The organism is uncultured Acetatifactor sp. (genome assembly GCF_948601915.1).
Classification (GTDB): Bacteria; Bacillota; Clostridia; order Lachnospirales; family Lachnospiraceae; genus Acetatifactor.
This window is the reverse complement of record NZ_CAPDXS010000018.1, coordinates 1-48368: the sequence shown is the minus strand read 5'-3', so window position 1 is coordinate 48368 and position 48368 is coordinate 1. Positions and strand designations below refer to the sequence as shown.

The 48368-nt window shown below is 58.2% G+C and carries 38 protein-coding genes; 21 read left to right on the top strand and 17 right to left on the bottom strand.

Features of this window, described 5'->3' with window-relative positions:
* Window positions 1-241: 241 nt before the first annotated feature.
* The 4 genes from Q2B33_RS04850 to Q2B33_RS04835 all read right to left on the bottom strand — a co-directional run bounded on the left by Q2B33_RS04850 (window position 242) and on the right by Q2B33_RS04835 (window position 4072).
* Window positions 242-2074 (bottom strand): ABC transporter ATP-binding protein, encoded by a 1833-nt coding sequence (locus Q2B33_RS04850; protein ID WP_300566307.1) that lies wholly within the window; start codon window positions 2072-2074, stop codon window positions 242-244.
* Between the two features lie 160 nt (window positions 2075-2234).
* The gene (locus tag Q2B33_RS04845; protein ID WP_296465300.1) at window positions 2235-2582 is read right to left on the bottom strand and encodes a cyclic-di-AMP receptor; all 348 of its coding nucleotides are present in this window, start codon (window positions 2580-2582) and stop codon (window positions 2235-2237) included.
* Window positions 2583-2709: 127 nt separating this feature from the next.
* Window positions 2710-3360 (bottom strand): sensor histidine kinase, encoded by a 651-nt coding sequence (locus Q2B33_RS04840; protein WP_300566303.1) that lies wholly within the window; start codon window positions 3358-3360, stop codon window positions 2710-2712.
* Window positions 3361-3370: 10 nt separating this feature from the next.
* Complete coding sequence (locus tag Q2B33_RS04835; protein WP_300566300.1) at window positions 3371-4072, bottom strand: LytTR family DNA-binding domain-containing protein; 702 nt, start codon at window positions 4070-4072, stop codon at window positions 3371-3373.
* A gap of 349 nt (window positions 4073-4421) precedes the next feature.
* Here Q2B33_RS04835 and Q2B33_RS04830 point away from each other — a divergent pair, with 349 nt between their 5' ends.
* Window positions 4422-5246 carry a PD-(D/E)XK nuclease family transposase gene (locus Q2B33_RS04830; protein ID WP_300791739.1) on the top strand — a complete coding sequence of 275 codons (825 nt, stop codon included), beginning with the start codon at window positions 4422-4424 and terminating at the stop codon, window positions 5244-5246.
* A 92-nt stretch (window positions 5247-5338) separates the two neighbouring features.
* On the opposite strand, the gene Q2B33_RS04825 is transcribed toward Q2B33_RS04830, so the two are convergent.
* Window positions 5339-8230: a MerR family transcriptional regulator gene (locus Q2B33_RS04825; RefSeq protein ID WP_300566295.1), complete on the bottom strand. Its 2892-nt coding sequence runs from the start codon at window positions 8228-8230 to the stop codon at window positions 5339-5341.
* A 275-nt stretch (window positions 8231-8505) separates the two neighbouring features.
* On the opposite strand from Q2B33_RS04825, the gene Q2B33_RS04820 reads away from it, so the two are divergent.
* The 3 genes from Q2B33_RS04820 to Q2B33_RS04810 all read left to right on the top strand — a co-directional run bounded on the left by Q2B33_RS04820 (window position 8506) and on the right by Q2B33_RS04810 (window position 10842).
* Complete coding sequence (locus Q2B33_RS04820; protein ID WP_300566292.1) at window positions 8506-8943, top strand: hypothetical protein; 438 nt, start codon at window positions 8506-8508, stop codon at window positions 8941-8943.
* A complete protein-coding gene (locus Q2B33_RS04815; protein ID WP_300566289.1) occupies window positions 8879-9568 on the top strand; it encodes a response regulator transcription factor in 690 nt (229 codons plus the stop codon). Before Q2B33_RS04820 ends, Q2B33_RS04815 begins: the two co-directional genes overlap by 65 nt.
* Window positions 9569-9834: 266 nt before the next feature.
* Window positions 9835-10842, top strand: a complete 1008-nt coding sequence (locus tag Q2B33_RS04810; protein WP_296475869.1) for a sensor histidine kinase — start codon at window positions 9835-9837, stop codon at window positions 10840-10842.
* Window positions 10843-10853: 11 nt separating this feature from the next.
* Here the strand turns inward: Q2B33_RS04810 and Q2B33_RS04805 are convergent, their stop codons facing one another.
* A complete protein-coding gene (locus tag Q2B33_RS04805) occupies window positions 10854-11012 on the bottom strand; it encodes a hypothetical protein (RefSeq protein WP_300815501.1) in 159 nt (52 codons plus the stop codon).
* A 226-nt stretch (window positions 11013-11238) separates the two neighbouring features.
* Here Q2B33_RS04805 and Q2B33_RS04800 point away from each other — a divergent pair, with 226 nt between their 5' ends.
* The 3 genes from Q2B33_RS04800 (at window position 11239) to Q2B33_RS04790 (ending at window position 14285) form a co-directional block, all read left to right on the top strand.
* Entirely contained in the window at window positions 11239-12030 is a 792-nt protein-coding gene (locus Q2B33_RS04800) for an ABC transporter ATP-binding protein (protein WP_296465277.1), read from the top strand.
* Window positions 12027-14012 (top strand): ABC transporter permease, encoded by a 1986-nt coding sequence (locus tag Q2B33_RS04795; protein WP_300566283.1) that lies wholly within the window; start codon window positions 12027-12029, stop codon window positions 14010-14012. Before Q2B33_RS04800 ends, Q2B33_RS04795 begins: the two co-directional genes overlap by 4 nt.
* Window positions 14013-14132: 120 nt before the next feature.
* On the top strand, window positions 14133-14285 hold the full coding sequence (locus Q2B33_RS04790) for a hypothetical protein (protein ID WP_300566280.1): 153 nt from the start codon (window positions 14133-14135) through the stop codon (window positions 14283-14285).
* Here Q2B33_RS04790 and Q2B33_RS24490 read toward each other — a convergent pair.
* Complete coding sequence (locus Q2B33_RS24490; protein ID WP_300566355.1) at window positions 14282-14659, bottom strand: hypothetical protein; 378 nt, start codon at window positions 14657-14659, stop codon at window positions 14282-14284. The genes Q2B33_RS04790 and Q2B33_RS24490 overlap by 4 nt on opposite strands.
* Window positions 14574-14912 (bottom strand): hypothetical protein, encoded by a 339-nt coding sequence (locus tag Q2B33_RS04780; protein WP_300566364.1) that lies wholly within the window; start codon window positions 14910-14912, stop codon window positions 14574-14576. The genes Q2B33_RS24490 and Q2B33_RS04780 overlap by 86 nt, the downstream gene beginning before the upstream one ends.
* A 321-nt stretch (window positions 14913-15233) precedes the next feature.
* Here Q2B33_RS04780 and Q2B33_RS04775 point away from each other — a divergent pair, with 321 nt between their 5' ends.
* Window positions 15234-16265 carry a helix-turn-helix domain-containing protein gene (locus Q2B33_RS04775; RefSeq protein WP_300566277.1) on the top strand — a complete coding sequence of 344 codons (1032 nt, stop codon included), beginning with the start codon at window positions 15234-15236 and terminating at the stop codon, window positions 16263-16265.
* Window positions 16262-16813: a GNAT family N-acetyltransferase gene (locus Q2B33_RS04770; protein ID WP_300566274.1), complete on the top strand. Its 552-nt coding sequence runs from the start codon at window positions 16262-16264 to the stop codon at window positions 16811-16813. Before Q2B33_RS04775 ends, Q2B33_RS04770 begins: the two co-directional genes overlap by 4 nt.
* 69 nt (window positions 16814-16882) lie before the next feature.
* On the opposite strand, the gene Q2B33_RS04765 is transcribed toward Q2B33_RS04770, so the two are convergent.
* Window positions 16883-17155 carry a His/Gly/Thr/Pro-type tRNA ligase C-terminal domain-containing protein gene (locus Q2B33_RS04765; RefSeq protein WP_296477942.1) on the bottom strand — a complete coding sequence of 91 codons (273 nt, stop codon included), beginning with the start codon at window positions 17153-17155 and terminating at the stop codon, window positions 16883-16885.
* Between the two features lie 172 nt (window positions 17156-17327).
* Between Q2B33_RS04765 and Q2B33_RS04760 the strand changes: the two genes are divergently transcribed.
* The 6 genes from Q2B33_RS04760 to Q2B33_RS04735 all read left to right on the top strand — a co-directional run bounded on the left by Q2B33_RS04760 (window position 17328) and on the right by Q2B33_RS04735 (window position 25783).
* Window positions 17328-18509, top strand: coding sequence for a MerR family transcriptional regulator (locus Q2B33_RS04760; protein WP_300566269.1), 1182 nt, complete (start codon window positions 17328-17330; stop codon window positions 18507-18509).
* A gap of 97 nt (window positions 18510-18606) precedes the next feature.
* Window positions 18607-19896, top strand: coding sequence for an ATP-binding protein (locus Q2B33_RS04755; RefSeq protein WP_300566266.1), 1290 nt, complete (start codon window positions 18607-18609; stop codon window positions 19894-19896).
* A gap of 298 nt (window positions 19897-20194) precedes the next feature.
* Window positions 20195-21349 (top strand): immunoglobulin-like domain-containing protein, encoded by a 1155-nt coding sequence (locus Q2B33_RS04750; RefSeq protein ID WP_300566263.1) that lies wholly within the window; start codon window positions 20195-20197, stop codon window positions 21347-21349.
* A 618-nt stretch (window positions 21350-21967) separates the two neighbouring features.
* Window positions 21968-24985 (top strand): glycoside hydrolase family 3 C-terminal domain-containing protein, encoded by a 3018-nt coding sequence (locus tag Q2B33_RS04745; RefSeq protein ID WP_300566260.1) that lies wholly within the window; start codon window positions 21968-21970, stop codon window positions 24983-24985.
* A 79-nt stretch (window positions 24986-25064) separates the two neighbouring features.
* On the top strand, window positions 25065-25373 hold the full coding sequence (locus Q2B33_RS04740; protein WP_296462720.1) for a type II toxin-antitoxin system RelB/DinJ family antitoxin: 309 nt from the start codon (window positions 25065-25067) through the stop codon (window positions 25371-25373).
* Window positions 25370-25783: a putative toxin-antitoxin system toxin component, PIN family gene (locus tag Q2B33_RS04735; protein WP_300566256.1), complete on the top strand. Its 414-nt coding sequence runs from the start codon at window positions 25370-25372 to the stop codon at window positions 25781-25783. Before Q2B33_RS04740 ends, Q2B33_RS04735 begins: the two co-directional genes overlap by 4 nt.
* A gap of 198 nt (window positions 25784-25981) precedes the next feature.
* Here the strand turns inward: Q2B33_RS04735 and Q2B33_RS04730 are convergent, their stop codons facing one another.
* Window positions 25982-26293 carry an AraC family transcriptional regulator gene (locus Q2B33_RS04730; RefSeq protein ID WP_300566254.1) on the bottom strand — a complete coding sequence of 104 codons (312 nt, stop codon included), beginning with the start codon at window positions 26291-26293 and terminating at the stop codon, window positions 25982-25984.
* A 616-nt stretch (window positions 26294-26909) separates the two neighbouring features.
* On the opposite strand from Q2B33_RS04730, the gene Q2B33_RS04725 reads away from it, so the two are divergent.
* Together Q2B33_RS04725 and Q2B33_RS04720 are read left to right on the top strand one after the other, a co-directional pair.
* Complete coding sequence (locus Q2B33_RS04725) at window positions 26910-27689, top strand: glycoside hydrolase family 3 C-terminal domain-containing protein (protein ID WP_300566251.1); 780 nt, start codon at window positions 26910-26912, stop codon at window positions 27687-27689.
* 138 nt (window positions 27690-27827) lie between these two features.
* A complete protein-coding gene (locus Q2B33_RS04720) occupies window positions 27828-28736 on the top strand; it encodes a DegV family protein (protein WP_300566248.1) in 909 nt (302 codons plus the stop codon).
* Window positions 28737-28902: 166 nt separating this feature from the next.
* Here the strand turns inward: Q2B33_RS04720 and Q2B33_RS04715 are convergent, their stop codons facing one another.
* Window positions 28903-29733, bottom strand: coding sequence for an HAD-IIA family hydrolase (locus Q2B33_RS04715; RefSeq protein ID WP_300566245.1), 831 nt, complete (start codon window positions 29731-29733; stop codon window positions 28903-28905).
* 190 nt (window positions 29734-29923) lie between these two features.
* Between Q2B33_RS04715 and Q2B33_RS04710 the strand changes: the two genes are divergently transcribed.
* Both Q2B33_RS04710 and Q2B33_RS04705 read left to right on the top strand, forming a co-directional pair.
* Window positions 29924-30679 carry an exodeoxyribonuclease III gene (locus tag Q2B33_RS04710; protein ID WP_300566242.1) on the top strand — a complete coding sequence of 252 codons (756 nt, stop codon included), beginning with the start codon at window positions 29924-29926 and terminating at the stop codon, window positions 30677-30679.
* A 79-nt stretch (window positions 30680-30758) separates the two neighbouring features.
* A complete protein-coding gene (locus Q2B33_RS04705; protein ID WP_330687948.1) occupies window positions 30759-34307 on the top strand; it encodes a PD-(D/E)XK nuclease family protein in 3549 nt (1182 codons plus the stop codon).
* Between the two features lie 43 nt (window positions 34308-34350).
* On the opposite strand, the gene Q2B33_RS04700 is transcribed toward Q2B33_RS04705, so the two are convergent.
* The 3 genes from Q2B33_RS04700 to Q2B33_RS04690 form a co-directional block, all read right to left on the bottom strand.
* Window positions 34351-37326 (bottom strand): leucine-rich repeat protein, encoded by a 2976-nt coding sequence (locus tag Q2B33_RS04700; protein ID WP_300566235.1) that lies wholly within the window; start codon window positions 37324-37326, stop codon window positions 34351-34353.
* 215 nt (window positions 37327-37541) lie between these two features.
* A complete protein-coding gene (locus tag Q2B33_RS04695) occupies window positions 37542-39509 on the bottom strand; it encodes a beta-galactosidase trimerization domain-containing protein (protein ID WP_300566233.1) in 1968 nt (655 codons plus the stop codon).
* Window positions 39510-39581: 72 nt separating this feature from the next.
* On the bottom strand, window positions 39582-40565 hold the full coding sequence (locus Q2B33_RS04690) for an ankyrin repeat domain-containing protein (protein ID WP_300566230.1): 984 nt from the start codon (window positions 40563-40565) through the stop codon (window positions 39582-39584).
* Between the two features lie 224 nt (window positions 40566-40789).
* Here Q2B33_RS04690 and Q2B33_RS04685 point away from each other — a divergent pair, with 224 nt between their 5' ends.
* Together Q2B33_RS04685 and Q2B33_RS04680 are read left to right on the top strand one after the other, a co-directional pair.
* Entirely contained in the window at window positions 40790-42817 is a 2028-nt protein-coding gene (locus Q2B33_RS04685; RefSeq protein WP_300783082.1) for an ankyrin repeat domain-containing protein, read from the top strand.
* Between the two features lie 104 nt (window positions 42818-42921).
* Window positions 42922-43800, top strand: coding sequence for an amidohydrolase family protein (locus Q2B33_RS04680; RefSeq protein ID WP_300566225.1), 879 nt, complete (start codon window positions 42922-42924; stop codon window positions 43798-43800).
* Here the strand turns inward: Q2B33_RS04680 and Q2B33_RS04675 are convergent.
* The 3 genes from Q2B33_RS04675 to Q2B33_RS04665 all read right to left on the bottom strand — a co-directional run bounded on the left by Q2B33_RS04675 (window position 43781) and on the right by Q2B33_RS04665 (window position 48158).
* Window positions 43781-45754, bottom strand: a complete 1974-nt coding sequence (locus tag Q2B33_RS04675) for an oleate hydratase (protein ID WP_300566223.1) — start codon at window positions 45752-45754, stop codon at window positions 43781-43783. The two genes, Q2B33_RS04680 and Q2B33_RS04675, sit on opposite strands and share 20 nt — an antisense overlap.
* A 145-nt stretch (window positions 45755-45899) precedes the next feature.
* Entirely contained in the window at window positions 45900-46460 is a 561-nt protein-coding gene (locus tag Q2B33_RS04670) for a TetR-like C-terminal domain-containing protein (RefSeq protein ID WP_300566221.1), read from the bottom strand.
* A 63-nt stretch (window positions 46461-46523) separates the two neighbouring features.
* On the bottom strand, window positions 46524-48158 hold the full coding sequence (locus Q2B33_RS04665; RefSeq protein ID WP_300566219.1) for a class I adenylate-forming enzyme family protein: 1635 nt from the start codon (window positions 48156-48158) through the stop codon (window positions 46524-46526).
* Window positions 48159-48368: the final 210 nt, after the last annotated feature.

Genomic DNA, 48368 nt, shown 5'->3' with positions numbered 1-48368 from the left:
GAAAAGAGATGCCGTATGGCCCTTTCGGAAATCTGTATATGTTCTGTGAATTTCATATCTATACCTTTCCGCGCACTTCTGCGCATTTGCCAAAAAAACTATAAATCGGTGCAAGTCAAAGCGCAAAAGACGCGCCTGAAGAATGCCCGCACTTTGGGCATTCTTCTGTGTGAGACTGGCTTGCAAAGCGAATTCATTCGCTTGCGAGCCTAGAAGTTCTTAGGCAGCGTGCTTTGCTGCCTTAGAACTTCTTCTCACACTTATACCAGCAGCTCTGTTTTTCATAGAGTGCCGCATATTCGCCCCCTAAGGCGATCAGGTCGTGATGGGTTCCCTCCTCCGCGATCCGGCCGTCCTTCAGATACAGGATTCTGTCGCAGAACTGGGTGGAGGCCAGCCTGTGGGAGATGAACAGGGAGGTCTTCCCCTGGGTCATCTCCTGGTATTGCAGATAAATCTGGTTCTCCGCGATGGGGTCTAAGGCCGCGGTGGGTTCGTCCAGCACAAGGATGGGGGCATCCTTGTAGAGGGCCCTGGCCAGCATCAGCTTCTGGGCTTCGCCGCCGGACAGCGCTATGCCGTCCTCGTAAAGCTGTTTGTCCAGCTTCGTGTGTATCCCCTGGGGCAGGGAGGCCAGCTTTTCGCCCAGTCCCGCCAGCTTCAAGCATTGTTCGGCGCGGTCGAAGTCCGTACCGGTTCCGATCTGCCCGGACACGGTCTCCGCCAGGGAGAAGAACCCGGTCTGCACATCCTGGAAGACCGGGGCGAAGAGGCGGTAGTAGTCATTTCGGCGGAATTTCCGGGCGGAGACGCCGTTTATCCTGATGTCGCCCTCCGTGGGGAGATAGAGGCCGCACAGGAGCTTTACGAGGGTGGTCTTGCCCGCGCCATTCAAGCCTACCAGGGCCACCTTCTCGCCGGGCTTTAAGGTCAGGCTCAAGTCTGTCAGGGTGTCGGTCCCGGCATCCTTATAGCGGAAGGATACATGCTCCAAGGCAATCTCCGGGGCGCTGTGCAGATGGTCGTCCGCGTCTGCCTCTCCGGTGCCGTCCTGTTCCGGGAGGTCCAGGTACCGGCGGAAGTCGCAGACGGCCAGGCTGGTGGAGCGGATGCCGTTCCACTCGGTCATGATGTTGCCGATGAAGGCGGCGAACATGGAGATGGCCGAGAAGTACAGGAGGAATCTGTCCACTGTCAGTTCGCCTTCCAGTGTCATTTTTATCAATAATGCATAAGCCGCGCCGTCCCGCAGCAGGATGACTACAAGGTCTGCTATCCGGGAGAGGAAGCTCCTCCAGGCCATCTGCCTGTTCCAGAAGGCCCGCTGGCCGCACAGGTCGGAATAGACCTGCCTGAGCCATCCGGCCATTCCGTAGATGCGGATATCCTTGCCCGCCCTGAAATCGGCGGTCTCGCCCTGGACGTACCACAATCGGCGGTCGATGTCCGTCCATCTGTCCCGGTGGGCGTATTCCCAGTTGCGGTATGCCCTGGCGCAGAACCAGTTCACGGCGGGGGCGATGGTGAGAATCGGCGCAAGCAGGGGGCTGACAAAGGATATCACGGATCCGAACAGGAGATAGCAGAGGAAATTCTCTATCAGCTTCAGGCTGCGCAGGGGCACGTCGGAGATGGGGCAGACGCCGTTCCAGAGCTGCGTGGCCCTTGAGGCCCTGTCGCTTAGATCCCGGATGTCCTTGCTCTCGTAGTTCTGGAAAAAGCAGGTCATGGATTTGCGCTCTATTTTTATGCTCTGCCGGAAGGTGTATATGGACAGATAGTTTTCGGACATTCGCCCGGAAAAGGTAAGCAGCACGCTTGATACCAGCATCAGCGCGATGACCAGGCCTATGCGGGACGCCATGTGGGCCAGGGAGGCCTGTGCCGTGACCTCCGCCACCGCAAGGGATGGGAGATAGACCTCTGTGTAGGCGAGGCATATGTTCAGGGGCACCGCAAGCGCCAATAGCAGGAAAGCAATCGGCGCTTCCCGCAGGATTTCCCGGAAGCTCCAGAGGGCGTTGTCCAGGGTGGAGCGATAGGGCCTGGTTTTTGGTTTCCTGTTTTCTTTCATGAGGGATGTCCTCCTGTCTGTTTTTCCTAAGGAAGTGTCTGACGCTTCCTTACGTCTTTCATTGTAACCCAGGAGAACAGAAAAAGGCAATCCGTGCACGAATTGCGTTCAACAGGGCACGAATTGCCTTTGACAGACATTCTGTAAAAGGAAATGGAATTTAGATTTTTTCATAGAAGCAGGCCTCTACGGCAATAATGACTGCTCCCCCCACCTGGATTGTCTGCCTGATGCCGCCGGCCCATATGGGCGCGGACTGCGTCCCCTGTACCATTGCGTTATAAGGAACGTTCACGTCCACGGAGACCCGCTCTCCGCATACGGCCTTTATGACTTTGACTACATCCTGTAGATTATCGTCCTCTGTACAGGTCATGATTGTAGAGTTCCCCTTTTTCAGGAAACCTCCTGTCGAGGAAATCATTGTCGCCTGATATCCCTTGCTGTTCAGAGCATCCGTCACGCGCTCCGCATTGTCCCTCTCCACAATCGCATAAATCAGTTTCATTCCAGCTCCTCCTCACAGTTTCGTTTAGGCAAAAACAACAGGTTCCTCCTTAAATAATAACATAATCAGCTTTATGGCACAAGACTAACTGTCAACTCGAAGCCGATCGAATCAGCCTTGCAGAAAATCATTCCACGGCGGGCACCAGGAACTCGGAGGTGAACGCCCCGTCCTCGCTGTTGTACTTGCACCAGCCGCCGTGGGCCTCCAGGATGCTTTCGGCCCGGCGCAGGCCGAAGCCATGGAGGCCTGTTTTGCCGGAGGAGAAGAGCTTTCCTTTTTTGGAGGCTTTCGCACCGGCGGAATTGAGCATGGAGAAGTAGAGCATCTTTCCTTTCATTCCCAGGAAGAGCCGCAGGAAGCGCTCTCCTTTGGCGCACTGGCAGGCCTCGATGGCGTTCTCCAGGAGATTCCCCACGATGATGCTGAGCTCCAGGTCGGAGAGCAGGAGGGTGCCTGGGACATTGGCCTTGACGGTGACGGCTATGCCCAGGGCTTTGGCCTGGGAGATCTTGGCGGACAGGATGGCGTCCAGGGCTACGTTGCCGGTCTTCAACAGGGTGTCCACGGTCATGAGCTGCTGGTCGAGCTGGGCGATATAGGCCAGGGCCCGCTCTGTCTCCCCTGCCTCCAATTGGCCCTTCAGGGTCTGGAGGTGGTGGTGGAAGTCATGCTTGTAGCCGCGCATCTCCCGGTAGATGCCCTGGACTTCCGCCAGATGCTGGCGGGATTGTTCGGTCTGGTATTCTATGAGGTTCAGGTAGGTTTTCTTTCTCATGTCGCTTCTCCTAGTTCCTCTCGATAAAGGCCCGGTTCACTGCATCGTATTTTCCCCTGGCCAGCGGCAGCAGCGTCCCTCCCTCCAGGGTGACTTCCGTGCGGGAAATCCGGGTGACGGCTTTCAGCGAGACCAGATAGGAACGGTGTATGCGGAAGAAATCATCGGTGAGGCGTTTCTCAAAGGAGGAGATGCTCTCCTTTATCCGGTATTCCCTCTTGGCCGTGTGGATGGAGATATAGTGGAGAAAGGCTTCCACATAGAGGATGTCCGGCTCGTGCAGCTTCACGGTCTCGCCCTCGCAGGAGATGATGACGGAGGGCGGCTCTGTGTGCAGACGGTCCAGGGCTTTCGCCAGGACGGCATACAGCTTGTCCTGCGCCACGGGCTTGGTCAGGTAGTGCAGCGCGTCCACCTCGTAGCCTTCGCTGACGAACTCGAAGTGGGAGGTGATGAAGAGGATTTCTACGCGCCCGTCTTCTTTCCGGATGCGCTTTGCCAGCTCTATGCCGGAGATGGCTTTCATCTCGATGTCGAGTATAAGGATGTCGTAGGCGCTGTCCTGCGCATAGGCGAAGAGGAAGGCCTCCGCGGAGGGGAATGTGCGCACCTCAAAGGAGAGGGCCGTCCCGTGGGCCCACTCTGACAGGAGATTTTTCAGGGATTGGAGCTGTTCTTCATCGTCATCGCATATGGCGAAACGGATAGCCATGGAGTCACCGCCTTTTGGGAGATTCGGCCTTTCTGCCAGGAATAGATCTTTGATTACAGGGTTCGCGAAGCGGTTCCTGTAATATGGACATTTTACCATACTCTCCCCATAGCGGCAATGCGCAATGCAGATTTTGAGTTTTGAGAATTAGTCTTGACAATATCGGAAATTATGATATCCTTATCTCAGAAAGCATATTAATTTCTGGAACGTCCATATATGAGCTTCAAATCATCTAAATCTCATTCGGAAACTCTATGCTTTGGAACCCAAAATCATTTATGCAAGGCAGGAGTGTACGGTGAGTGTGCTCCTGTCAGAAGGAGGAGAGATTAAGAAACTGGCAGACATGAACTTGGTAGACGACTTTCTGGCCTATAGCCTGACGACCCACAAGAGGTATGGGGAGGAGGCTTCCCGCTTTATCCTGGAATGTATCTTACAGCGCAAGATAGGGCATCTTACGATAGTGCCCCAGAAGGTCTGGCATGGCGAGGAGCCGAAAGGCCACGGCGTGCGGCTGGATGTCTATCTGGACGAAGAGGATGGAGAGATTTTTGACATGGAGCCGGACAACAACGGCGGAGCCGACAGTGTGGCCGCATTGCCCCGGAGGGTGCGGTTCTACCATGCAAAGATAGACGCGGGGAACCTGACGGCAGGGGATGACTACAGTACCCTGCGGAACGTGGTGGTGATATTTATCGCTACATACGATCCGTTCGGGCGGAAGCGGATGGTATATACAATCAAAAACAGATGTGTGGAGGAACCGGATCTGCCCTATGAGGACGGGGCTTGGACGATATTCCTGTATACAAAAGGCACAAAAGGAGAGCCAGCGGAGGAGCTTAAGCAGCTCGCCAGGTACATGGAGCATTCCACTGCGGAGAACGCTCAGTCCGCGGGCCTGGCAAGGCTGCATGAGATGGTGGCGAAAGTAAAGTCGGATAGGGAAGTGGGGCTTGCGTATATGAAGGCTTGTGAGATTGAGAAGCGTATAAGGACAGAGGGGAAAGCAGAGGATATATTGCTTTTGCTGGCAGCAAAGGGAGAGATAGAGCCTCGGTTGGAGAGAGTCATAACCGCCCAGACAGATACGGAAAAGTTGAACCAGTGGCTGCTGCTGGCAGCAGGGTCGGCCAGCGTGGAAGAGTTCCAGGCAAAGCTGTAAAGAGGCAGCCGACCTCTTTGTCAGGATTCCCATTCAGGGCAGCTTTCCACTTGCGCAAAGCTGCCCATTCTCTCGGATTCCCGGCCAGGAGCTCAAAAGCAGCTATCCACCCCCTGCTGCAATACCCGCCTGATTTCCTCGGTCACTTCGGCGAAGTCCCGCAGCTTCTGTGCGATGGGGCTGCGCCTGGCCGGATTCTGCAGGGCCTCCAGGGTCACGTTGAAGCCGCCGCCCAGGGCCTCCAGGTCTGCACCGCCGTCATGGTTCCACATCTCCCCGCAGCGGTTGTAGAGGGCGCTGACCTCTCGCAGGAAATTGAGGTCGGGATTCAGCGCCATGGCCTTCTCCAGAAAGGCGTGGCAGCAGCTGGCATTGGTGGCCAGGCCGCAGACATAGGCGGTGTGGGCGCTCCAGGGGTCGAACTCCTCCGGCTTCACGTCGTCGAACCTTCCGCCCTCGATGTCCGCCGCCCAGGCCCGGAACGCGGATGCCCCGAAGTAGAAGCTTTCCGTCTCGGTGGCCAGGAGCTTGGGCAGGACGCGGACGGCCTCCCGGTACAGCCAGGCCAGGGAGGGCGTCTCCTTCTTGCTGCCGATGAAGATCCAGCCGGGGTTGGAGAATTCGTTCTGCGCCAGGAAGCTCTCCAGGGAAAGGCGCTCCGGCCGGTTGTTGTTCCCTGTGATGTACAGCAATGTCTTCCCATACTCCTCATAGCCCACCAGTACGCCGGCGGGTGGCTCCCCCAGACCCCAGACGATGACGGGGATTCCTCTGTCGATGTAGGAGACCAAGGTCTGGACATACATGTCCGGGTTTTTGCAAAGGTCTTTGCGGGGGACGAAGGTGCTGGCGTAGCCGCATTTTTCGAAAAGCGCCTCGATGAAGCCAGTCTCCCCGGGAACCAAAACAAAGGAGCTGTCGGCCTCTTGAAGGCTCCTGTGGGGCCCCTCGGCAAGCATATAGCTGGTTATGCCCTCTCCCCGGAATTCGCCCTTGGGATAGTACTGGGTGAACACGTCCCCGGTGAGGCCGGCGAAGAAATTGTAGTCGTAATCCGTCTCCCCAAGGCATTCCATCACATATCTGGCGCAGCCATTGAACCAGTAGTTCTCGCCGTACTCGTCCGTCACCAGGCGGTGGATGATGGGGGTGATGTTGTTGCTCTGTTTCGTGGTCATGAGAAGTTCCTCCTTCTGTAATCTGATTCTCGGGGCATGGGCCAGCTGGGAGACGCGGATGGACCGGAAGTATTTCATGCCCTGGCCGTTGGAGCCGATGATGATGTCCCCGGGGGCGGTGCGGGATAAGTCCAGGGACATGTAGGGGAAGCCTGTGCCGCAGTAGCGGATCTCCCCGTTGATGATCACGGCCAGGTGGGTGGGGCCGATGATCCATGTGACCTGGTTATAGCCCCTGTCCCGGACGCCGCCCCGGCCGGGAAACTCGTAGAGGTCATAAAAGCAGGGCTGGCGGAATACGATGGCCTCCCGATGCAGGGCGGCCTTTGACAGATTCTCCGAGGGCTGGTTGCCCATGTTGATGCCGAAGCCGTTCTGGCTTAGGTTACCCAGGGAGACGCCGCCTGCGTAGCAGTCCGGCTCTGCCCCGTGGTAGAAAATCAGGCAGCCCTCCTCGGAGCCATAGCCGAACCGTTCATCGTCCCCTCCCAGACGGAATTCCATATCCACCCGGAAAGGCAGCTTCACGGCCACATTGGTGTTCAGCACACGGGTGCTGATCCATCCGGTGTACTCTGCCTCCCCGTTCTCCAGGATGCGGTAATGGGGATCGTTGATGGGGGTCACTTTGTCCAGGGGCACGTCCCGCTCCCAGAGGACGGGGTTCCCGGACAGGATTTCCTCCACGGTGATGGAGCCCGGGGGCAGCTCTGTGGGCGTTTCGAAATAGGCAGGGTCGGTCAAGCGCTGCTTCACGGGCACCAGGAGGCTGACCAGATCCCGGCGCTGGTCCGGGGAGATCAGGTTCTCCAGCAGGGCATGGCGGCGCAGCTTGCCTTCATGGGTGTAGTCGATTTCGTAAAAGGGATTGTCGTCAAAGCTTCCCACCAATCGGCCAAACTGCTCCTCCAGGCCCTCATCCACATAGAGGTTCGCGGAGGCGTAGAGCCCGCCGGGAAAGGGGATGTCCAGATAAGCGGTGCGGTTCTGGAAGCTGTCCTCTATCCGGAGCATCACTGCGCCCTGGGGGCCGTTCTGGTACTCGAACCGTTCATGCCCGCCCGGCATTCCAAGGGAAAGGCCCAGCGCTTGTACCGTGTGCCAGAAGCCGGTGATGTCCGACTCCTGAGGGTTCTGTTTCAGGCAGGAGGTGAGGACGCGCATGGGGGGCAGATAGAGGATGGCGGCATCCGGACGGGGGGAAAGCTGCTCCTGCAGGCGATTCAGGCGGCGGAGGGCAGCTTGGGGGTCTTGTACCGCAATGGGCTGTCCGGGGCTGGCGGCCTGGCCGCAGTGCCCTGGGGGACAGCTTTCCCCCGGATGGCTGTCAGGCTGTGCCCTATCGCACTGGCTGTTCCCGCTGACCGGTCCGGCCGAATCCTCCCGGCTGCCCTGGCTTTCCAACAACTCCATCTGCTTTTCCATCTCTTCATAAAGAAGGGGCAGGGCGGAAATCTGCTTAATGCCCTTTGCAGTCATTTCCCGGAGAAAGGTATTGATGATTTCCTTCAGCTCGGACAGGGCAGTGACCTCCCGGTCGATTTCCGCTATCTTGTCCGCGAATACTTTCACCAGGGTAGCAATCTCCGGATTTTCGTAGATACGGAAGATTTCCCTGACGGGAATCTGCATTTTGCGCAGTATCATAATCTGCTGCAGCCGCTGGACGGCGGATTCGTCGTAATAACGATAGGATTCTGACGGTAGGCGCGTGCTTTTGATTAGCCCTTCCTGCTCGTAGTACCGCAGGGTGCGGGAGGACAGGCCCAGTTGTCTTGTCAGGTCCGTGATTTTCATCAGGCTCATGGGAAGGCTCCTTTCCGGGTATGGCGTCTGATATTACTATAGCACTTGACGCTGCGTCAATGTCAAGGGGAATCTGGGAAATGTCCTTTTCGAATAAGTATTGACAATGCCGGAAATTATGATATCCTTATCTCAGAAAGCATATTCATTTCTGGAACGGCCATATATGAGCTTCAAATCATCTAAATCTCACTCGGAAACTCTATGCTTTGGAACCCAAAATCATTTATGCAAGGCAGGAGGGGATGGTGAGCGCGCTCCTGTCAGGAGGAGAGATGAAGAAACTGGCAGACATGAACCTGGTATACGACTTTCTGGCCTATAGCCTGACGGCCCACAAGAGGTATGGGGAGGAGGCTTCCCGCTTTATCCTGGAATGTATCCCGCAGCGCAGGATAGGGCATCTTACGGTAGTGCCCCAGAAGGTCTGGCACGGGAAAGAACCGAAAAGCCACGGCGTGCGGATTGACATCTATCTGGACGAAGAGGGCGGGGAAATTTTTGGCATGGAGCCGGACAACAACGGCGGAGCCGCTAATACGGCCGCATTGCGAATTGTATATACGATACAAAACGGATGTGTGGAGGAACCGGACGCGGGAGCGCCGGACGAAGAGAGGCTCAGAATCAGGAAGGGGAAGAGGAGATATGTACCGCATCATGATTATAGAGGACGACCAGCCCATGGCGGACGCCATGCAGAAACAGATTGAGGCCTGGGGGAACCAGTGCCAGTGCGTCACGGATTTCAGGAATGTCATCTCGGCTTTCGCGTCATACGACCCACACCTGGTGCTGATGGACATCATGCTGCCCTTCTTCAACGGCTACCACTGGTGCAGCGAGATTCGGAAGATTTCCAATGTGCCTGTGGTCTTCCTGTCCTCGGCCTCCGACAATATGAACATCGTCATGGCCATGAACATGGGCGGGGACGATTTCATCCCCAAGCCGGTGGATCCTCAGGTGATGGTCGCTAAGATACAGGCCGTGCTGCGCAGGGCCTACGATATGGCGGGAAAGGTTCCCGTGCTGGAGCACAGGGGCGCGGTGCTGAACCTGAACAACACCTCCCTCACCTATGAGGGGAACCGCATCGAGCTGACCAAGAACGAATTCCGCATCCTGCAGACCCTGCTGGAGAATAAGGGCAGGATCGTCAGCCGGGACACTTTGATGACGAAGCTGTGGCAGATGGATGCCTATGTGGAGGAGAACACCCTGACGGTGAACGTCACCAGGCTGCGGAAGAAGCTGGAGGGCGCGGGGCTCAAGGACTTCATCGCTACCAAGGTGGGAAGCGGGTATATTATAGAAAGCAAGGACGGCTTTCTATAATCAAATAAGGGAATATTATAGAAAGCAAGGACAGCTTTCTATAATCAAGTATCGCGGAGTGAGGGAAAACAGATGGATGGTTTTCGACAGGGAGCCATGCCGCTTTGCCGCAGACAGGGCGGCGGAGCAGATCTGGACTGACATCAGGCAGTGGAACCGCAGAGGGTTCCGCCGGTTCGGGAGTCCTTGCAATGGAGCGGATTGCCAACGGCCAGGGGGGATATCTTGATTGGCGTGGGCGAGAAGCGCCCGGGGAGGTATATGATATGGAAGAGGAGAAGTGGTATGGCATATTGTGGCAGTTTCTGTGGCAGCGCCGCCGGACGGCAGCGCTCCTTGCGGCTTTCGCCGGAATCTATGCGGTGGTCTTCTACCTGTACGACATGGAGACGGAAGCGGTGCTGTACGCGGGAGGGCTGTGCGTCCTTCTGGGGGCGGTGGTACTGTGCGTCTCCTTCTTTTTCTACTATAATGCCCACAAAGCGCGCATAAATTTGCTGCAGAACGTGGAAATCCTGGATGAAGAGCTTCCGAAGCCCCAGACATTGGCGGAGGCGGACTACCAGGAGATGGTCAGGAGCCTGAAAGAGGCCTATGACAGGAACCTGCGGGAGAGGCAGAGGGAGCGCAGGGAGAGCATGGACTACTACACCACCTGGGTGCATCAGATCAAGACTCCTATCTCCGTCATGCGCATGACCCTCCAGGGGGAGGACACAGAGGAGAACAGGGAGCTGCTGGCAGAGCTGTTCCGGACAGAGCAGTACGTGGAGATGGCGCTGAATTGGATGCGCCTGGGGAGCGATTCCTCCGACTTCCTGTTCCGGGAGTACGCCCTGGATCAGATCCTGCGCCAGGCCATCCACAAATACGCGCCCCAGCTGGTGCGGAACCGGATCCGGCTGACCTATGAGCCCACGGACGTCACGGTGCTCACGGACGAGAAGTGGCTGCTGTTCATCATTGAGCAGATTCTGTCCAATGCCGTCAAGTACGCCAGGAACAGCAGCCTGACCATCTCCGTCACACCGGATAAAATACTCCGGATTGCCGATACCGGAATCGGCATCGCCCCGGAGGATGTGCCCAGGATATTCGAGAAGGGCTTCACCGGGTACAATGGCAGGGCGGACAAGAAGTCCACAGGGCTGGGCCTCTACCTGTGCCGCCTCACCGCGGAGAAGCTGTCCCATAAGATTGGCGTGGAGTCCACAGTAGGACAGGGCACAACGTTCTCCATAGACCTGCACAGGGACGCGCTCTGGGTGGAATAGCGGATACGGCTCTAATCCTGGAGGCTTTCTTTTACCCTTTTTAAGTCGCGCTCCAGCTTTTTCTTGAGCTTGTCATACTCCTTGTTAGCGAGCAGTTCCAGTTCGTCTTCGATTCGGATTTCTTCTTTTCTGAGATCGTCTTTGAATTGGATATCAGTTGGCATGGGCATCCCTCACTTTCTGATGATGGCATCTTTTTTCATTCTTAATGCCATTATAACAAAAGAGGGATAAAGTGTAAAGCGTTTTGCAGGGGCGGGTTACGGAAGGCTTACAAAAATGTCACATGAAACGGCGGAAATGTCACTCGATTCGATGTCGGTACTTTCCGTTTTTTTGTAGAATAGGGATAGTTCCAAGAACAAAACACAGCAAACAGCAAGGAGGTCGATTCATATGGTTCTATTAGAGGCACAGAGCCTTAGAAAGGTCTATACCACGCGCTTCGGGGGCAATCAGGTCCAGGCGCTGGCTAACGTGTCCTTCTCCGTGGAGCAGGGCGAATATGTGGCGATCATGGGCGAGTCCGGCTCCGGCAAGACCACGCTCCTGAATATCCTGGCGGCATTAGACAGGCCCACCGGCGGGCAGGTGCTCCTGTCGGGGAAGAGCCTTTGGAACGTGAAGGAGAAGGAGCTGGCAGCCTTCCGCCGCAACAACCTGGGGTTCGTGTTCCAGGACTTTAACCTCCTGGACACCTTTTCCATCCAGGACAATATCTTCCTGCCCCTGGTGCTCAGCGGCAAGGACTACAGGGAGATGGAAAGGAGGCTTGGGCCCATCGCGGAGAGGCTGGGCATCCGGGAGATCCTGAAGAAATACCCCTATGAGGTATCCGGCGGCCAGAAGCAGCGTGCAGCGGTGGCTCGGGCCCTGATTACCAATCCCCAGCTGATCCTGGCGGACGAACCCACAGGGGCCCTGGACTCCAAGGCCACGGACGGGCTGCTGCGGATCTTCAACGAGATCAATGAGGACGGACAGACCATCATCATGGTGACCCATTCCACCAAGGCTGCCAGCCATGCGGGGCGGGTGCTGTTCATCAAGGACGGGGAGGTGTTCCACCAAATCTACCGGGGGAACAGCACCAACGAGCAGCTCTATCAGAAGATATCGGACACATTGACCCTGCTGGCCACGGGAAACAGGGACGCCGCAGAGAGAGGCAGGAGGATGATGGCATGAAGATGAGCTTCTATCCGAAATTAGCGGCAGGAAACATGAAAAAGAACGCAAGGACGTATGTCCCCTACATGCTCACCTGCATCATCACTGTGGCCATGTACTATATCGTCAAATCCCTGTCCCAGAATCCGGGGGTCAAAGAGATGATAGGCGGCGGCTATCTCAGCGAGCTGATGTTCATAGGGAGCCATGTGGTGGCGCTGTTCGCGGTCATCTTCCTGTTCTATACGAACAGCTTCCTGGTGAAGCGCAGGAAAAAGGAATTCGGCGTCTTCAACATCCTGGGCATGGAGAAGCGCCACCTGGCCTGGGTGCTGGGCTGGGAGACCGCCTATCTGGCCTTGGGGAGCCTGGTCCTGGGGCTGCTCCTGGGCATAATCATGGACAAGGCCATGTATCTCCTTGTGGGGAAAATCATAGGGGGCGGTGTGCCTTTAGGCTTTTTCGTATCCGCAAGGGTCATCGGGCAGACAGTGCAGATATTCGCGGTGATTTTCCTCCTGATCTGCATCAACGCCATCAGGCAGGTCCATGTGGCGGATCCCATCGCCCTGCTGCAGGCCGGGAACGCGGGGGAGAAAGAGCCTTCCACCAGATGGCTTCTGGCTCTGGCGGGGCTGGTCTCTGTAGGCGGCGGATATTATATCGCCGTCACGGTCAGTGACCCGGTGGCGTCCCTGCTGCTGTTCTTCGTGGCAGTGGTGCTGGTCATCATCGGGACCTATCTGCTCTTCACCGCCGGGAGCATCGCCCTTCTGAAGATCCTGCGGAAAAACAGGAAATATTATTACCGGACAAGGCATTTTGTCAGCGTGTCCGGGATGATCTACCGCATGAAGCAGAATGCCGTGGGGCTCGCCAATATCTGCGTCCTGTCCACCATGGTGCTGGTGATGGTGTCCACCACCACCTCCCTGATGATCGGCATGGAGGATGTGGTGAGGGAGCGCTATCCGGCGGACATCATGGTCTACTTCAAGGGGGATGCGCCCCAGGGGAACCAGGCGTACATCGAGGCGATCCGGGCCCTGCAGAGGGAGCGGGGCCTGGCTGTGAAGAACGAGATGGCCTATCTGTACCTGGGACTTTCGGCCTCGCACGAATATAAGTACGAGGAAAGCCATGAGATAGGAGTGACATCGGCGCTGGACTATATGGATGAATTATTCTTGATTACGCTGGATGACTATAATGCTGTCATGAAGGAGCGGAAGACCCTGGAGGAAGGTGAGGTCATGGTCTATTCCAACCGGACATCCTATGACCTGCCTGTCTTCAAGCTGCTCGGCAGGGAGTACAGGGTAGCGGAGAAGCTGGATTCCTTTGTGGGCAACGGCCAATACTCGGCCAATATGTCCAACACCATCTATATCGTGGTTCCCGACAGGGAGGCCCTTCTGGAGATTTATGACGCGCAGAGGGAGCTTCTGGGGGAGAACGCCAGGGGCATCAGACAGGTCTACGGCTTTGACATGGACGCCGATGAGGAGGAGCAGAACGCATTCTACAACGATTTGCTGGACTGCATGGCCCAAAATGGAATCAGCGCCGTGACGGAAGCGCGGGCGGAGGCCAAGTCATCCTTCATATCCCTGTACGGCGGGCTATTCTTCATCGGCGTGTTCCTGGGAGTGCTCTTCGTCATGGCCACGGTGCTGATCATATACTACAAGCAGATTTCGGAAGGGTATGACGACAGGGAACGGTTCTCGATCATGCAGAAGGTGGGGATGAGCCGGGATGAGGTGAAGTCCGCCATCCACTCCCAGGTGGTGACGGTGTTCTTCCTGCCGCTGATTGTGGCGGGGATCCATGTGACGGCGGCGTTCCCTCTGATCTCCAAGCTGCTGGTACTGATGCAGCTGACGAACACGAAGCTCTTCATCGCCTGTACCGGGGCGTGCTTCCTGGTGTTCGCAGTGATGTATGTCTTCGTGTATAACCTGACGGCCAGGACCTATTACAGGATCGTCAGCAGGTAGGAGGGGAAACTGCTGCGGCTTCGGCTGTGAAGCAGAGGACATGTATGAGAAAAAGCAAGCGAAAATGTGTAAAAGAGAAAATCTGAAAGAATGGTCTAAAGATAAGGGAGGAATCAGTCTATGAACCAGTTTATGAGCGAAAAGGAGAAGGAAGAGATAAAGGAGACCAGGAGAAGGAACCTGAAGAGGGCTGCGGCGCTGGCGGTAATCATCGCGCTTGTGGCCCGGCGCATCCGGACCAGGCGGAGGAAGAGGGAGGCGGAAAGCTGCTAAAGCCTGTATCTGGTAAGGGATTTCCAGCCTCCTGGAAATCCCATTGCTGTCAGTAATCTTTCCTCAGGCAACATAGGAGACTGCTTCAACAGCGTGGAAATCAGGCGCGACAGCTCCTGGCGGAACGTGGAAAAATCTTTTTGGGACAGCAGATAGCGCAGAGCGATCACCACAGCAAACAGGTCGGATTTGCCCTGGAGATACTGCGTCCCTTTCCGCGGAATGGACAGTTTGCCATGGAGACGGGTGTCTGGAATATCGATACGGCATCTGAATGAAAACAGACGTTCATTGTGGGCGCAGACATTCCTGAAATGGGTAAGCGCCTTCAGGTATTGGGCAAGCTCTTTTTCCGATACTGCGTGGAAGTGCAGACTGATTTTTGCCTTCAGGCTTGCACAGAGCCAGGATATCATTGAAGCTGGTGCCCGTAACATATTGGCGGGTTATCCTGTCATAATACAGGCTTTTGTAACCATTCATTAAGGCATAATAAGAGATATCTGTCAATATGGACTTCGCAGATTCCAAATCTGGGATAATGAGATTTTTGTCATCAGAGAGCTTTACAAGCAGCTCCTGGTATGTAAGAAAAGGCTTGACGGGCCTGAAAGATTTTCTCGACATGGCTTCTCCTTGAAAAAAAGGAGGGCCCGAGATCCTCCTTCCGGTCGCAGGCATCGCAAGTTTCTGCAACCTAATCACTGTTGTTAGCATAACATATAATATCTGTAATTTCAATATGAAATTACAAAAAGTCATATGGATGCTGTCTTATGTAGTATATGCAGGGAATTCGGTTCGATGCAGGGCATCTCATATATTCAACCAATAGTAGAATCAGATAGAATCCACCTCGATTGAAAATCAGATACTTATGATATATACTGAATCCATCGCCTGATAATAAAGAACAGAATCAAACGACAGTTGAATGGAGGGAAGTATATGGAAATCGGAAAAAAGATCAGGAATCTGCGCCTGGAGAAAGAAGTGAAGCAGGAGGAGCTGGCGGAGTACCTGGGCGTGTCCATCCAGGCCGTGAGCAAATGGGAGACGGAAGCCAGCGTGCCGGACATCGCGCTGCTGCCTGGCATCGCCGTCTTCTTCGGGGTCACCATCGACGAGCTGTTCCAGCTTTCGGACGAAGCCGAATTTGAACGGATCGAAAACATGTTCTGGCATGAGAGGCGCATCGCCCCCGAGACCTTCGACCACTGCGTCAGGTTCCTGGAGGGCGTGCTGAAAAGCGACCCGAAGAACGTCCGGGCCTGCTGCTGCCTGGCCTATCTGTACAACCACAGGGCGGCCAGTGACCATGACATGGCCAGCGAATACGCCAAGAAAGCCCTGGAGCTGGCCCCTGACGATAAGGGCGGCTGGGTGGCGTTCCTGGAAGCCAACAACGGAGTCTGCGGGGACGAGTGGTACGACAACCATTTCGAAGTCATAGAATATTTCAGGGAATTCCTGAAGAAGAATCCGGGCAACTACCGGGGGCTCTACGCGATCATCGAAAACCTCCTGGACGACGACCGGTTCGAAGAGGCAGTCCCCTATATCCGGCAGATCCGCACCGAAGCCAAGACAGGACAATATGAAGTCTACATGGGTGACGTGATGTTCGGCAAAGGAGACCCGGAGAAAGCCCTGGAATACTGGAACGCAGCGGTGGAGCATTTCCCGGACAGATGGCAGTCCTACTGCGACAGGGCGGACGGCCTGAAAAAGCTGGGCCGCTATGAGGAGGCCCTGGCGGACTACGAGAAGTGCTTCGAGATGCAGGAGCCGCCCAGGATTACCGATGGCCTGCACTCCATGGCCCAGGTGCATGAGCTGCTGGGGGACTTCGATGCCGCCATCCGGGACAGGCAGCGCATCATCAAATGCCTGCGGGAGGAGCACAAGACCCTCTCAGGAGAGGGCATCGACAGCCAGAAGCGGGAGATTGAGCGGCTGAAAGGGCGCAAGGCAGTATGATAGAGATAAGAGAACTGAAACAGGCGCAGATGCATCCAGGGCTGCTGGAGTCGTTCCGCCACATACAGCGGATAACGGATAAGTACGTGAAAAAAGGAAATGCCTATGAGCTGGTAAGAACCGATGAAATCCGCCAGTGGAACGCGGAAAAGAGAATCCGGCTGTCCCAGTATCTGTGCCGGCAGGCGGACAGCGGAGGCGCTGTGGTAGGCGCTTTCGCTTCCGAAGGCAGACTGGTGGGCTTCGCCTCCCTGGACGGAACCCTGCAGGGCGCGGCAGACGGACCTAAGTATGCGAACCTGACCATGCTCTTCGTAGACGATGAATGGAAACGGCAGGGCATCGGGAGGAATTTGTTTGAACGGATATGCCTGTGTGCCAGGGACAGAAAAGCGGATAGGCTTTTCATCTCGGCGATTTCCTCCTATGAAACCATCGCATTTTATTTCAGTATGGGATGTACGGATGCCAAGTCTATCATAGAAAGCTTCGTTGACACGGAGGAGGATCGTTATCTGGAGTATGCTCTGAAAGAGGATATGCGTTAAAAACGGAAGCCCCACTCATGGGTGGTGGCTTCCGTCCTTAGTTGAAAGAACATATCGTGGCTGAAGGGGCTACAGCAAATCTTTTTCTGCCAGAAAAGCAGTCAATTCCCCTATGGGAACCACGCACTGCCCCATCGTATCCCTGTCCCTTACGGTCACGGTGTCCTGCTCCAGGGTCGTGTCATCCACCGTGATCGCATAGGGAATGCCTATCGCGTCCCCGCGGCGGTATCGTTTTCCGATGCTTCCGGACTCCTCGTACTGTGCCATGCAGCATTTCGCCAGCATCGTGTACAGTTCCCTGGCTTTCCAGGCATGCCGCTTTTTGATCAGCGGCAGCACATTGACCTTGATCGGCGCCGAGTAATATATCCAATCCCGAAGCGGCTGTCAACATAATCTTCAGATTTTCGGAAAAAACGTAAAAAGCCTCTTGACAGTTCCCTAACGTCACCCCGTATGATGGACTTAGCATTTGGAGACAGGAAAGAAGAGAGAAGGAGGCAAGTCCAAAATGGAAGAAACCTTATACACCGCGGGCGAAATCGCAAGGATAGCGGGGGTATCCCTGCGCACCATCCGGTTCTACGACGAGAAGGGCCTGTTGAAGCCGGTCTCCTATTCGGAGGCGGGATACCGCTACTATAACCAGGAGTCCCTGGTCGTGCTCCAGCGCATCCTGATGCTGAAATACCTGGGCTTCTCCCTCCAGCGGATCGAGGAGATCATGACGTCCCGGAACATGGAGCTGCGGCTCTCGGAGCAAAAGGAGCTGCTGATACAGAAGAAAAGGCAGCTGGAGGAGATCATCTCCGCCATTGAGATGATGGAGAGCAGCCGGGAGAAGGACAAATGCGGCTTCCTGATTCGGCTGCTGAACCTCCTCACGGAGGAGGAGAAGGTACAGGAGCAGTACAGGACCGCGGACAACCTGGAGAAGAGGATCCGGCTCCACGATTACAGCACCAGCCCTCTGGGGTGGATGGAATGGGTGTATGAGCGCCTGGAGCTGAAAGCGGGGGAGAGGGTCCTGGAGCTGGGCTGCGGCACAGGACTGCTGTGGCAGGAAAATGTCCGCAGGCTGCCGGAGGGGCTGCGGCTGACGCTGACGGACCGGTCTGAGGGGATGCTGGAGAAGGCCCGGGAGAACCTGTCCCCCTTCCGGGAACTTTTGGAGGCAAAGGGGATACGGGTGGAATACCGGATCTGCGACGCGGACAGCCTTGTGCTGGAGAGGGAAAGCCATGACTGCATCGTGGCCAACCATATGCTGTACCATGTAAAGCGCAGGGAGGCCTGCCTGAGGGAGATCGCCCGGGGCCTGAAGCCCGGGGGAAGGTTCCTGTGCTCCACCATAGGCGACAGCCATATGCGGGAGCTGCACGAAATCGTGGAGGTCTTCGATGCCAGGATCGAGATGCCCTTCCGCAGCATCACCGGGGGCTTTCGGCTGGAGAACGCCATGGAGCAGCTACGTCCTCATTTCACTCGGATAGAGAGGATGGACCAGGAGAACGACCTGATTGTGGACGACATAGAGGCAATCTACGACTATGTGTCATCCTATCCGGGCAATGCCGCCTGCATCCTGGAGCAGCGGGGAGAGGAGCTGCGGGGCCTACTCAGGCAGCGGATGGACAGGGAAGGGGCGATCTTCATCCACAAGTCCGCGGGAATCTTCCGGTGCAGGCTCTGACGATTTCGTCAGGGCCTGTCTTGTGGTTTCGGGCAGCGGATGCTACAATGGAAGGGAGAGGCGGACGCTGTCTTCCGCCCGGGGGAGGAATGGCGGTATGATACGTTTTCTGGATATCTTGTCTTTTGGGCTGGAGTGGGGATATGTGCTGGTCTTCTGCTGGATGCTGCACACGTTCCTGCCCCTGCGCCGGAATCGGGCGCTGCGGATTCTGGCATTCTTCGCCTGCAGCCTCCTGGCCCCCGCGGTCATCTACTCCAATGACCTGCCGGGGCTGATAGGCGTGCTGACAGGCTTTGGGGCCTATGTGGCCCTGTTCCACAGAGGGCGGTGGATGGAGAAGCTCAGCGCCGTACTGGTCTTTGGCCCCGCGCTGATCGCCGTGAACTATATGACCCAGGACGCAGGGAGCAGGCTCTTCTTCGGCCTCACCCACGCGCCGTCGGGACTGTCCCAGGGCTGGACGCGCCAGGAGCTTCTGGCCAGCACCGCCATCCACACGGGCTTCCAGCTGGTGCGGCTGCTGTTCTGGACAGGGGCCTGGCTGCTCTTAAAGAAGCATCTGCGCCGGATCACATCCGACCTGACGGCCAGGATGTGGCTGGTGGTGGACGCCCTGATGCTCTCGCCCTTTGTGGCCATCTTCACCATTATCTATTTCCTGCCGGAGGATCCCGTGATTGTCTACCCCATCTGCGTGACCTCCATTTTCTCCGGCTTCGGCTGCATCTGGCTCGCCGCTTATATCTGCGCCTCCGTGCGCACGGCCTGCCATGCCCGGGAGCTGGAGGTGAAGCAGGATTATTACAGGGACCGGATGAAGGATGAGGAGCGGGTGCGGGGCATCTACCACGACCTGAAGAACCATCTGCTGGTGCTGCAGGCCCGGACGGAGGACGGACAGGAGCTGCGCAGGTCCGTCCAGGGGCTGCAGGAGCAGATTGGCGCCTATGAGGACTATTACCATACGGGAAACGAATTTCTGGACATCATCCTGCGGGACAAGGCGGGCAAGGCCCAGGAGAGGAAGATCGCCTTCAGCGCCATGCTCTCCATGGAGGACAGCGCCTTTTTAGATCCCCTGGACATCAGCACAATCTTCGGCAATGCCCTGGACAATGCCATCGAGGCCAGCGAGAAGCTCCCCGAGGAACGGCGGGCCATCGTCGCCAAGGCGGGCCGCATCCGGGACATTTTAGTGGTGAGCGTGGAGAACAATGCCCTGCCGGAGGCTGCGCCCTCGCTGAAGACTACCAAGCGGGACGAGAGCGCCCACGGCTTCGGCCTCCCCAATATCCGAAAGGCCGTGGAGCGCTACGGGGGTCAGTGCAGCGTCAGGGCCCGGGAGGGCCAGTTCCTGCTGAAGATCATGATTCCTGTGCCCTGACAGCCCCGCCCGTCTGTTCTTTTCGCGGAATCGGATTCCCCCGGTATCCAGGCGGCTGCTTCGATGGCATAGTACCCGGATCCGCAATCGGGAAAGGCTGAATCTGGGGATTGATTCCCGCCGGGGAACTTTTCGGTGCGTCTTTCGTCTATTCAGATAAGCATATATACTGCGCACAGGTTAAATTTACAGTACAACCAGACTGCAGATCGTCAGCCAGGTACTTTCCGGGGGCATCGCTGTAAATCCTGACGGTCTGCGGTATAAGAGATGTGCAGGGAAAGGAGACGAAAGAAGTATGAAGAAAAGAGGATTGGCTCTGATGGGATGCCTGGCGGTGATGGCGGCGGCACTTGGCGGCTGCGGGAAGGAGGAAGGCACTGCAGTGGGAAATGGCGCCGGGGTGGAGGCTGCGCCGGAAAAAGCGGGAGAAAGCAGTGTCGAGTTCGGCATGCCGGACGAGGACAGCACAAAAGGCGGCAGCAGCGTGAAAGAAGCGGACAGCACAAAAGACGGAGACAGCGGGAAAAGCGCAGGAAATGAATCAACCACCGCCCGGAGCAATGGAGAAGCGCCGGGCAAAACGCCGCAGGAAACGGAAAACAAGGGAAGCGATGGAAAAAACATGGCAGGGTCTCCCGGAGCCGCAGGGACTACGGTGACCCAGGGCGGCCCCTTCGGCGCGATTTCCCTGACCGTGCCGGAGGGGTGGAAGTATGAGCTCTGCCCCATGGACAGCGACAGCCTGCTCATTGGCGACTACGGGATATGCTTTTCCCCGGAGGATGCGGATATCGGATTTGTGGAGATTGCCTATATACGGTCTTTCGGCGTGTGCGGCACAGGGCTTTCCCAGGAGGAGGTGACGGTGGCAGGCTACCCGGCCTGGAAGGGCACCTACGACGGCCATACGTACTGGGATTTCATCGGCTTTAAAGAGCCTATGAGGGATGTGGTGGCTCAGACCTGCTCGGTGGAAGGATGGTGGGAGGGAAATGAGGATGCCGTGATGGAGATTCTGGAGACTTTCACCTTTGACCCGGATGTGCGGGAGGGCGGCGCCTATATCTATCAGAATGAATCGGAAAATGAACGGATAGGCCTGCATCTTTTCCTGGAGGGAATCTCTTCCACAGGGGCCATGCTCTGCTACAGCCAGTATGATAAGGATGCCCCCACCGGGCAGCTGCAGGACGGGGACGATTTTGCCATAGAGGTGAAAAAGGATGGCGAATGGGAGGAGGCGCCCATCGCGGTGGAGGGGGACTATGGATTTTATGACATTGCATATACGATTTCCCCGGACGGCACCACAAGGCGGGAGCTGAACTGGGAATGGCTGTACGGGGAGCTGGCGCCGGGGGAGTACCGGATCCGGAAAGGCGTCACGGACTTCCGGGGGACGGGAGATTACGATAACTATGTGCTTTATGCGCATTTCATTCTGAACTGAGCGCTTCGGATGCCTGACAGCGGCATCCCGGATGCCTATGCCTGGGCCCGCAGTGAGAAGTCTGCCGCCAACGCAGAGGAGCCGCCCTGTGGTGTAAACGAAAAAAGGATAAGAAATGATAGACCGAGCCGAAATAAGTACATCTGCCGCAATTGCGCGGCGGGCCTGGATGGTATACAATAAAAAGGGGATTTTCGAAATCCGCCGTTGTGTTCGTATTCCGTCCAGGCAAAAATGCCTACAGGGCAGATGTGATTTCCTGTACCGGCTGGGTCAGGCATGCGGGAAGATTCCGTGAAAGCAGGACATATGAGTTTACCCTTGAAGCCCGACTGTCGAAAGGAACCGTGGAGGTGACTCTGCTGGACAGGAAAAAGCGGCAGCTGCTGAAGCTGGCGCCGGCGTCCCCCACAGGGAAAATAGAACCAGACCCCAAAAACAGGTATTATCTGCGCCGGGACTTTCATAGCGCAACCGGAAAGTGCCGGCTGGATTGGTGAAAGCTCTTCTTCATTGCATCCCGACTCACGAGCGAAAGCTGCAGGGGACTTCGCGGCAGATTTCGTCGCTTGTGAGTATGAATTCCAAATAAAGAGATACCCAGGAAAGGAGCAGAAAATGGGACACGACACATTTGACATCAAACAGTACGCCCGGACGGCCAGGGCCGTGGTGGCGGAAGGGACTGTCATGCTGCGCAACGAGGGCGGCGTGCTTCCCCTGAGAGAGGGAGAGCGGATCGCCCTGTTCGGCAGAGGGCAGTTCAACTACTATAAGAGCGGCACAGGCTCCGGCGGCATGGTGAACACCAGCTATGTGACAGGCATCCGGGAGGCGCTGGAAGAGAGCAGCTTCGTGCTGAACGAGAAGCTTGCCGCCGCCTACCGGGAATGGCTGAGGGAGAACCCTTTTGACGCAGGCGCGGGCTGGGCGGGAGAACCCTGGTTCCAGAAAGAGATGCCCCTCACCGGGGAGTTGGTGGGCCAGGCGGCCGAGGAATCCGACACGGCTGTCATAATCATCGCCAGGACCGCCGGGGAGGATCAGGACAACAAGGCGGAGGCGGGCAGCTACCTGCTGACGGCGGACGAGGAGGACATGCTGCGCCTGGTCTGCGGAGCCTTCCGGCGCACGGTGGTGCTCCTGAACGTAGGCAATATCATCGACATGAAATGGGTGGAGCGCTACCGGCCCTCGTCTGTGCTGTACGTATGGCAGGGCGGCCAGGAGGGCGGCAACGGCGTGCTGGACGTGCTGTCCGGCGCGGTATCCCCTTCCGGGAAGCTGACGGACACCATCGCCGGGGACATAGCGGACTATCCGTCCACCGGCAACCACGGCGATGAGAAGAGGAACCTCTACCAGGAGGACATCTACGTAGGCTACCGCTACTTTGAGACCTTTGCCAGAGACAAAGTGCTCTATCCCTTCGGCTTCGGGCTCTCCTACACCACCTTCTCCCTGGAGGCCCGGATGGAGGAGGGGAGCGCGCCTGGCGGATTCTGCAGCGGCAGTCCGGCAGCGGGGCAAGGCTGCCGGGAATGCGGGACGGCTGCCGCCCAGGTAAGGCTTCTGGTCAAAGTCACCAATACAGGGGCCGCAGCCGGGAAAGAGGTGGTCCAGGCCTACTGCCAGGCGCCCCAGGGAGCGCTGGGAAAACCGGCACGGAGCCTCTGCGGCTTCGCGAAGACAAAGGAGCTTGCCCCCGGCGAGAGCCAGGTGCTGGAGATCGCCATTCCTGCCCAGGTGCTGGCATCCTATGACGACAGCGGGGCCGCGGGCCACAAATCCAGCTGGGTGCTGGAGGCAGGGGAGTACGTATTCTACGTGGGCACGGACGTGCGCAGCGCCTCTGCGGCGGGAAAAGCGAATATAGAAGACACTATCATAATAGAATCTCTGGAGGAGGCCTGTGCGCCCGTGACGGCCTTTCAGCGCATGAAGCCACAAGCCTGTGCTGACGGCAGCTTCCAGGTGGCCTACGAGGCAGCGCCCCTGCGCACCGTAGATTCCGGACAGCGCAGGGCGGACAGGCTGGCGCAGATACATCAGGCAATAGCGGGCAGCGCAGATCCTTCTGATGCCGTGGAGGGAAGCGGCGCTCCTGGAACAGGAAAAGGCCAGCCGGACGCTTCCGGCAGGACAGAGGACAGCGTCTCTGCGGCAGGTGGCGGAGAGCGGTTTGCCTGCACCGGCGACAGGGGGTACCGCCTGTCCGACGTGGAGGCCGGAAAGGTGTCCATGGAGGACTTCCTGGCCCAGCTTTCCGACGAAGACCTGGCCTGCATGGTCCGGGGCGAGGGCATGTGCTCCCCCAAGGTGACGGCCGGCACGGCGGGTGCCTTCGGCGGCGTCACGGAGAGACTGCAGGCATTCGGCATCCCCATCGCCTGCTGCGCCGACGGCCCCAGCGGCATCCGCATGGACTGCGGCAGCATCGCCTTCGCCATGCCGAACGGCGCATGCCTTGGGGCAACCTTCAATGAGGCCCTGTCCGAGGAGCTGTTCGAGTGGGAGGCGCTGGAGCTGCGCAAGAACAAGATAGACACCTTGTTGGGCCCCGGCATCAACCTCCACAGGAACCCCCTGAACGGGCGCAACTTCGAGTACTTCAGCGAAGACCCCTTTGTGACGGGGAAGATGGCGGCAGCCCAGCTCCGGGCCATGGGCCGCTACCATGTCACCGGCACCATCAAGCACTTCGCCTGCAACAGCCAGGAATTCAACCGCCACACGGTGGAGGCGGTGGTGTCCGAGCGGGCGCTGCGGGAGCTGTACCTGAAGGGCTTTGAGATCGCGGTGAAGGAGGGCGGCGCTTACTCCATCATGACCTCCTACAATCCCATCAACGGCTTCTGGTCCGCGGCCAATTATGACATGCTCACCACCATATTGAGGGGCCAGTGGGGCTATACGGGCATCGTCATGACCGACTGGTGGGCCAAGGCCAACGACGAGGGCAAGTCCGGGAGGACGGAGAACGTTGCCGCCATGGTGCGGGCCCAGAACGACCTGTTCATGGTCACGGCCAATGCCGCCGAGAACTCCCAGAAGGACAATTCCATGGAGAGCCTGAAAGAGGGACGCGTCACAAGGGCAGAGTACCTGCGCAGCGCAGCCAATATCTGCCGCTACCTGCTGACCACCCCCGCCTACCAGCGCATGGAGGGCAGGGAGAGCGAGCTGGACAGGGAGCTGGCAGCGGTGGCGGCCCAGGAGATGGAGAGCTTCGGGGAGCTGGTGCGGGTTCCGGTGGAAGCGGCGGGATGCAGCCTGCCGGTGGAGGAGATCCCCACAGGAAAAGGCAGCAGCGTCACCTTTGAGCTGAACGTCAAAGAGCGGGGCTTCTACAGGCTGGAGCTGACCTGCAGGGTGGCAGGGCAGGGGAGCCTGGCCCAGGTGCCGCTGACCCTGTCCCAGGACAAGCAGATCCTGAAGACCATCTCCCTAACGGGGGAGGACACGGAGTGGAGGACGGAGGAGATCGTCCTGAATCCATCCTTCCACAATACCACCTTCCTGAAGCTCTACTTCGGACAGGGCGGCATGGAGATCCGGGAGGCGAAGCTCGCGCTGAAGGAATCCCTGGAGGAGAAGTTCAGGGCCGTGCGGGCATCCCAGGAGGAGAGCGAATAGAGAGATGCTGTTGACTTTACCTTGCATTTTGCAGGACAATGTAATATAATTGTCTTACAAAAAAGAAGGAGGTTCTGCCATGGCGACATCATTATTGCAAGTACGTGTGGACGATTCCCTGAAGGATGAGGCGGCACAGGTTTTTGAGAATCTCGGAATAGACATTTCCACTGCTGTGCGGATGTTCCTGAAGCGGGCAGTGATGGAAAACGGCATCCCTTTCAGGATGACGCTGCCGAAATCGCCTTATAATGCGGACAGAGGGTATCGGGCTATGGTTGAGATAGGAGAAGCATCCGAGAAGAACGGACTGGCCGACATGTCCCTGGAAGAAATCAATGCCGAGATTGATGCTTCCAGGCGTGAGCGCCAGGCGGTCGATTCGTGAAGTATTACGCGGTTTTAGACACAAATGGCATTGTGTCCGCCATGCTTAAGAACAGCTCGGTTCCTGGTCAGGTAGCGGCGGAAGCGCTGAAAGGCGATATCATCCCTGTCTTGAATGATGAGATTATTGCGGAATATGAGGATGTGCTGAAGCGGCCTAAGTTCCGATTTGACGCAAAGACAGTCAAAGTCTTTTTGGAGGAATTGAAAAAGAGGGCGGTATATACCGGATATGGGATGATAGAGGATGAGATTCCCGACCCGAAGGATTTCGTCTTTTACGCGGTATTGATGGAAAAACGGAATGAGACGGATGCCTGCCTTGTGACCGGGAACATGAAACATTTTCCGCTGAGGGCATACATTGTGACGCCGAGGGAAATGCTGGATATCATCCAAGAGGGCAGATAGTAAAATAAAGAAACGCTCATGCGGCAGAAATGCTTCATGGGCGTTTTTTGTGTATTTGTGAGCCAATCCCGGTTCCGACGGGCGCGCAGGGATACGGCGGAATCAGGACGGCCGCTCCTCCCCCGTTTTCCTGTGGTAGAGCTCCCTGTACTGGGAGGGCGTCATTTTATGTATCTTCTTGAAATCCCGCATGAAATTCTATGGATTTTCGTACCCTGGCATCTTGCTGATCTGGTTCACCGTCAGGCTGGAGTTCTTCAGGAACAGATGCGCCTTCTGGAAGCGTATCTGGTTCAGCAGTTGGGAGAAGGTGCAGCCGAAGAGCTTTTTCACATATCTGGAGCAGTAGGGGATCGTGTAGTGGAGATGCCTTGCCGGCTCCTCTAAGGTGATGGTGGAATAGTTTTCCTGGAGATAGGTCAGGATTTCATGGTCCACATTCCTGACGGGAGCGGATTCCACGGCGGCCGGCCAGTTCCGGGAGAGCTTGGTGAGCAGGGTCATCAGCATGCCCGTGACGATGCGGTCCGCCAGATTTTCGGTACCGGCGGAACCTGCCAGATACAGTATGCGGTGCTGAAGGAAAATGACTATAAGTATCCCACCACGCTGGAAGAGTACGAGGCCATGATCAAGAGCTATCTGGAGGCCCATCCCACCACGGAGGACGGGCTGGAGACCATCGGCATCACTATGAGCGCTTCCGACTGGCACTGGATGATTACCCTGGGCAACCCTGCGGGCTTCATCGCGGACGCGCAGCCTGACAACGGCCAGTGGCTCATCGACGAGAACTACAACTGCACCTATAAGCATGCAAGCGATGACGAGAAGGAGTATTTCAAATGGCCCAGCCGCATGTATGATGAGGGCATCCTGGATCCCAACTTCGCCACTCAGACGGACGACGACTATATCGCAAAGCTGGCCAGCGGACGCGTGGTGGCCATCACTGATGCCAACTGGCATTATGCCCAGGCCCATGCCGCTCTGAAGGCAGAGAACAAGCTTGACAAGACCTACTGCGACCTGCCTGTGACCATGAATGCCGATGACAAAGCGCCTACACTGAAGGACTGGGGGGGAGGGGAGCCATACCTTCCGCTGCGTCCGGACAGGGAAGTACATGAACACCAGGCTGTACCAGAAGCCGGGCAGCGGGGAAGCCGTGGAGCCGCCCGGGCGGATCAGGGCGGAGAAGGACAATACCCTGAACTGGTTCGTCATGGAGATCTTCCATGTGGAGGAGCGGGAAGACGAGAATGTAATCCTGACCAACCGCTTCGGCTCGCCGGTGCAGGTCTGCGAGGACGGAGGGCTGTGGTCCATGAAGCCCGGGGAGGGAACCCCTTTCCGGATGGAGGTGGTGAAGGACGGACAGGCCGCTGCGGCGGAGCTGGCAAAGGGGAAGGATGCTGTGGTGCTGGCCCTTGGGTGCAATTCCATGATCAACGCCAAGGAGGAGGTGGACAGGGGCACCATAGAGCTGCCCCCGGCCCAGAGGCGGCTGATGGAGGCGGTGTACGAGGCCAACAGCAATGTGGCCTTAGTGCTCTTCTCCAATTACCCCTATGCGATTGGATGGGCCCAGGAAAAGCTTCCCGCCATTGTCTGGAGCGCCACCGGGGCTCAGGACATGGGCGCGGCCATGGCGGAGACCCTGTTCGGGGCGAACAACCCGGCGGGGCGGCTGAACATGACATGGTATCAAAAGGACGAACAGCTCCCGGATATCCATCTATGCGGACGTGTGCCTACCCCTGGACAGGGGCACCCTGGAGGGGAAGGAAGGCAAGGCCGTGGAAATCCGGATAGAGCTCACCGGGGACGTGCGGCTGTGCTATTTCCGGATTCGGAAGGGGCAGGCCGGCAGATGACGGGGGAAGCCCTGCCGCAATCTGTCTGAAGCGATACCGGACGCATCAAGTGGTTATCAAAACTACAAAATCGGATTTTCATTACGAAACCAGTTGCTTATTCCTGTAGGAAGTGGTATCCTGTACGTAGGTCATTCCTGAAAATATCTTACGAAAGGCAACAAGTTATGAGCGAAGCATACCATATCATCAGCGACGGCTCCTGCGACCTGCCGGGGGAGCTGGCGGCAGAGAAGGGCATCACAGTGGTTCCCTTTTATGTCTCCTTTGACGACGGACATTATCTGAAGGAAGGCGTGGAGATCGGCATCAGGGATTTTTACCGGCAGATGGTGGACAGGAAGGGCGTTTACCCCAAATCCTCCATGCCCTCCACACAGGACTATGTGGATGCCTTCACGCCCTATGCCGAGCAGGGGACTCCGGTCATCTGCATCTGCATCACCACCAAGTTCAGCGGATCCATGCAGTCCGCGCTGAGCGCTAAAGAAATTCTGCGCGAGACCTGGCCGGAGGCGGAGATTACCGTGATCGACGCCACCATAAACACCGTGCTGCAGGGGCTCTACGTGCTGGAGGCGGCGAAGCTTCGGGACAGCGGGATGGGCTACAGAGAGTGCGTGGCCAGGCTGGAGGAGATCAAGAGCACTGGAAGGATTTTCTTTACCGTGGGCGATATGGAATATTTAAAGCATGGCGGGCGCATCGGCAAGGTGTCCGCCCTGGCGGGCAGCGTCCTGGGCATCCGGCCGGTCATCACCCTGAAGGAGGGGGAAATCTTCCCCTCGGGCATCGGCAGGGGCAGGAAGCGCACCACGGAGAAGGCCATCAGCCTGCTGCTGGACTACCTGGAGGAGAACGGGAGGGCCATGGGCCGCTACAGCATCGCCATCGGCTTCGGGTACGACTACGAGGAGGCTGTGGCATTCCGGGAGCACACGCTGGAAGTCCTCAGGGGCCAGGGATATGACGTGGGCCGGGAGGACATCCCCATCTACCAGATCGGGGCCACCATCAGCGTGCACACCGGGCCCTATCCCCTGGGCTTCGGCATCATTGAGAAGGGCATTGCCTGAGGCGCATGATCCGCAGAGAGAAGCCCGCCCGCTGCTCGGGGCGTTGGAGCGCGGGAAAGGGCTGACGGGGCGCATCGCATACAGGGCGGGAAGGCTTCGCAAAGCAGCAGCGTGGCTGCCGCTCCTGTGGAGCAGTTTGATTACAGATATGCGATATTACATACGATTACAGGGCTCCGGTGCAGTGCATCAGGAGCTCTTTTATATCGGAGAAGCAGTAGTCCGCGGGATAGGGGGTGTCCGCCATGTCCTCCGGCTTCGCCTCCCCGGTGAACACCACGCAGGTGTCCACGCCGCCGTTGATGCCGCAGGCGATGTCGGTGTAGAGCCTGTCCCCCACCACCAAAGTCTCCTCCCTGGAAAAACCGGACAGGGAAAGGCCCAGCTCCACCACGCTGGCGCTGGGCTTGCCCAGGTAGACGGGCTTCCTGCCGGTGGCGTCCGTGAGCATGTTGCAGATGGCGCCGCAGTCCGGGACGAAGCCGAAGTCGATGGGGCAGCACAGGTCGGGATTGGTGCCGTAGAAAGGCGCGTCCGTGGTGGAGAGCGCCCTGCAGGCCTGTATCAGTTTTTCGTAGGTCAGCTCGCTGTCATAGGCGGCTACGATGCAGTCGATATCCCCGTCTGCGGTTTCCGTGACGCGCAGCCCGTTCTTCTCAAGCTCCGCTGTGAAGGAGGCCGTGCCCAGGACGAAGATTTTCCCCTGGGGAAAATGCTCCTGCAGGAACCGCAGCGTCATGTAGCCTGAGGTGATGAACTGGTCCTCGGTGGTCTCCAGACGGAAGGCCCGGCGGAACCTCTCCACATAATCCTGGCCGCTGCGGGTGGAGTTGTTGGTGATATAATAGGCCCTGCCTCCGACCGCGTCGATGTGCGCCAGAAGCTCGGAGCTGCCCTCATAGAGGGTATCCCCCAGGGCCAGGGTGCCGTCTATGTCGAAGAGGAAGAGTTTTTTGCGTCTTAACCGGTTCAGATCTGCATTCATTTCTGCATTCATTTCAGTCGCCCACCTCCTTGCTGATTTCCCACCCAGTATACCATGATACCCTGCGGGATTCAACAGAAAGCTGGCGGCCCCCCATAAAAGAGCGGCAAAAGAAGCTGGCGCAAACGGCCCGGCCGTGTTATGATAATGGAAAAGGAAACATGCCCCGGGGAGAGATGGGCGGGGCGGAAGTGAGGGAAAGATGAAACTGATATCCTGGAACGTGAACGGCCTGCGTGCCTGCGTGCAGAAGGGCTTCATGGAATATTTTAAGGAGGCGGACGCGGACATCTTCTGCCTGCAGGAGACCAAGCTGCAGGGCGGCCAGATAGAGCTGGACCTGCCCGGCTATCATCAATACTGGAACTACGCGGAGAAAAAGGGCTATTCGGGCACGGCCCTCTTCACAAAGGAGGAGCCGCTGAAGGTGAGCTGCGGCATCGGCGTAGAGGAGCATGACCACGAGGGCCGGGTCATAACGGCGGAATATAAAGATTATTACGTCATAACGGTATATGTGCCCAATTCCCAGAGAGAGCTCACGAGGCTGGCCTACCGCATGGAGTGGGAGGCGGCTTTCCTGGACTATATCAGGTGCCTGGAGAAGGAGAAGCCCGTCATCTACTGCGGCGACCTGAATGTGGCCCACAGGGAGATCGACCTGAAGAACCCCAAATCCAACCGCCGCAACGCCGGCTTCACGGACGAGGAGCGGGAGTGCTTCACCCGGGTGCTGGAAAACGGCTTCGTGGACACCTTCCGCCATTTCTATCCGGATCTGAAGGATGCCTATTCCTGGTGGTCCTACATGGGACGGGCCAGGGAGAAGAACGTAGGCTGGCGCATCGACTACTTCGTCACCTCCGGGAGCCTGAAGGAGCGCCTTGCGGACGCGAAGATCCACCCGAACGTCTTCGGCTCCGACCACTGCCCGGTGGAGCTGGACTTGAAGGCATGACGGCATCAGCGTCTCGGAAGCGCCCTGGGCGGCAGCGCCGTGGCCGGGGAGCTGCCGGGCCTGGCGCTGTCCTGTCTGAATGCAAGAAAGGATTCGGATATTTATGAGCCTGCAATTCTACTTCGGCCCCTCCGGAGCCGGAAAAAGCCGTATGTTATATGAAGAGATCACCCGCCGGGCCCTGCAGAATCCAAAGCAGAACTTCCTGGTCATCGTGCCCGACCAGTTCACCATGCAGACCCAGAAAGACCTGGTGCTCCTAAGCGACCGGGGCGGCATCCTGAACATAGACGTGCTCAGCTTCGGGCGCCTGGGGCACCGCATCCTGGAGGAGGTGGGCGGCCGGGAGATTCCCGTGCTGGACGACACGGGCAAGAGCCTGGTGCTCCAGAAGGTGGCGGCCGGCCTGAAGGAGGAGCTGCCCACCCTGGGGAGCTTCCTCCACAGACAGGGCTATATCCACGAGGTGAAGAGCGCCATCTCCGAATTCATGCAGTACGGCATCGGCGCGGAGGATGTGGGGAAGCTGATCGCCTTCGCGGAGAAGAGAGGCGCCCTGGTGCAGAAGCTGAGAGACCTGCAGACACTGTACAGGGGCTTTCTGGAATACATCCAGGGTAATTTCATCACCACCGAGGAGACTCTGGACGTGGTGCGCCGGGCCATGCCGAAGTCCGGGCTCCTGCCTGGAAGCGTGGTGGTATTCGACGGCTTTACCGGCTTTACGCCCATCCAGACCCGGGTGATCTCCCAGTTGATGTGCCTTTGCGGAGAGGTGATCGTCTCGCTGACCATGGGGGAGGGGGAAGATCCTCATGTGCCGGAGGGGGAGCAGAACCTGTTCTATCTGAGCAAAAAGACAGTGGCAGACCTGGGTAGGCAGGCGGAGGCGCTCTCCGTGGAGCGTAGGCAGGACGTCACGATTCTGCCTGTGCCCGAGGGGGAGGCCCCTGTGGCCCGGGTGGAAAAAACGGGGCCTGCCGGGAAGACGGGCTGCCTTGTCAGGTACAATACATTCCACCGCTTCCGGAAGGCCCCTGCCCTGCGGCATCTGGAAAAGCATCTGTTCCGCTTCGGCCAAAGCCCCTGTGAAGGGCAGGACGGGGGGGAGATTCGACTCTTTGAGACCACGGATCCGAAAGAGGAAGTGCGCCAGACCGGCCTGGAGATCTGCCGCCTGATCCGGGAGGAGGGGCTTTCCTTTCGGGACATTGCCGTCATCCTGGGGGACTTGCCGGGATACGCCCCTTATATAGAGACGGAATTTGCCCAGATGGACATCCCCTGCTACATCGACCGCACCAGGAAGATCACCCTGAACCCCATGATAGAATACATCAAAAGCGCTCTGGAGCTGTATCGGAAGGATTTTTCCTACGAGTCTGTCTTCCATTACCTGCGCAGCGGCCTGGCGGACCTGACATGGGAGGAGGCGGATCGGTTGGAGAACTACTGCCTGGAGACAGGCGTCAAAGGATACAGCGCCTATAGCCGCCTCTTCACCCGCAAGACCCGGGAGATGAAGCGCCTGGAGGAAGAGGGGGCCGGGGAAGGGGACAATCCGGGAGAGGCTGCCCTGGCGGAGATGAACGCCCTGCGGAAACGGATGATGGAGCAGGTGGAGATGCTGCACCTGAAAGGAAAGGAGCCTGTGAAGACCTATGTGAACGGCCTCTATGACTTCCTGGTGCGCAACAGGGTACAGCAAAAGCTCTCCGCGTACCAGACCCGCTTCGAGGAGGCGGGGGAGCCGGTGCGGGCCAGGGAATACGCCCAGATCTACCGCCTGGTGATGGAGCTTCTGGACCAGATCTACGCCCTGCTGGGGGAGGAGGACATCACCCTGAGGGAGTTCGCGGAGATTCTGGAGGCCGGATTCGATGAGATCCAGGTGGGCACCATCCCCCAGAACGTGGACAGGGTGCTGGTGGGGGACATGGAGCGCACCAGGCTCCAGCAGGTGAAGACCCTCTTTTTCCTGGGGGTGAATGACGGAAACATTCCCAAGGGGGCCTCCAGGGGCGGCATCATATCCGACATGGACAGGGAGTTCCTGCGGGAATCCGACCTGGAGCTGGCCCCCAGCCCCAGACAGCAGATGTACATCCAGCGGTTCTATCTCTACCTGAACATGACGAAGCCCTCCCGCCATCTCTACCTGTCCTGGTCCAAGGTGAACAGCGCCGGGAAGTCCATCCGCCCCGCCTATCTGGTGGACGCGGTGAGGAAGCTGTTCCCCGGGCTGGAGGTGCAGTATCCCCAGCAGCGGGACATCCTGGAGCAGATCGTCACCGGACAGGAGGGGGCGGGATACCTGGCCAGGGGGCTCCGAGAGTACGTGGAGGGCGCTCTGCGGGAGCGGGAAGAGCGGGAGTTCTTCACCATCTACCAGGTCTATGGGGAGGAGGAGCGCAGGGACAGGCGTGACTTCCTGACAGAGGCGGCTTTCCGGCGATACCGGGATACGGGGCTGTCCGCGGCGGTGGCCAGGGCCCTCTACGGTCTGCAGATCGAGACCAGCGTCACCCGCCTGGAGACCTATGCGGCCTGCGCCTATCGACATTTCCTCCAGTACGGCCTGACCCTGCGGGAGCGGCAGGAATTCTCCTTCGAGGACGTGGACATGGGGAATGTGTACCATGCCGTTCTGGAGCGGTTTGCCGGGAAGCTGAAGGACGAGGGCTATACCTGGTTCGATTTCCCCCGGGAATTCGCGGAGAGCGGCGTGCAGGAGGCGCTGGAGCGCTATGCCGCCGACTACGGGAGCACCGTCCTTTACAGCAGCGCCAGGAACGAATACGCCATCACCAGGATGGGGCGCATTCTGACCCGGACGGTCCTGACCCTGCAGAAGCATCTGCGCCGGGGGAGCTTCCGGCCCGAATCCTTCGAGCTCTCCTTTCAGCACGCAGATAATCTGGAGAGCATCAATGTATCTCTGTCAGAGCAGGAAAAGCTGCGCCTGCGGGGCCGCATCGACCGGATTGACGTGGCGGAGGACGGGGAGCATGTCTATGTCAAGGTCATCGACTATAAATCTGGCCACAGGAGATTCGACTTGGCGGCGCTCTACTACGGCCTGCAGCTCCAGCTCGTGGTCTACATGAACGCGGCCCAGGAGGTGGAGGCCGGGCGGTACGGAGATAAGGAGATTGTGCCCGCGGCGCTGCTGTACTACCGCATCGACGACCCTGCAGTGGAGACTCCGGTGGAGCTGACCGAGGAGGAGATTGAAGAAGAGATCGGAAAGCAGCTGCGCATGAACGGCGTGGTGAACGGCACCCCGGGCATCGTGGAGCTGCTGGACAGGGACATGGAAGCCAAGTCCGACATCATCCCCGTGGAGCGGAAGAAGGACGGCACGTTCTCCGCCCGTTCCTCCGTCTTAAGCGGCGAGGAGCTGCGCACCGTGTCCGACTACGTGAGCCGCAAGGTGGCGGAAATCGGCCGGGAGATTCTGGACGGAACCATCTCCCTGAACCCTTACGAAAAGGGCAGCGTGGAGGCCTGCACCTACTGTGCCTTCAAAAAAGTCTGCGGCTTCGAGCCCGCCATGCCCGGCTGCGAGAAGCGTAGGCTGGAGGACCTGGACCGGGAGGAGGCGCTGCGGCGGATGGAGGAGAGGTAGCGGCCGCCACCGCCTCCTTCCTCCGCCTGACCTCACGCGGATATCAAGCTCTGGGCGCTCTGGAATTGACGCGCCGGTGTACCAGTGCTCCCGCTGCGGCCAATCCTGCGGCTCCGATCAGGAGCATCCATATCAGACTCAGGCTGCTTTCCTCAGTCTGCAGTTCGCCGGCGCCGGATTCATTGGCCACGGAATCGAACTCGCCGGTCTTGGGGGAGAGGGCTTCTGTCCCCCGGGAGGCGTCTGCGCCGGCGGGAGCGGATTCGCCGCTGCCTCCGGAGGGCGCCCCGCTATTGCTTTCGCCTGTGGCATTTTTGTTTACTACAATGACGTAATCAGAGGCATGTGTAAATGTCAGATTCGTGATGCCGTCTTCGTTTATCTGGTGGCCGGTGACATATTCAAGCCCGCCGGCGCTCTCATTATAATAGTAGAGGTTCGCGTCAAGGCCCGCATAAGCCGTCCCGACATTGATGGTAAGGACAGCGCTACAGCCGAAATCGCCGTTGTGGGCAAGGCTGAGCTGCATTGTCGGGCGGTTTCCGGCCACCTGGTCCACCATGTCCTGCGGAATGTGGGAGGTTCCGGTCTGTACGGAAAAGTCCACATCATTTGCATGGTCTGCCGTCACATCCCGGCCGTTCACAGTCCAGACGATTCCGCCTCCCATGTCGAAGGAGATAGTGACGTCCTGCCCTTTCACGCTGTCAAGCACATCGCCGGGCACAACGGATGCGCCGTTCATCTCTACACTGATCTGCTCTCCTGTAGAGGCGTTGGCGACCTCGTCCTTGATGGCCGTCCAGCCTTCCTTGCCGGATTCACCGGAGATGGAGGGAACCATGGAGGGCGGCGTGGGGGTAGGGGCAATGGGGGCCTGTGTGGGTGCCGGCGATGCTGTGGAATCCGGCGCCTGTGTAGGTGCGGGCGATGCTGTGGAATCCGGTGCCTGTGTGGGTGCCGGTGATGCCGTGGAGCCCGGTGTCGTCGTGGGTGCTGGTATCGCCGTAGGCTCCGGTGCCTGTGTGGGCACTGGTGTTGCGGTGGGCTCCGGCGGTGCCGAGGGTCCCGGTGTCGCTGTTGGTTCCGGCGATGCCGAAGGCTCTGGTGTCTCTGTGGGCGTTGGAGTTGGCTCAGGCTTGTATTCATAATGCATAGTTGCCTTTGATACTGTCGCTGCGGTATCCCCTATTTTACTTACGCTGTTCCACTGGGCCTCGGTGCCGGTAAAGTAGATGTCCTTTAGGGGGCAGCCTGTAAACGCTGCTATCCCAATTTCCGTTACACTGTCAGGAATTATGACAGTAGTAAATGCTGAACAGGAGGCAAAAGCAGACGCTCCAATGCTTTCCACGCCCTGGGGAATTTCGACCCCGGCAAGCGTGAGGCAGTTCTGGAACATGCCTTCACCGATACGGTCTGCGCTTTGGGGCAGCGTCACTCTGGCCAGGTAGTAACATTGTGTAAACAGATTGTCACCCAGCTTTACCTGTTTGTCGCCGGGGGCAAATGACACCATTGTCAGTGCCTGGCATTGGAAGAATGCGGAGGCACCAACTTCTCCGATGCTGGCAGGCAAATCGATGGAGGTGAGTCTCGCGCAGGCCCGGAACGCATTCTGATCGATTTTCTCCACCCCTTCGGAAACATTCACCGAACTAAGGTTTGCACATTCCCGGAAAGCGCTGTCGCCGATGGTCTTCACGCCGGAAGGGATGGTCACGGAGATGATTGACGACTTTCGGAAAGCGCTGTTTCCAATCATTGTCACGCTGGAGGGAATCTCCACGCCGAGAATGCCGGATTCCCAGAAAGCGCAGGCTCCGATAGTGGTAACACCATTTTCGATGATTACTGACCGGATTTCGCTGCTGTTATCGCGCCAGGGCTGCTCTGCGGCACTGCTGAAATCCGGCATGGCGCCGCTGCCGGAGATGGTCAGCGTCCCGGCCTTTGTCAGGTTCCAGGTGAGGCCTCCGTCAAGAGTTCCGCTTCCAATCGATTCGTTGGCAGAGGGATCGTCGGGCGGGATATAGCCCTCCGGGTAGCGGGTGATATAATGGCTGGTATCGCGCATCACCTCTTCCTTGGAGATTCCACGTCCCCAATGGACCTTGCCTTTATGGTCTCCGGTGCTGATGTTCCCCTCGGCCACCACCACGCCTGCAGCGTTCACTTCCAGCACGATTACGGTATGGGTATCATTGCTTACCCGCAGGATATCCCCGACCTTTATGTCCTCAAATGTAAAAGCGCCCTGTGCGTACATCCTTGCAGGCAGATTGCCGAATGCCGCGTCGCTGAGTATAAAGGCAAAGGCTACGCAGCCCACGGCACTAATATTGTGCCCATCAAGGGGACCGCCCTTCCATTTATAGTAGCCCGTTGAATCCGAATAAGGCTCATCGTTGGTCCATGTCGTTCCTTCCTTATACGCATCCTGATCCTTCAATGCGATCATGGCCGCATAGGCTTGTGCCGGTGTAGGGACTACATCCGCAGCGGCGGCCTGCAAGGATGAGGATTCTTCCGCAGAAACCTCATTCCGGGGCAAAAGGATTTCCTGTGACAAGGTGTCCTTCTCCTGTGCCGCAGAATCCTCTACGGGCAAAGAATCATCGTCCTGCGGTGCAGAATCCTCTACGGGCGAAGAATCATCGTCCTGTGAGGCAGAATCCTCTGCGGGCAGAGAGTCATCGTCCTGTGTCGCAGAATCCTCTACGGGCAGGGAGTCATCATCCTGTGCTGTAGAATCCTCTGTAGGCAGAGAGGCGTCGTCCTGTGTCGCAGAATCCTCTGTGGACAGGGAGTCATCGTCCTGTGTCGCAGAATCCTCTGCGGACAGAGAGGCGTCGTCCTGTGTTGCAGAATCCCCTGCGGGAGAAGAGGCATCGTCCTGTGTCGCAGAATCCCCTGCGGGCAAAGAGTCATCGTCCTGTGACATAGAATCCTCTGCGGGCAGGGAGGTATCCTCCTGTGCCGCAGAATCCTCTACAGGCAGAGCGACTGCTTCCGGCAATAAGCCATCCTCCTGCGGCACAGCTCCCTCCTGGTGCAGAGAAATATCCCCCTGCGGCAATGGAACCTCCTGCTGGGCGCTGGCCATCGACTGGGAAGAAAGAAGCAGGCACAGCGCTAAAGCGACTGAAAGAACTCGTTGTTTCAATTTCAGAACCTCCTCGATTTTAGCTTTTTAGAACACTCCATCAAATATATCGGTATTCCCCTGGATTGTCAATACTCCAAAACGACCATCTGATGGCAGCAGAACTCCTCCACTTCAAACTCCACGGCACCGCCTTTTTCGACAAAGGGAATCTCCTCCCTCTGGGGAGCCAGATAGGCCCGTTTAACAGCCCTCGGCAGCCTGAGCCGGACCTTGACGCCATGGACGGGCACCAGGTCCTCTATGACCTCCACGCCGCTGCCCCGCTTTACCGGAACCCCATAGAGCAGATGCTGGATATACCTGCCCTCCTGCTCCATCAGGGTGGCTACTCCCTGTGCGCCCAGGGTGGTCTCCAGAGTCTTCTCCCCGCCCAGCAGCAAATCCAGGGCATGCTGTACCATCCGTTTGGAAATCAGGGCCCCATGCCTGGCGTATTCGGAGAACACTTGCCAGCCGATGTAGATGCCGTCCTTCCCCCGGGTCATGCCGGGGCCTGCGGACTCGCCGGAATCCGGCGTATGCTGATGGGAGCAGAAATGCTCCGCTGTGCGGTTGAAATAGGGGACTTCCTGGCGGCCCAATGAGGAGCCGGAGGCCAGGGAGACCATTTCCGCCTGGGAGTACAGCACATAAGCGGTATCAAAGAGCCCTTCCATCCCAAAATCAGGCCGGAAGTAGCAGGGCGTGTAAGGGGCCTGGCCGATGTACGCCGCTCCGAAATCAAATGCGAAGATATCTTTGTCTTCGTAAAGCCCCGACTTTCCGGAGGCCAAAATCCTGCCGCCGCCATTGAGGAACGCGCCCAGCTTCTCCTGTAGAGCCGGGACAATCCGCTCGCAGTCGGGGAGTATGACCACCTTATAGCGGCTCAGGTCCGATTCTGCGTCAACCACGTCGAACAGGTAGTGGCCCTCCAGGAGCATGCGCACCGCCCCCGCATCGGCATCCGGGTTCCGCTCGCCCTGGGAGCTGTCCAGGAAGCTGGAATAGGCCTGGCAGGAGAACAGGGCGATGTCCGCCACGGGCTTCACGTGGTCCAGCCATTCTTCCTTTTCCTCCAGCTCTCCGTAAGCGGCCCCAATCAGCCTGTAGGTGGCCATGTCCATCGCGCCCTGGGGATGGAGCTGGTCTCCGATGGAGCTCTTGGCCCCGTTGGCGGCAGCCAGGCTCACCTCATACCGCAGGGCATTGGGATGCTTGAAGCCGCCGAACTCGCCCCATGTGCCGTGGAACTTGCCCGTCATGCCCAGGTAGTCCAGCCCCAGCTGCTGCACATACCTGGCGGAGAGGGGGAAGTGGTCATAACCCCAGCCGCCGGTGGGAAGGCTCTCCAGCTCCAGATGGGAGTCCACATAGGCCAGATCCCTCCTGCCCCGCTGGATATGCCCGCTGTTGTGGAAGACGGGGAGGCCGGGCCTGATCCGGTCGATGGCTTCCCGCACCTTTTTCGTATAATTTTTATAGACCCGCTCGCCCAGCTCTGCCACGGCGGCATCGTCCAGGGGATTCTTCCCCTCCTTCAGGAGGGCGCGGGTGCAATACTGGCAGTGGCATCTGCGCACCCCTACGATGTCCAGGAAGATGCCGTCCGCATCGTAATTTCGCACCACCTCCTCGATCTGGGCCAGCAGGTAGTCCAGGTAGGGGGAGTTGAAGCAGAAGAGATGGTAATGGGGCGCGGCGAAGTCCGGAAGCAGGAGCGTCCCCTCCTCCCTGCCCACCACCAGCCACTCCGGATGGCGCAGGGCCATCTTCTCATCGAATCCGGCTGACAGATAGACCGGCGTCCTGACCCCGATTTCGTGGGCCGCCTCTATCTGCGCGCCCAGCAGGTCGAAATCCAGGCCGGGATGGATCTCATTGGCCTTTGAGGGATGGTAGGCCCATCCGTGGTGGCACTTGGAGAATACGGTGATGGAGTTCACATGCCCTGTCTTCAGGGCCTCCTGAAACTGGGCTTTGCTGAACCTGCTCCCGATGCCCGGTATCTTTTCGCTGGTATGGAAATCCAGATGTACTTGACGGAAATTCATGTAAATTTCCTCCTTTCTTGGTAGCACCCTGATATAGTGGGATGTAAGCTCCTTCCGCATGCCGCGCTGCCGTCAGGCATCCGCCCCTGCCATCAATAGCTGTTCCACGATTTCTGCATACCCCGCCTCCGAGGCATAGAACAGGGCGCTGTGCTGGCGGTTGTCCACGCTGTTCACATCGGCTCCGGCCTCGATGAGCATGGCGGTGAAATCGTTCTTGCCGTTCCTGGCGGCGAATATCAGGGGAGTCCGGCCGTCGGAAGCCTTCCGGTTGAGGTCTGCGCCTGCGGCCAGCAGGGCCTTCCCCAGGAAAAGCTCGCCCTTCTCCGCGGCGATATGCAGGGGAACGATGCCGTCCGCATCGCCGCAGTCGGGCCGGGCGCCGTTGTCCAGCAGCAACTGTACGATTACCAGATTGGACCTGCGGGCTGCCAGTATCAGGGGGGATTCCCCCTCATCGTTGAGGCGGTTGGCGCTGTCCGGGTCCTTCTCCAACAGGATCTTCACCACTTCGCACTGCTCGCTCCAGCAGGCGTGATGGAGGGTGGTGTTGCCGTAGGCGTCGGCATGGGCCTCGCCTGCCTGGGACAGGGCCGCCACCAGATCCTTCAGCCCGGCGGAGGTGGCGTAATCAATGGCCATGCGGCCGCCGTTGTCCTTGATGGCGCAGTCCAGCTCCGGGTTCTTCAGCAGATTCAGAGCGGCATCGGTCCTGCTGTTCTGGGCCAGCAGCATCAGGGGGGTCACGCCGTCGTTGTCCGTGCAGTTCACATCCGCCCCCGCTTCGCACAACAGTGAAATAATCTGGAAATTGCCGGACTGGGCCGCGAAATGCAGGGGCATCCGGTTCTTCTGATTGCCCAGGCTCGCGTCGGCCCCATTGTCCAGCAGAAGCTTCACCAGGTCCCTGGCGCTTTTCATGCAGGCGTAGATCAGGGGGGTGTTGCCGGATTCGTCCCGCTTGTTCACATCTACGCCGCCCCGTTTCAGGAAAGTCTGCACCACGGCTTTCTGGTTGTTCTTGCAGGCCTGCAGCAGCATATTGTCTAATTGCATGTTTTTTCTCCTTTTTATCTTTCATAACAGTATAATCTTATCCTACCACTGGGATACGAAAAAGTCAAAGGCGGTGTGAGGATTGGGGGTTGCAGATTGCCCCGTTTGGTGTATACTTGGTATAAATGGCAAAATCACTGCAATTTTCTATGGAAAGAATACGGCGCAGGGAGAGGGCATAAGGGCCCCTGGGATTCCCTCGCCGGACGAAGGAGGGTTCTAGTATGGACATAGGCGGACTGACGGATATGCTGGTGGAATCCAGCCAGCAGTACCCCCAGGCGAAGTGCAATCCCTGGTGGGAGGGGAACCACGAGGAGGCTATCTACAGGTATAACATCTTCTCCCGGGAGACCCTGCAGGATGTGAGGGACTGTGTGGCAGGCTGCGGGAAGGAGGAACTGTTTTCTCCGGTGGGCTGCAAGGGGCTTACCCTGTTCCATCTGCTGGTCTGGCACAATTTCTACGACACGGTGGAGGAACTGCTCCGCAGCGGGAAAGTGAGCGGTGAGGAGGTGGACGTGCGGGACTCCATGGGCAACGGCCTGACTCCGTTTCTGCTGGCCTGTGCCTGCGGGAATGCGGCCATGGTCAGGCTCCTGCTGGACTATGGGGCGGACGGGACGGCCTGTGACAGCAGGGGCATGAACGGATACCATTTCCTGGCGTATCCCAGGATCGAAGAGCTGTCGTTCGCTTCCAGCTCTCTGGAACGGAGCGGGATGCAGAGGAGGGAGATTGCATGTATGCTGCCCTGCGACATCGATAAAAAGGACCGGGACGGGATGACGCCCCTGGTGCGCCTGCTGGCCATGGAATACAGTTCCGACATTACATGGTCCCTGGCGGATATCTATGTGGAAAAGGGCGCTGCCACCGACTATGTGGACGAGGAGGGCAATACGCTTCTGATGATGGCCATGAAGCACGGGCATAAGACGGCGGCTCTGCGGCTGATAGAGAGATGCCCCGAGCTGCTGGACAGGGCGGACGGGAATGGCCGTACACCTGTGGAGCATGCCGTCTATTTTGAGAACATGGGCATGTACATCGCCCTCACGGACCACGGGGCCGCGCTGCCGGGCGGTGAAAAGATGGAATTGTTCCCGCTGAGCCAGATTGCCGGCAATGCCTTTGCGAAAGTGGGCCAGAATGACAAAGACGGCCTGGGCCTTGCCCTCTATCTGACGAAAAAGCTGGTGCAGCAGGCGGATCCGGACGATGACGATGAGATAGGCGAAGTGACGGATGTGCTCCACAATGCCCTGATCTCCGACAGTGAGGCCAGCGTCCTGGATATCTTCCAGGATGCGGGCTATGACTTTACCATGCTGCTCCACTATCATGGCTCGAGGATCTGCCTGCGGGACGAATGCCTCCACCCGGCCTATGGGATCGGAGCCGTAAGGAAGCTGGTGGAACTGGGCGTGGACATGGACAAAGCGGTGGTGAGAGGGCAGACGCCGGCCAGCATCATAGCATCCCAGGATTGCCGCAGCGGCTCCTGGGAGGATCCGTGGTTCGAGGAGGCGGCCAGGCTGCTCTCCAGGGAGTCCATGGAGCAGTTGGACGATCGAGGGGAGGCCGCCGTCCATCTGGCCGCAAGGCGAGGGCATCTGGACATGCTGAGAGTGATGGCGGAGAAGGGCGTGGACATGAACCTGGCGGAAGACGTTCCCGCCCGGGCAGGGATGACGCCCCTGCATGAAGCCTGCGCTGCCGGTTACGGCGATGTCGTCAAGCTGCTCATGGCAGCCGGAGGGGATGACACGGCGAAAGACCTGGAGGGTGAGACGCCGGCCCATTTCGCGCTGCAGGAGAGACGGTTCGGCAAAGGCCCGGACACGGAGCAGAGGGCCTGTGTCCTGAGAGCGCTGGAGCATCTGGACATCCCCAGGAACGACGGACAGACGCCCCTGATGCTGCTGAAGGATGGGGGAGAGCTCCTGTCCATATTGCTGGACAGAGGGGTGGACGTGAACCACAGGGACAACCAGGGCAGGACGGCCATGATGCTCCATCCCCACAAGGATATGATAAAGGAACTGCTCAAGGCGGGCGCGGACATGAATCTGGCGGATAATGAGGGAAACACGGTACTGCACTATGCTTTGAAGGAGTACAGTGAGGGCACGGCCCGGTATCTGATCAAAAAGGGAATCGACTACAGCCGCGCCAACAATGACGGCGAGACCCCTGCGGACATCGCTGTGGAAAATGGCTTCGAGACCGTGCTGGAGCTGATGGTATAGATGGTATAGATGGAATAGGCGGATGCCTGCGGGGCCATAATATCCCTGTATGGAAAAAAGGCCGGACCGGCAGACGATGGAAGCGGAGAGAACGGAGGGTTTATATGGTCATTGATTTCCACACACATACATTTCCCGAGGAGCTGGCCGGGCGGGCTATCGGCAGACTGGCGGCCAGCTCCAGGGCCAGGAACTATCTGGACGGGACAGCCGGGGCGCTTAGGGCTTCCATGCGGGAGGCGGGGGTGGACTATTCTGTGCTGCTGCCCGTTGTCACCAGGCCCGGGCAGCAGAAGGACATCAATCAGGCCGCCATAGAGACGAACAGGCATTCCACGGAGACGGGGCTGATATCCTTCGGCGGCATCCATCCGGAGAATGAGGACTACAGGGCGATTCTGCGGGGCCTTGCGGAGAACGGCGTGAGAGGGGTGAAGATCCACCCGGTCTTCCAGCGGGTGCCGATCGACGACATCCGGTATCTGCGCATCATAGAATGCGCGGGCGAAAATGACATGATTGTCATAACTCATGCGGGCTATGATATAGGGTTCCCGGGGGAAGATTTCTCTTCGGTAGGACGGATCGAGAGGATGCTGGACGCGGTGAAGCCCCGGAAGTTCGTGCTGGCCCATATGGGCGGGTGGGGCTGCTGGGAGGAGGTGGAGGAGAGGATTCTGGGCCGGGATGTGTGGCTGGACACTGCTTTCTCCCTGCTGCCCATAGAGGCTGCGCCGGGCACGGTGCGCAGCCCTGAGGAGAACCCGCCGCTGTCCAGAGGGCAGTTCCTGCGGATGGTGAGGCGGCATGGCGCGGCGCGCATCCTCTTCGGCACGGACAGCCCCTGGAGCGGGCAGCGGGAGATGGTGGCGGCTGTCAGGGACAGCGGGCTTGATATGGAAGAGCAGGAGGCAGTACTGGGAGGGAACGCCGGGGAGCTGCTGGGGCAGCGGGGGAGCCGGGCTACAGCATGCCCTCTTTGAGCACGTCATGGTCCCGCAGCACTTTCTCCACCACAGTTCCCTTAATGAAGTGGAGCAGAGGCTTCTTCAGTGCGTTCAGGGGGCCGGGCAGCTGGATCTCCAGGGGCGACTTGCCGTCCATGAGCTTCACGCTGCTGTCCAGAAGCTCCCGGATATCATAGACGCTGCCCCAGACCTCAGGCACGCCTCTGTCTACGCCCAGCAGTCCGTACACGGCCTCCATGGCGGTGCGCACGGAGTACTCGGTGGTGAAGACAGTATCTCTCGGTGTCTCCGCGAACTGTCCCAGGAACGCGAAGTTGACACATCCGTCAGGAATCACGTCCGGGCGGTCGCCCTTCCTCCTGGGCATGAAGAAAGCGGTGATGTAAGGCATCATGGTGGGCACGCAGACGGCGCTGTGCTCCGCAAGCCCCGGGATGTCCTCCACGGGCACGCCCAGGTGGTAGAGCCATTCCTCGGTGATTTCCCTGCCGGTGCACTCCCGCAGGGGCTTCTTCACGAAGTCCCCTGGCACGTCCGTGAACAGGCCGTAGACCCAGACGCAGACCTTCTCCTTGTCCTGCTCTTTGAACTGCCCTTGGCGATTGATGGTCCAGCTTAAGAGCCAGGAGGAGTCCTTGCAGCTGACGATGCCGCCGGTGACTACCTTGCCGCTCTTGGGGTCACGCTGGCAGATATCGGTGATGTAGGGCAGGATTTTGTCGTCCAGGGTGGTGATGGTGGCGGATTCCCAGTTGGTCTTGCTCACATCGGAGCAGAACTTCTCCGGATGGCCGAAAGCCGGGTCTTGCCTGGCGATGTTGCGCCACAGGCTCCAGCAGCCGCTGGTGCGCACTTCCGCGTCCCCGTTGGGCGCATGGTCCTGGTCGCCGTAGATGGTGCCCTCGGTGCAGCTTCCGTTGGTGACGAAGACAAGGTCGTCTTCTGTCAGCATGATGCCCTGCTCCACGCCTCCTACCTTGCATTCGATGGCCTTCGCCACCTTTTTCCCGTCCTTTTTCTCGAATATCACATTGGTGACCTCAGTGCCGAAGCGGAAGTCCGCGCCAGCGTCCTCCAGGTACTTCTGCATGGGGAGAATCAGGGATTCGTACTGGTTGTACTTGGTGAACTTCAGGGCGCTGAAGTCCGGCAGGCCCGCGATATGGTGGATGAAGCGCTGGAAATACAGCTTCATCTCCAGGGCGCTGTGCCAGTTCTCAAAGGCGAACATGGTCCTCCAGTACAGCCAGAAGGTGGAGTCGAAGACTTCCTCGTCGAATACGTCCTCGATGGTCTTGTCGTAGAGGTCTTCGTCCTTGGTCATGAAGAGCTTCATGATTTCCATTGCGCCTTTTTGGCTTAAGTTGAACTTGCCGTCGGTGTGGGCGTCCTTGCCCCGGTTCACGGTGGCCCGGCAGAGGGAGTAGTTGGGGTCTTCCTTGTTCAGCCAGTAGTATTCGTCCAGGACGGACACGCCCGGGGTCTCCAGGGAGGGGATGCTGCGGAACAGGTCCCAGAGGCATTCGAAATGGTCCTCCATCTCCCTGCCGCCCCGCATGACGTACCCCCTGGCAGGGTCGAAGATGCCGTCGCAGGCGCCGCCCGCGATATCCATGGCCTCCAGGATGTGGATGTGGTCTCCCGGCATCTGGCCGTCCCTTACCAGGAAGCAGGCCGCCGCCAGGGAGGCCAGGCCGCTGCCTACGATGTAGGCGTTCTTCCCCTCCACGCCCTGGGGCTTCCTGGGCCTTGCGAAGGCTTCGTAGTTGCCGTTTGTGTAGTAGATTCCCTTGCTGTTCTTTTCGTGTCTGCCCAGCTCCGTGTTGCGGTAATCTTTCAGGCCTGCGCCCGGGGCTGTCTTCTTTTGGGCTGCCCTTTGTCCTGTCTTATGCTTTTTTGCCGCTATGGCGGCGGCACCTGCGCCTGCCGCGATTGCTGCTGTGATTGCGAGTTTTTTGTTCTTTGCCATTGTGTGATGCCATCCTTTCTGATATTGCTCTGTGTGCTGTTCCTTATGATGGTATCTTAATGCATTTTTATGCGCTTTCCAATTTACAAAACAGCCCGGATGATAAAAAACTTATCACTCGGGCTGTTTTGATAAAATCAGGAGGTCATTTTCCGGAAGATTTGAAATTGTGTACAGAATTGTCTATGCTGCCGTGCATCAGGACACAGACCCGGCGGGTGATTTCCTGATAGTCCGCTTTCATCCCCTCCGCGATCCAGTCCAGCATGACGCCTACGAAGCCGTATTTGTAGAATTCCGCAATGAAGGCTCTGTCTTCCTCCGCCAGGACTGTGCCCGCGGATTTCTCCTCCACTACGTCGGCAATCAGGCTGTAGGTGAGCTTGTACAGGTAGCTCTCGATTTTGTCCCTGCTGACGGCGCGGTAGACGTTCAGGATGAAGGGCTTGTTCTCCAGCACCGCCTCGAAAATCTGCCCCAGCCCCTCCTGCCAGGTCTCGTATGTCTTCTTGCCCTGGAGAGCCCGTCTGCCGTCCTCCACGCAGACCCACTCCACCAGGTCGTAGATGTCCCGGAAGTGGTAGTAGAAGGACATGCGGCTGATGCCGCAGTCGGCGGTCAGGTCGTTGATGGTGATCTTGTCCAGGGGCTTGCGCAGCAGGAGCTTCTTTAGGGAGGATTCTAGAGCTAGCTTGGTATTGGGCATGGTTCCGGTTCCTTTCGGTACTTATACTGCTTAACGATTTCACTTGCCGTGAAACCAGACTGCTTACCCTCTGTTCTCCTGGGCCACCAACTGGTCCGCGCCGTACATCTTGCGCAACTTTGGCTTCTCGATTTTGCCCGTGGCGTTCCTGGGAATCTCGTGGAAGATGATCTCCTTGGGGCGTTTGTATCTGGGCAGCTCCTTGCAGAACTCGTCTATCTCCACCTCGGTGCAGTCCATTCCCTCCTTGATCTCGATGATGGCAGCGGTCTTCTCGCCCAGCCGCCTGTCGGGCAGGCCGATGACGGCCACGTCTTTGATCTTGTCATGCCGCCTCAGGAAATCCTCGATCTGCACAGGGTATATGTTCTCGCCGCCGCTGACGATTACGTCTTTTTTGCGGTCCACCAGGAAGTAGAAGCCGTCCTTGTCCTGCATGGCCATGTCCCCGGTGCAGAGCCACCCGTCCTTTAAGGCCTCGGCGGTGGCTTTCTCGTCCCGGTAGTAGCAGGTCATGAGCCCCGGCCCCTTGACGCAGAGCTCGCCCACGTCGCCCCTGGCCACCTCGTTTCCGTCCTCGCCCACGATCTTGCACTCCCAGCGGTAGCCCGGCACGCCGATGGCCCCCACCTTGTGGATGTTCTCCATGCCCAGATGGACGCAGCCCGGGCCTGTGGACTCGGAGAGGCCGTAGTTGGTGTCGTAGGCATGGTTCGGGAAATATTTTTTCCAGCGCTTGATCAGGGAGGGCGGCACGGGCTGGGCCCCGATGTGCATCAGCCGCCACTGGGACAGCTCGTAATCCTCCAGGTGCAGAAGTCTGGCGTCCAGCGCGTCCAGGATGTCCTGGGCCCAGGGCACCAAGAGCCATACGATGGTGCAGCGCTCCTTTGAGATGGTTGACAGGATGGTCTCGGGCCTGGTGCCCTTTAGGAGCACGGCCTTGCTGCCCGCCACCAGGCTGCCCATCCAGTGGAATTTGGCACCAGTGTGGTACAGGGGCGGGATGCACAGGAAGGTGTCCTCCCTGCCCGTGGCGTGGTGCTTCTGCTCCATCTCCGCGGCCTGAGTCAGGCTCTGGTGCTTATGTAGGATGGCCTTGGGGAAGCCCGTGGTTCCGGAGGAGAAATAGATGGCGCCGAAATCCTCGTCGGTGATGGGGATGTCCGGGGTCTGGCTGGAGCAGTCCGCCACCAGCTCGTGGTAGCTCTCCGCGAAGGTGGGGCAGTTGTCCCCCACGTAGATCAATAGCCTCCCCTTGGAGAGCCGCTCCGCGTTGGCCTCGATGCGCCCGATGAAGGCGGGGCCGAAGACAATCATGTCTACCTCCGCCAGCTCCGCGCAGTACAGGATCTCCCCGGCGTCATAGCGGAAGTTGAAGGGCACGGCGATGGCGCCGCTTTTGAGCACGCCGAAGTAGATGGGGAGCCATTCCAGGCAGTTGTACATCAATATGGCCACCTTGTCCCCTTTCTTGATGCCCCGGCCGATGAGCATGTTGGCGAAGCGGTTGGCCTTTTCGTTGAACACGCTCCAGGTGATCTCCCTGCGGTAGGGCTCGAAGCGGTCGGGCTGGATCAGCTCGTATTCTTTCCATGTGGTCCTGCGGGTGTCCTTCTCCTCCGGATTCAGCTCCACCAATGCGATTTCGTTCGGGTATTCTCTCGCGTTCCTTTCCAGGAATTCCATGACTGGCATATCTTTTCTCCTCCTGTTCGGGACAAGGGAAAGCCTGGGCCTGCCCATTGTCTGTTGAAGTGGCTTTCTGCACGTTCTCGGTTTAAAGCAGTAAAGCGTATATGATATTTACGGTATCATACCTGCCTGGAAAAGTCAATGAGGGAAACGGATCTCGTATGTGTCAAGTCCTAATTGGCACTTTTCTCTTTTTTGTAGATGTCCGACATT

Coding starts and splice junctions, on each gene's coding strand:
- Q2B33_RS04685 (WP_300783082.1), top strand. CDS start 40,790: ATGGACATAGGCGGACTGACGGATATGCTGGTGGAATCCAGCCAGCAG.
- Q2B33_RS04760 (WP_300566269.1), top strand. CDS start 17,328: ATGGAAGAAACCTTATACACCGCGGGCGAAATCGCAAGGATAGCGGGG.
- Q2B33_RS04845 (WP_296465300.1), bottom strand. CDS start 2,582: ATGAAACTGATTTATGCGATTGTGGAGAGGGACAATGCGGAGCGCGTG.
- Q2B33_RS04790 (WP_300566280.1), top strand. CDS start 14,133: ATGAACCAGTTTATGAGCGAAAAGGAGAAGGAAGAGATAAAGGAGACC.
- Q2B33_RS04770 (WP_300566274.1), top strand. CDS start 16,262: ATGATAGAGATAAGAGAACTGAAACAGGCGCAGATGCATCCAGGGCTG.
- Q2B33_RS04670 (WP_300566221.1), bottom strand. CDS start 46,460: ATGCCCAATACCAAGCTAGCTCTAGAATCCTCCCTAAAGAAGCTCCTG.
- Q2B33_RS04835 (WP_300566300.1), bottom strand. CDS start 4,072: ATGGCTATCCGTTTCGCCATATGCGATGACGATGAAGAACAGCTCCAA.
- Q2B33_RS04745 (WP_300566260.1), top strand. CDS start 21,968: ATGGGACACGACACATTTGACATCAAACAGTACGCCCGGACGGCCAGG.
- Q2B33_RS04710 (WP_300566242.1), top strand. CDS start 29,924: ATGAAACTGATATCCTGGAACGTGAACGGCCTGCGTGCCTGCGTGCAG.
- Q2B33_RS04695 (WP_300566233.1), bottom strand. CDS start 39,509: ATGAATTTCCGTCAAGTACATCTGGATTTCCATACCAGCGAAAAGATA.
- Q2B33_RS04725 (WP_300566251.1), top strand. CDS start 26,910: ATGAACACCAGGCTGTACCAGAAGCCGGGCAGCGGGGAAGCCGTGGAG.
- Q2B33_RS04705 (WP_330687948.1), top strand. CDS start 30,759: ATGCAAGAAAGGATTCGGATATTTATGAGCCTGCAATTCTACTTCGGC.
- Q2B33_RS04750 (WP_300566263.1), top strand. CDS start 20,195: ATGAAGAAAAGAGGATTGGCTCTGATGGGATGCCTGGCGGTGATGGCG.
- Q2B33_RS04795 (WP_300566283.1), top strand. CDS start 12,027: ATGAAGATGAGCTTCTATCCGAAATTAGCGGCAGGAAACATGAAAAAG.
- Q2B33_RS04740 (WP_296462720.1), top strand. CDS start 25,065: ATGGCGACATCATTATTGCAAGTACGTGTGGACGATTCCCTGAAGGAT.
- Q2B33_RS04805 (WP_300815501.1), bottom strand. CDS start 11,012: ATGCCCATGCCAACTGATATCCAATTCAAAGACGATCTCAGAAAAGAA.
- Q2B33_RS04810 (WP_296475869.1), top strand. CDS start 9,835: ATGGAAGAGGAGAAGTGGTATGGCATATTGTGGCAGTTTCTGTGGCAG.
- Q2B33_RS04850 (WP_300566307.1), bottom strand. CDS start 2,074: ATGAAAGAAAACAGGAAACCAAAAACCAGGCCCTATCGCTCCACCCTG.
- Q2B33_RS04815 (WP_300566289.1), top strand. CDS start 8,879: ATGTACCGCATCATGATTATAGAGGACGACCAGCCCATGGCGGACGCC.
- Q2B33_RS04755 (WP_300566266.1), top strand. CDS start 18,607: ATGATACGTTTTCTGGATATCTTGTCTTTTGGGCTGGAGTGGGGATAT.
- Q2B33_RS04680 (WP_300566225.1), top strand. CDS start 42,922: ATGGTCATTGATTTCCACACACATACATTTCCCGAGGAGCTGGCCGGG.
- Q2B33_RS04775 (WP_300566277.1), top strand. CDS start 15,234: ATGGAAATCGGAAAAAAGATCAGGAATCTGCGCCTGGAGAAAGAAGTG.
- Q2B33_RS04720 (WP_300566248.1), top strand. CDS start 27,828: ATGAGCGAAGCATACCATATCATCAGCGACGGCTCCTGCGACCTGCCG.
- Q2B33_RS04830 (WP_300791739.1), top strand. CDS start 4,422: ATGAACTTGGTAGACGACTTTCTGGCCTATAGCCTGACGACCCACAAG.
- Q2B33_RS04690 (WP_300566230.1), bottom strand. CDS start 40,565: ATGCAATTAGACAATATGCTGCTGCAGGCCTGCAAGAACAACCAGAAA.
- Q2B33_RS04665 (WP_300566219.1), bottom strand. CDS start 48,158: ATGCCAGTCATGGAATTCCTGGAAAGGAACGCGAGAGAATACCCGAAC.
- Q2B33_RS04780 (WP_300566364.1), bottom strand. CDS start 14,912: ATGTCGAGAAAATCTTTCAGGCCCGTCAAGCCTTTTCTTACATACCAG.
- Q2B33_RS04800 (WP_296465277.1), top strand. CDS start 11,239: ATGGTTCTATTAGAGGCACAGAGCCTTAGAAAGGTCTATACCACGCGC.
- Q2B33_RS04825 (WP_300566295.1), bottom strand. CDS start 8,230: ATGAGCCTGATGAAAATCACGGACCTGACAAGACAACTGGGCCTGTCC.
- Q2B33_RS04840 (WP_300566303.1), bottom strand. CDS start 3,360: ATGAGAAAGAAAACCTACCTGAACCTCATAGAATACCAGACCGAACAA.
- Q2B33_RS04820 (WP_300566292.1), top strand. CDS start 8,506: ATGAAGAAACTGGCAGACATGAACCTGGTATACGACTTTCTGGCCTAT.
- Q2B33_RS04675 (WP_300566223.1), bottom strand. CDS start 45,754: ATGGCAAAGAACAAAAAACTCGCAATCACAGCAGCAATCGCGGCAGGC.
- Q2B33_RS04715 (WP_300566245.1), bottom strand. CDS start 29,733: ATGAATGCAGAAATGAATGCAGATCTGAACCGGTTAAGACGCAAAAAA.
- Q2B33_RS04730 (WP_300566254.1), bottom strand. CDS start 26,293: ATGCTGATGACCCTGCTCACCAAGCTCTCCCGGAACTGGCCGGCCGCC.